The sequence below is a fragment of the Thermoactinomyces intermedius genome (genome assembly GCF_013912365.1).
Taxonomy (GTDB): Bacteria; Bacillota; Bacilli; order Thermoactinomycetales; family Thermoactinomycetaceae; genus Thermoactinomyces; species Thermoactinomyces intermedius.
This window is the reverse complement of sequence record NZ_JACETT010000006.1, coordinates 1-57,540: the sequence shown is the minus strand read 5'-3', so window position 1 is coordinate 57,540 and position 57,540 is coordinate 1. Positions and strand designations below refer to the sequence as shown.

59 protein-coding genes are annotated in these 57,540 nt (G+C 48.1%); 14 read left to right on the top strand and 45 right to left on the bottom strand.

The features are described from left to right. Positions 1–556: 556 nt before the first annotated feature. Positions 557–1,747: an MFS transporter gene (locus tag H1R82_RS02390; protein ID WP_244932701.1), complete on the bottom strand. Its 1,191-nt coding sequence runs from the start codon at positions 1,745–1,747 to the stop codon at positions 557–559. 304 nt (positions 1,748–2,051) lie between these two features. Between H1R82_RS02390 and H1R82_RS02385 the strand changes: the two genes are divergently transcribed. Together H1R82_RS02385 and H1R82_RS02380 are read left to right on the top strand one after the other, a co-directional pair. Further along, a complete protein-coding gene (locus H1R82_RS02385) occupies positions 2,052–3,269 on the top strand; it encodes a Tm-1-like ATP-binding domain-containing protein (RefSeq protein WP_181732124.1) in 1,218 nt (405 codons plus the stop codon). Positions 3,270–3,284: 15 nt separating this feature from the next. Next, positions 3,285–4,109: a phosphoenolpyruvate hydrolase family protein gene (locus H1R82_RS02380; RefSeq protein ID WP_181732123.1), complete on the top strand. Its 825-nt coding sequence runs from the start codon at positions 3,285–3,287 to the stop codon at positions 4,107–4,109. Positions 4,110–4,156: 47 nt separating this feature from the next. Here H1R82_RS02380 and H1R82_RS02375 read toward each other — a convergent pair whose 3' ends face one another. Continuing rightward, the gene (locus H1R82_RS02375; RefSeq protein ID WP_181732122.1) at positions 4,157–4,738 is read right to left on the bottom strand and encodes a hypothetical protein; all 582 of its coding nucleotides are present in this window, start codon (positions 4,736–4,738) and stop codon (positions 4,157–4,159) included. A 109-nt stretch (positions 4,739–4,847) separates the two neighbouring features. Further along, positions 4,848–5,363 carry a D-glycero-alpha-D-manno-heptose-1,7-bisphosphate 7-phosphatase gene (locus tag H1R82_RS02370; protein ID WP_181732121.1) on the bottom strand — a complete coding sequence of 172 codons (516 nt, stop codon included), beginning with the start codon at positions 5,361–5,363 and terminating at the stop codon, positions 4,848–4,850. A gap of 161 nt (positions 5,364–5,524) precedes the next feature. Here H1R82_RS02370 and trhO point away from each other — a divergent pair, with 161 nt between their 5' ends. Beyond that, positions 5,525–6,442: an oxygen-dependent tRNA uridine(34) hydroxylase TrhO gene (gene trhO, locus H1R82_RS02365; protein ID WP_181732120.1), complete on the top strand. Its 918-nt coding sequence runs from the start codon at positions 5,525–5,527 to the stop codon at positions 6,440–6,442. 57 nt (positions 6,443–6,499) lie between these two features. Here the strand turns inward: trhO and H1R82_RS02360 are convergent, their stop codons facing one another. From H1R82_RS02360 to H1R82_RS02320, 9 genes are all read right to left on the bottom strand, one after another. Next, positions 6,500–7,594, bottom strand: a complete 1,095-nt coding sequence (locus H1R82_RS02360; RefSeq protein ID WP_181732119.1) for an SDR family oxidoreductase — start codon at positions 7,592–7,594, stop codon at positions 6,500–6,502. Positions 7,595–7,658: 64 nt separating this feature from the next. Beyond that, on the bottom strand, positions 7,659–8,441 hold the full coding sequence (locus H1R82_RS02355) for an enoyl-CoA hydratase/isomerase family protein (RefSeq protein WP_049720085.1): 783 nt from the start codon (positions 8,439–8,441) through the stop codon (positions 7,659–7,661). Then, the gene (locus H1R82_RS02350; RefSeq protein ID WP_181732118.1) at positions 8,441–9,595 is read right to left on the bottom strand and encodes a thiolase family protein; all 1,155 of its coding nucleotides are present in this window, start codon (positions 9,593–9,595) and stop codon (positions 8,441–8,443) included. Before H1R82_RS02350 ends, H1R82_RS02355 begins: the two co-directional genes overlap by 1 nt. A gap of 20 nt (positions 9,596–9,615) precedes the next feature. Beyond that, on the bottom strand, positions 9,616–10,449 hold the full coding sequence (locus tag H1R82_RS02345; protein WP_181732117.1) for an SDR family NAD(P)-dependent oxidoreductase: 834 nt from the start codon (positions 10,447–10,449) through the stop codon (positions 9,616–9,618). Further along, positions 10,446–12,302, bottom strand: a complete 1,857-nt coding sequence (locus tag H1R82_RS02340) for an AMP-dependent synthetase/ligase (protein WP_181732116.1) — start codon at positions 12,300–12,302, stop codon at positions 10,446–10,448. The genes H1R82_RS02345 and H1R82_RS02340 overlap by 4 nt, the downstream gene beginning before the upstream one ends. 66 nt (positions 12,303–12,368) lie before the next feature. Beyond that, positions 12,369–12,722 carry an SCP2 sterol-binding domain-containing protein gene (locus H1R82_RS02335; protein WP_231564595.1) on the bottom strand — a complete coding sequence of 118 codons (354 nt, stop codon included), beginning with the start codon at positions 12,720–12,722 and terminating at the stop codon, positions 12,369–12,371. A gap of 29 nt (positions 12,723–12,751) precedes the next feature. Beyond that, positions 12,752–13,924 (bottom strand): acyl-CoA dehydrogenase family protein, encoded by a 1,173-nt coding sequence (locus tag H1R82_RS02330; protein WP_121874073.1) that lies wholly within the window; start codon positions 13,922–13,924, stop codon positions 12,752–12,754. Between the two features lie 58 nt (positions 13,925–13,982). Continuing rightward, on the bottom strand, positions 13,983–14,618 hold the full coding sequence (locus H1R82_RS02325; RefSeq protein ID WP_170151222.1) for a TetR/AcrR family transcriptional regulator: 636 nt from the start codon (positions 14,616–14,618) through the stop codon (positions 13,983–13,985). 814 nt (positions 14,619–15,432) lie between these two features. After that, a complete protein-coding gene (locus H1R82_RS02320; protein WP_049720081.1) occupies positions 15,433–16,683 on the bottom strand; it encodes an NCS2 family permease in 1,251 nt (416 codons plus the stop codon). Positions 16,684–16,932: 249 nt separating this feature from the next. Between H1R82_RS02320 and H1R82_RS02315 the strand changes: the two genes are divergently transcribed. Beyond that, positions 16,933–18,009, top strand: a complete 1,077-nt coding sequence (locus tag H1R82_RS02315) for a tyrosine-type recombinase/integrase (protein ID WP_236533604.1) — start codon at positions 16,933–16,935, stop codon at positions 18,007–18,009. A gap of 117 nt (positions 18,010–18,126) precedes the next feature. Beyond that, the gene (gene lexA / locus H1R82_RS02310) at positions 18,127–18,747 is read left to right on the top strand and encodes a transcriptional repressor LexA (protein ID WP_181732115.1); all 621 of its coding nucleotides are present in this window, start codon (positions 18,127–18,129) and stop codon (positions 18,745–18,747) included. A gap of 94 nt (positions 18,748–18,841) precedes the next feature. On the opposite strand, the gene H1R82_RS02305 is transcribed toward lexA, so the two are convergent. The 6 genes from H1R82_RS02305 to H1R82_RS02280 all read right to left on the bottom strand — a co-directional run bounded on the left by H1R82_RS02305 (position 18,842) and on the right by H1R82_RS02280 (position 25,008). Continuing rightward, the gene (locus H1R82_RS02305) at positions 18,842–20,035 is read right to left on the bottom strand and encodes a pyridoxal phosphate-dependent aminotransferase (RefSeq protein ID WP_181732114.1); all 1,194 of its coding nucleotides are present in this window, start codon (positions 20,033–20,035) and stop codon (positions 18,842–18,844) included. A 74-nt stretch (positions 20,036–20,109) separates the two neighbouring features. After that, a complete protein-coding gene (locus H1R82_RS02300) occupies positions 20,110–21,306 on the bottom strand; it encodes an acetate/propionate family kinase (RefSeq protein ID WP_181732113.1) in 1,197 nt (398 codons plus the stop codon). Beyond that, positions 21,303–22,193: a 3-hydroxyacyl-CoA dehydrogenase family protein gene (locus H1R82_RS02295; RefSeq protein WP_309544774.1), complete on the bottom strand. Its 891-nt coding sequence runs from the start codon at positions 22,191–22,193 to the stop codon at positions 21,303–21,305. The genes H1R82_RS02300 and H1R82_RS02295 overlap by 4 nt, the downstream gene beginning before the upstream one ends. A 21-nt stretch (positions 22,194–22,214) precedes the next feature. Further along, the gene (locus tag H1R82_RS02290) at positions 22,215–23,723 is read right to left on the bottom strand and encodes an AAA family ATPase (protein ID WP_244954662.1); all 1,509 of its coding nucleotides are present in this window, start codon (positions 23,721–23,723) and stop codon (positions 22,215–22,217) included. After that, complete coding sequence (locus H1R82_RS02285; RefSeq protein ID WP_062842992.1) at positions 23,716–24,249, bottom strand: hypothetical protein; 534 nt, start codon at positions 24,247–24,249, stop codon at positions 23,716–23,718. The genes H1R82_RS02290 and H1R82_RS02285 overlap by 8 nt, the downstream gene beginning before the upstream one ends. 120 nt (positions 24,250–24,369) lie before the next feature. Then, positions 24,370–25,008 carry a hypothetical protein gene (locus tag H1R82_RS02280; protein ID WP_181732110.1) on the bottom strand — a complete coding sequence of 213 codons (639 nt, stop codon included), beginning with the start codon at positions 25,006–25,008 and terminating at the stop codon, positions 24,370–24,372. 198 nt (positions 25,009–25,206) lie between these two features. Between H1R82_RS02280 and H1R82_RS02275 the strand changes: the two genes are divergently transcribed. Beyond that, the gene (locus tag H1R82_RS02275) at positions 25,207–25,404 is read left to right on the top strand and encodes a hypothetical protein (protein ID WP_037995397.1); all 198 of its coding nucleotides are present in this window, start codon (positions 25,207–25,209) and stop codon (positions 25,402–25,404) included. A 92-nt stretch (positions 25,405–25,496) separates the two neighbouring features. On the opposite strand, the gene H1R82_RS02270 is transcribed toward H1R82_RS02275, so the two are convergent. Both H1R82_RS02270 and ligD read right to left on the bottom strand, forming a co-directional pair. Continuing rightward, on the bottom strand, positions 25,497–26,795 hold the full coding sequence (locus tag H1R82_RS02270) for an amidohydrolase (RefSeq protein ID WP_232333964.1): 1,299 nt from the start codon (positions 26,793–26,795) through the stop codon (positions 25,497–25,499). Between the two features lie 68 nt (positions 26,796–26,863). Next, positions 26,864–27,766, bottom strand: coding sequence for a non-homologous end-joining DNA ligase (ligD, locus tag H1R82_RS02265; protein ID WP_062842988.1), 903 nt, complete (start codon positions 27,764–27,766; stop codon positions 26,864–26,866). A 337-nt stretch (positions 27,767–28,103) separates the two neighbouring features. On the opposite strand from ligD, the gene H1R82_RS02260 reads away from it, so the two are divergent. Next, positions 28,104–28,319 (top strand): hypothetical protein, encoded by a 216-nt coding sequence (locus tag H1R82_RS02260; RefSeq protein ID WP_062842987.1) that lies wholly within the window; start codon positions 28,104–28,106, stop codon positions 28,317–28,319. A 77-nt stretch (positions 28,320–28,396) separates the two neighbouring features. Next, a complete protein-coding gene (locus tag H1R82_RS02255) occupies positions 28,397–29,338 on the top strand; it encodes an ATP-dependent DNA ligase (RefSeq protein ID WP_181732109.1) in 942 nt (313 codons plus the stop codon). Between the two features lie 27 nt (positions 29,339–29,365). Here H1R82_RS02255 and nagB read toward each other — a convergent pair whose 3' ends face one another. After that, complete coding sequence (nagB, locus tag H1R82_RS02250; RefSeq protein ID WP_181732108.1) at positions 29,366–30,130, bottom strand: glucosamine-6-phosphate deaminase; 765 nt, start codon at positions 30,128–30,130, stop codon at positions 29,366–29,368. Between the two features lie 3 nt (positions 30,131–30,133). After that, positions 30,134–31,321 carry an N-acetylglucosamine-6-phosphate deacetylase gene (gene nagA, locus H1R82_RS02245; protein WP_181732107.1) on the bottom strand — a complete coding sequence of 396 codons (1,188 nt, stop codon included), beginning with the start codon at positions 31,319–31,321 and terminating at the stop codon, positions 30,134–30,136. Between the two features lie 282 nt (positions 31,322–31,603). Here nagA and H1R82_RS02240 point away from each other — a divergent pair, with 282 nt between their 5' ends. Then, on the top strand, positions 31,604–32,788 hold the full coding sequence (locus H1R82_RS02240; protein WP_049720067.1) for a CynX/NimT family MFS transporter: 1,185 nt from the start codon (positions 31,604–31,606) through the stop codon (positions 32,786–32,788). A 55-nt stretch (positions 32,789–32,843) separates the two neighbouring features. On the opposite strand, the gene H1R82_RS02235 is transcribed toward H1R82_RS02240, so the two are convergent. The 8 genes from H1R82_RS02235 to H1R82_RS02200 form a co-directional block, all read right to left on the bottom strand. Then, positions 32,844–34,172 carry an APC family permease gene (locus H1R82_RS02235; RefSeq protein ID WP_062842986.1) on the bottom strand — a complete coding sequence of 443 codons (1,329 nt, stop codon included), beginning with the start codon at positions 34,170–34,172 and terminating at the stop codon, positions 32,844–32,846. Positions 34,173–34,323: 151 nt separating this feature from the next. Further along, the gene (locus H1R82_RS02230) at positions 34,324–34,758 is read right to left on the bottom strand and encodes a pyrophosphohydrolase domain-containing protein (RefSeq protein WP_052186687.1); all 435 of its coding nucleotides are present in this window, start codon (positions 34,756–34,758) and stop codon (positions 34,324–34,326) included. A 23-nt stretch (positions 34,759–34,781) separates the two neighbouring features. Continuing rightward, a complete protein-coding gene (locus tag H1R82_RS02225) occupies positions 34,782–35,825 on the bottom strand; it encodes a ribonucleotide-diphosphate reductase subunit beta (protein ID WP_244954661.1) in 1,044 nt (347 codons plus the stop codon). A 12-nt stretch (positions 35,826–35,837) separates the two neighbouring features. Beyond that, positions 35,838–38,003: a ribonucleoside-diphosphate reductase subunit alpha gene (locus H1R82_RS02220; protein ID WP_181732182.1), complete on the bottom strand. Its 2,166-nt coding sequence runs from the start codon at positions 38,001–38,003 to the stop codon at positions 35,838–35,840. Positions 38,004–38,421: 418 nt separating this feature from the next. Beyond that, positions 38,422–38,904, bottom strand: coding sequence for a CRISPR-associated protein Cas4 (gene cas4, locus H1R82_RS02215; RefSeq protein ID WP_049720063.1), 483 nt, complete (start codon positions 38,902–38,904; stop codon positions 38,422–38,424). Continuing rightward, complete coding sequence (locus H1R82_RS02210) at positions 38,904–39,173, bottom strand: hypothetical protein (RefSeq protein WP_049720062.1); 270 nt, start codon at positions 39,171–39,173, stop codon at positions 38,904–38,906. The genes cas4 and H1R82_RS02210 overlap by 1 nt, the downstream gene beginning before the upstream one ends. A 127-nt stretch (positions 39,174–39,300) precedes the next feature. Then, entirely contained in the window at positions 39,301–40,251 is a 951-nt protein-coding gene (trxB, locus tag H1R82_RS02205) for a thioredoxin-disulfide reductase (RefSeq protein ID WP_181732105.1), read from the bottom strand. A 141-nt stretch (positions 40,252–40,392) separates the two neighbouring features. After that, complete coding sequence (locus H1R82_RS02200; protein ID WP_181732104.1) at positions 40,393–41,025, bottom strand: DsbA family oxidoreductase; 633 nt, start codon at positions 41,023–41,025, stop codon at positions 40,393–40,395. Between the two features lie 155 nt (positions 41,026–41,180). Here H1R82_RS02200 and H1R82_RS02195 point away from each other — a divergent pair, with 155 nt between their 5' ends. Then, positions 41,181–41,903, top strand: coding sequence for a pseudouridine synthase (locus H1R82_RS02195; RefSeq protein WP_181732181.1), 723 nt, complete (start codon positions 41,181–41,183; stop codon positions 41,901–41,903). 168 nt (positions 41,904–42,071) lie between these two features. After that, entirely contained in the window at positions 42,072–43,436 is a 1,365-nt protein-coding gene (locus H1R82_RS02190; RefSeq protein ID WP_181732103.1) for an amino acid permease, read from the top strand. 445 nt (positions 43,437–43,881) lie between these two features. On the opposite strand, the gene H1R82_RS02185 is transcribed toward H1R82_RS02190, so the two are convergent. After that, positions 43,882–44,304: a helix-turn-helix transcriptional regulator gene (locus tag H1R82_RS02185; protein WP_181732102.1), complete on the bottom strand. Its 423-nt coding sequence runs from the start codon at positions 44,302–44,304 to the stop codon at positions 43,882–43,884. Between the two features lie 272 nt (positions 44,305–44,576). Between H1R82_RS02185 and H1R82_RS02180 the strand changes: the two genes are divergently transcribed. Beyond that, complete coding sequence (locus H1R82_RS02180; protein WP_181732101.1) at positions 44,577–45,587, top strand: gluzincin family metallopeptidase; 1,011 nt, start codon at positions 44,577–44,579, stop codon at positions 45,585–45,587. A gap of 167 nt (positions 45,588–45,754) precedes the next feature. Further along, positions 45,755–46,999, top strand: coding sequence for a YeeE/YedE family protein (locus H1R82_RS02175; protein WP_181732100.1), 1,245 nt, complete (start codon positions 45,755–45,757; stop codon positions 46,997–46,999). 70 nt (positions 47,000–47,069) lie between these two features. On the opposite strand, the gene H1R82_RS02170 is transcribed toward H1R82_RS02175, so the two are convergent. After that, positions 47,070–47,345 (bottom strand): Mpo1-like protein, encoded by a 276-nt coding sequence (locus tag H1R82_RS02170; RefSeq protein WP_181732099.1) that lies wholly within the window; start codon positions 47,343–47,345, stop codon positions 47,070–47,072. A 124-nt stretch (positions 47,346–47,469) separates the two neighbouring features. On the opposite strand from H1R82_RS02170, the gene H1R82_RS02165 reads away from it, so the two are divergent. Then, positions 47,470–47,823 (top strand): hypothetical protein, encoded by a 354-nt coding sequence (locus tag H1R82_RS02165; RefSeq protein ID WP_181732098.1) that lies wholly within the window; start codon positions 47,470–47,472, stop codon positions 47,821–47,823. Here H1R82_RS02165 and ku read toward each other — a convergent pair. The 13 genes from ku to H1R82_RS02100 all read right to left on the bottom strand — a co-directional run bounded on the left by ku (position 47,820) and on the right by H1R82_RS02100 (position 57,481). Further along, positions 47,820–48,623: a non-homologous end joining protein Ku gene (gene ku, locus H1R82_RS02160; protein WP_181732097.1), complete on the bottom strand. Its 804-nt coding sequence runs from the start codon at positions 48,621–48,623 to the stop codon at positions 47,820–47,822. The genes H1R82_RS02165 and ku overlap by 4 nt on opposite strands. A gap of 10 nt (positions 48,624–48,633) precedes the next feature. Beyond that, positions 48,634–50,010, bottom strand: a complete 1,377-nt coding sequence (locus H1R82_RS02155) for a tetratricopeptide repeat protein (protein ID WP_181732096.1) — start codon at positions 50,008–50,010, stop codon at positions 48,634–48,636. A 151-nt stretch (positions 50,011–50,161) separates the two neighbouring features. Continuing rightward, on the bottom strand, positions 50,162–50,545 hold the full coding sequence (gene panD, locus H1R82_RS02150) for an aspartate 1-decarboxylase (protein WP_181732095.1): 384 nt from the start codon (positions 50,543–50,545) through the stop codon (positions 50,162–50,164). Between the two features lie 3 nt (positions 50,546–50,548). Continuing rightward, on the bottom strand, positions 50,549–51,400 hold the full coding sequence (gene panC / locus H1R82_RS02145) for a pantoate--beta-alanine ligase (protein ID WP_181732094.1): 852 nt from the start codon (positions 51,398–51,400) through the stop codon (positions 50,549–50,551). After that, positions 51,397–52,260 carry a 3-methyl-2-oxobutanoate hydroxymethyltransferase gene (gene panB / locus H1R82_RS02140; protein WP_181732093.1) on the bottom strand — a complete coding sequence of 288 codons (864 nt, stop codon included), beginning with the start codon at positions 52,258–52,260 and terminating at the stop codon, positions 51,397–51,399. Before panB ends, panC begins: the two co-directional genes overlap by 4 nt. Before the next feature lie 291 nt (positions 52,261–52,551). Beyond that, positions 52,552–53,736: a NupC/NupG family nucleoside CNT transporter gene (locus H1R82_RS02135; protein WP_181732092.1), complete on the bottom strand. Its 1,185-nt coding sequence runs from the start codon at positions 53,734–53,736 to the stop codon at positions 52,552–52,554. Positions 53,737–53,897: 161 nt separating this feature from the next. After that, on the bottom strand, positions 53,898–54,065 hold the full coding sequence (locus tag H1R82_RS02130) for a hypothetical protein (RefSeq protein WP_181732091.1): 168 nt from the start codon (positions 54,063–54,065) through the stop codon (positions 53,898–53,900). Positions 54,066–54,084: 19 nt separating this feature from the next. After that, positions 54,085–54,597 carry a hypothetical protein gene (locus H1R82_RS02125; protein WP_181732090.1) on the bottom strand — a complete coding sequence of 171 codons (513 nt, stop codon included), beginning with the start codon at positions 54,595–54,597 and terminating at the stop codon, positions 54,085–54,087. Further along, on the bottom strand, positions 54,572–55,246 hold the full coding sequence (locus H1R82_RS02120; RefSeq protein ID WP_181732089.1) for a hypothetical protein: 675 nt from the start codon (positions 55,244–55,246) through the stop codon (positions 54,572–54,574). Before H1R82_RS02120 ends, H1R82_RS02125 begins: the two co-directional genes overlap by 26 nt. Then, positions 55,243–55,776 (bottom strand): hypothetical protein, encoded by a 534-nt coding sequence (locus H1R82_RS02115; protein ID WP_181732088.1) that lies wholly within the window; start codon positions 55,774–55,776, stop codon positions 55,243–55,245. The genes H1R82_RS02120 and H1R82_RS02115 overlap by 4 nt, the downstream gene beginning before the upstream one ends. Before the next feature lie 2 nt (positions 55,777–55,778). Then, complete coding sequence (locus H1R82_RS02110) at positions 55,779–56,282, bottom strand: hypothetical protein (RefSeq protein WP_181732087.1); 504 nt, start codon at positions 56,280–56,282, stop codon at positions 55,779–55,781. Between the two features lie 12 nt (positions 56,283–56,294). After that, positions 56,295–56,837: a hypothetical protein gene (locus tag H1R82_RS02105; RefSeq protein WP_181732086.1), complete on the bottom strand. Its 543-nt coding sequence runs from the start codon at positions 56,835–56,837 to the stop codon at positions 56,295–56,297. 5 nt (positions 56,838–56,842) lie between these two features. Next, positions 56,843–57,481, bottom strand: a complete 639-nt coding sequence (locus H1R82_RS02100; protein ID WP_181732085.1) for a TetR/AcrR family transcriptional regulator — start codon at positions 57,479–57,481, stop codon at positions 56,843–56,845. Positions 57,482–57,540: the final 59 nt, after the last annotated feature.

The following is a 57,540-nucleotide window of genomic DNA, read 5'->3' as shown; positions in this document are numbered from 1 at the left end:
TCTTGAGACTCCACACGGCTGAAGCCGTGGGATTCTTGGGTAGTTAACGCCCTCAATTCATTTCTGCTTTGGGCAACTCCCAAGTTCAGGGCTGTCTCATCAGCCCGTCCCATATGGTTCTACAACTCATGTTGCATGTACCCACATGGGCGGCGTACCTACTACCAGTACGCTAGTTCTCTTGTTCCATGACTCACTCTCATGGTTTTACCCAATGGGAGAGAATCGTTCACCACTGGAACCTCAACCCATGACGTACAGGAACAAACCCACTACCAGTGGGATGAGCACCGCTCATGTGTTCGATTATACAAAAAATTGTTGCTCTAAGCAATCCCATAAAGGGATTACCGAGCAACGCCGCCTTTCATCCCACGATTGAAACCGTGGGCTTTCAGTCAGCAAAATTCTGTAAAAATGGGGGGCTGGAAGCCTCACAGAGCGACGAAGAATCGTTAACCGAAATGAAATAGGGCATATTAGCCGGCGCATCCCATCAATTAAAGGTACAATAAACCCTCCCATGTACTTCAAACCGGGAGGGTTCGGAATCCGTTTATGCAGCCAGTTTTCTTTCATCCGGAACCATGAACGCACATAGAACCGCCAAAATGGGCAATGCGGAAATCAACGATAAAATGGTGGGCACCCCGAACAAGTCGATCAGATATCCCATGAGCGTGGCTCCGATTCCCCCGGCTCCGACACCAAAACCAATGGCCAAACCGGAAGCCATAGCGATATTGCGGGGCAGCAATTTTTGCATATACACCACGGTCACGGCAAAAGAAGATAAAACAAAAAAACCGAACAAAAAGATCACCAGCCACATCGAAACCCCTTGGGCATAAGGCAACCATAAGGCAAAAGGCACCGAAGCGAGCAGGGAACCGACCAACCAGCGTTTGATCCCCAAATAATCAGACAACGCCCCGCCGATAAACGTTCCCAACGCGCCTGCCCCCAGAAACACGAAGTTTAACACCTCTGCCTGACTGTAAGACATGTTCATTTGATGCAAAAAGAAAAAAGGCAAAAAAGCGGAAACACCGACTTGGCACCAAGACCGCAATGTGATCACAATGACCAGCCAAAAAACCCCCGGCCAGTGGTTTTTTCCTTTGGATTGTTTTTTAGCTGCCTGCGACCTGCTCACCTGTTCTTTATACCAAGGCAATAAACGCAAAAGCAAAATGAGCGCGATCACTGCCAGCACACTGAACCAGAGCAGCCCTTCTTTTCCCGTATAAACCAAAAACAACGGAATCATCAAAGGTCCCAAAGCCTGGCCACCGTTGCCTCCCACCTGAAAAATCGCCTGCGCCAACCCTTTGGTATTTCCTGATGCAAAGTGGGTTCCCCGGGATGCTTCCGGATGAAAAATCCCGGAGCCGAGCCCGGATAAGGCGATCAGAAACAAAACCCATCCATAACTGGGTGCCCAGCCGGTCAGTGCCAATCCCATCACAGAAATAAACACACCGAGCGGCAACATCCAGACCATCGGTTTGTGATCCGTCCATGCGCCAAACAATGGCTGCATGACCGAGGAAGTGATATAAGAAGCGAGAATAATGAGCCCCGATTGCGTGTAAGTCAAATCAAAAGCCTGCTGATACAGCGGCAATAACGCCGGGACGATGCCGGTCGTCACCAAGTCATTCATCAGATGCGTCGTGCTGAATGTCCATACTTTCCCTTTGGACATCGGTCTTTTTGCCGGCATGGATTGTTGTATGGTATCCACCAAAGGCCCCCTTTCCCTAAAAAAAGGATGATGCCGGTTTTCGGCATCACTAAAAAATTCGGTACGTTAAATATTATTATACAATAACCTTCACAGTTTAAATCAAAAAGAGCATGGATCCAAGCTTTTCTCCTTACACCCCTCCGCTGTCGGAAGCCAAAAATTTAGGTTCTAAAAAAGTTTTTCTAAAAAATCATAAGAAAAATAATTGATATAATGAAGGGAATATAGCATTTATAACTAAATGTTATTTATAAGGGTTTTTCTCTAAAACACCCTAACTCAACTTGCAAGGAGGATCGAAATGGGCAAAACCATTGCTGTCATTGGTGCACTGGATACCAAAGGGCATGATTATGCATTTATCAAGCAGGAAATCGAAAAACACGGGCACCATGGATTTGTCATTAACACAGGTGTTTTGGGAGAACCGTTTTTTGATCCGGATATTCCTGCCGAAAAAGTGGCGGAAGCCGGTGGGAGCTCTTTGGAAGAGCTTCGAAAAAAAGCTGATAAATCTCATGCCATGTCTGTCATGACCCGGGGAATTGCCGTCATTATGAAAGAGCTGTTTCTGGAAGGAAAAATCGACGCCGGTTTTTCGATGGGAGGATCCAACGGGACCATGATCGGGACGTCCGGCTTGCAAGCCCTTCCTGTGGGAGTCCCGAAGGTGATGGTGAGCACGGTGGCCTCCGGTGATACAAAGCCTTATGTGGGGATCAGCGATATTGTCATGATTCCGTCGATATTGGATGTGGCCGGAGTCAACCGGATCAGCGCCAAAATTTATTCCAATGCCGTCGGTGCCATTGTCGGCATGTTGGAAGCCGAGGTGCCGCCCATCGATACCAAACCTTTGATCACCGCCTCCATGTTTGGAAACACCACCACGCTGGTGAATCAATGCAAACATTTGCTGGAACAAAAAGGCTATGAAGTATTGGTGTTTCACGCAACCGGCACCGGCGGGAAAACCATGGAATATTTGATTGGTCAAGGATACATAACCGGCGTGTTGGACATCACCACGACAGAATTGGCCGATGAACTGGTGGGAGGAGTGCTGTCCGCAGGCCCCACCCGGATGGATGCCGCCGCCAAGTGGGCGTTGCCTCAAGTCGTGGCGCCGGGGTGCCTGGACATGGTGAACTTTTGGGGACCGTCCACCGTGCCGGAAAAATTCAGAGACCGACTCTTTTATTATTGGAACGATAACATCACATTAATGAGAACCACCCCTGAAGAAAATGAAAAACTGGGCCGGATCCTGGCCGAAAAAATCAACCGGTCCAAAGGAGAATCCGCCGTCTTTCTTCCATTAAAAGGCGTTTCCGAACTGGATGCTCCCGGAAAAGAATTTTGGTGGCCGGAAGCCGACCAAGCGCTGTTTGATGCCATCAAGCAATACACCAATCCGGATATCCCAATCTACGAGTTGGATTGCAATATTAATGATCCGGAATTTGCCGATGCCGTGACGAAAAAATTGATGGAACTGATTCAAAAAGAAAACGAATGAAAGGAGTTTGACATCATGCCGTTTATCAGCAGAGAAGAATCACTAAAACGTTTAAGAAACACAATTCAGCAAGGAAAGCCGATTATCGGCTGCGGGGCCGGAACCGGAATTTCTGCCAAATTCGCCGAACGAGGCGGAGCCGACATCATCATTATTTATAATTCCGGCCGTTATCGCATGGCCGGTCGCGGATCCCTGGCCGGTTTGCTCCCCTATGGAGACGCCAACGCCATTGTGGTGGAAATGGCTTCCGAAGTGTTGCCGATCGTCCAAAACACTCCTGTCTTGGCCGGCGTTTGCGGCACCGATCCCTTCCGCAGAATTCCCGTTTTCCTGAAACAACTGAAAGAAATGGGATTTGACGGGGTGCAAAACTTCCCCACCGTCGGACTTTTTGACGGGAATTTCCGTCAAAACCTCGAAGAAACCGGAATGGGCTTTGATTTGGAAGTCGAAATGATTCGTGAAGCCCACCAACTGGATATGTTGACTTGTCCATACGTCTTCAATACGGAAGAAGCCGTCGCCATGGCTGAAGCCGGCGCCGATGTCCTGGTGGCGCATATGGGGTTGACCACCAAAGGTTCGATTGGAGCGGAAACGGCATTGACCTTGGAGAAATCCGCCGAACGGATTCAGGCCATCCATGATGCCGCCAAAAAAGTGAATCCCGACATCATCATCCTTTGCCACGGAGGACCCATTGCCGAACCGCAAGACGTGAAAGAAATCTTATCCATGACCAAAGGCGTGGACGGGTTCTTCGGCGCATCCAGCATCGAGCGCCTCCCCACGGAAGTGGCCATTCAAACCCAAGTGGAAAACTTTAAGAATTTATAAATGGCATAATGCAAAAAAACGCCTGGAAAAATGAATCCAGGCGTTTTTTAATGGTGGTGTGGCTGGATGGTATTGGTTGTGGAAGCCGGAAAAGCATCCACCCACACCGCATTGAGCGGAAACGAAACGATAATGAGTGCGATCGAAAACAAAACCCCCCAACCGGCGATTTTCTTTTCCCGCATGGCTTCCATCTTTTTATCCGCTTTTTTCACTTCCTGTGCAATCAATTGGATGATCAACGCCATGGCAAGGACAAACGAGACAATCACCACGGCCAGGGTCCATGCCGAATTTTCGGGAACCATCATCACCCCCAGCATGGCCCCCATCATTCCTCCCATGATCCCTGCCAAAAACCCGTCCAGGGAAGCCAGGAGGTGAACCGGTTTACCGGTAAAATAACCGGCAACCATCCCAAACGCCATGGCAATCTCCGTGGAAACCCTCATGGTTTCCAGAAAAACACCGAGCAAGGTTCCCAATAACAAACTGCTCATCATGGCCACACCCATGGAAACCATCATGCCCGTCATTTTGCTCAGAAAACGGTTATGTATGTTGGCGATGATCATCACATAAGCCGTAAACCCGATCCAGATCAGACATCCGACTGCCAATGTAGCCAATCTCGCACCCCCATCCCGGGTTTATTATATTTATAGTCCTCCTTTTTCGCATGATTCCTTCGGGCTATATTGAGAGATTTTTTGCTTTAAAAGAACAAAAAAGGAGGAATCACTCCTCCTTTGAATCCAATGAACAGGCAAAATCCCACAAAGTATATTCGCTCGAAACCAGAACGGAACGGCATCCCGCTCTTTTGCCCGCTTCCAGATCGACTTGCCGGTCCCCCACCATCCATGACCGGGACAAATCCACTTGATGCTTCTTTGCCAGCTCCAAAATCATGCCGGCTTGGGGTTTGCGGCAAGAGCAACCTTCAAAAGGTTTGTGGGGACAATACAAGATGTCGTCAATGATGGCCCCGGGATGTCCGGCGATTAAATCATTCTGCATTTTTTCATGGATTTTTTTTAAGGTTTTTTCCTGGATATAACCCAGTCCCACCCCGCCTTGATTGGTAACCACAAAAATTTTGTACCCGAGTCCCCTTAATTTGGCAATCGCTTCCGGAACTTTCTCCAGCAAATAAAAATCCTGCGGCCGGTTGACATGATCCACCCGGCCCGTCATCACTTCGTTGATGACCCCGTCCCGGTCGAGAAAAACGGCTTTGTTTTGTCCCTTCAACTTCTACCCACCTTTTGGTCTTTTTGATTATCATAATGGAAAAAAGGCCTTTGTGCGATCGGCTTCGGTCCCAAGCCGTACTTTGCGTTTTCGCATGTCTGTTGTATACTAAAAGGCAGGACTTTTTTCGGGGAAACTGATGAAAAGGGGAAGTGATCTGTATGGAAACCAATGATCAAAATTATCGTGTGCTCCTATACTATAAATATACACCTTTGGAAGACCCGGAATCCTTCGCGGATGAACACCGTGCATTTTGTAACGAACTGGGCTTGCGGGGACGGATCTGGGTTTCCAAAGAAGGAATTAACGGAACGGTGTCGGGAACGGTTGAGCAAACCCAAAAATATATGGATTACATGCATCAGCATCCGCTGTTCCATGATATGCCCTTTAAGGTGGACAAACACCACAAACATGCATTCAAAAAAATGATTGTACGCCCGAAAAAAGAATTGGTCACCTGGCGTTTGAAAAAGAACGTGGATCCCAACAAAAAAACGGGAAAACGTTTGTCGCCCAAGGAATTTTATGAAATGCTCCAACGGGATGACGTAATTGTGTTGGACGGAAGAAACGATTATGAGTATGACATCGGCCATTTTCGCGGAGCCATCCGCCCGGATGTCAAAACCACCCGCGAGTTCCCGGAATGGATTCGCAAAAACATGAGCCAATACAAAGACAAACCGATCATCACTTATTGCACCGGGGGTATCCGTTGTGAAAAATTGACAGCCTTGATGTTGGAAGAAGGGTTTAAGGAAGTTTACCAGCTGGACGGTGGAATCATTACCTACAGCCAGGATCCGGAAGTCAAAGGGCAACTCTTTGACGGGAAATGTTATGTTTTTGATGAGCGCATCTCGGTCCGCATCAATCAAGTCGAAGACAAGATCGTCGGGAAATGTTCCCATTGCGGAAAACCCGAAGACCGCTACATCAATTGCAAATACGATCCTTGCCATAAACAGCACATTTGTTGTCCCGAATGCGAAGAAAAATATGAAGGCTATTGCACCACGGAATGCAAAGAACGGGATCTTCAAAAAGCAGCCAAAGAAGCAAGCGCTTCTTAATCAGCGCAACAATAAAGCTTGTCGCCAAGTCATCCGGGCGACAAGCTTTATTTTTTCTTACCGCACTTTGATCATTTTATCCGGATCGTGCCGGTGTTCTTCATAAAATTTGACACAAACCTGAATGTAATCTTTAAAATCCGCACACTTGATCCCTGAATCTTTTAAATCTTCCAACGCTTGTGAGCAATCGTATTCCGCTTTCAGGCGAAAATATTCGATGGTCTCTTTTTCCACCATCAGCCACCTTCGAAACGCCGGAATTAAAAGCAAGCCGTATACAATAAAAGAAGGCAGCGTAAAGGACGCTTTCTTTCCAACCAACGTCTCGCAAATGATTCCGAACGCTTCCCGGGCCGGATAAGGGTTGGGATCGGTCAAATGATACACTTTTCCTTCCCCCACCGGATGAGTGGCCAAATAGCATGTTGCGTCCACGATATAATCCACCGGCACGAGATTTAACAAGGCTTTCCCCCGGCCCGGATAAGGAATGGGGAAACGGGAAAATTTGTCCAAATAACGCATCACAAAGTAAGGCCCGTCGAACTTGACCGTCTCCCCCGTTTTGGAATCTCCCATGACAATTCCCGGTCGGATAATGGTCAAAGGCACTTGATTCATGAGCTTCTGGGTCATGACTTCCGCTTCGAACTTGCTTGCTTCATAATGGTTTTTAAAAGACTGTCCTTCATCCAATTCGGTCTCCAAAATCCGGCCGGTCCGCTTGCCTGAAACATAGGCGGTGCTGAAATAAACGTATCGCTTCAATCCGGATAAACTCAGGACGAAATCGTTTACATTTTGGGTGCCGGTCACATTCACCTTATGCGCCGTCTCCTTGGGAACCGCCAAATCATAAATCGCGGCCAGATGAAAAACATAATCGATCTCCTCACGGAGACGTTCCAAGCGTTGCTGCGGGATGTCCAAATTTTCCTTGGTAATGTCGCCGGGAATCAGGCTGAAACATCCTCTGGACCCCGCTTTCTTTTGCGTTAATTGCGAAATCACTTTTTCCGCCTTCTCTTGTTGACTGGGGTGAACCAACAGCAGGAAACGGGAAGACGGATCCTGGTCAAACAACTTTTCAACCAGCCGGGTGGCAATAAATCCGGGGAAACCGGTAAAAAAGTAAGTATGTGAAGGCATAAGATCCCCCCTTTAAATGAAATGCAGGCACAGCCTCCCGGTTTGGGAGGCTTATGTGCCGATATTATTTTCCTTTAAAAGACGGTTTGCGTTTGGAAAAGAAAGCAGCAACCCCTTCGATGGCATCTTCCGTGCGCATCACGGCCAGCATGTTTTCGCGTTCGACTTTCAACCCTTCCGGCAGTTCCTTCCGGCTCCCGTTGATGACCGATTGGATGATTCCTTTCATGGCAACGGGCGGTCCTTCGGCCAATTGTTTGGCCCATTCAAACGCTTCTTCGGCCAACCGTTCCGCAGGCACAACTTTATTGACCAGTCCGATTTCCAATGCTTCCTGTGCGGAAATTCTTTTCCCTTCCAGCATGATTTCCAAAGCGCGCCTTTGCCCGATCAGACGTGGTAACCGTTGTGTTCCACCGTAACCCGGCATAATCCCCAACCGGACTTCCGGCAATCCGAATTCGGCATGGTCGGCGGCAATCGCCAAGTGGCAAGCCATTTGCAATTCGTTTCCGCCACCCAACGCTTTCCCGTTGATGGAAGCAATCACCGGTTTGGGGAAGTTTTCAATCCGGTCGAATAAATCATGGATTTGTTTTAAGAAACCTTCAGCCTGTTCCCGATCCCCCATCCCGCCAAACTCGGAAACATCCGCACCGGCGGAAAAAGTTTTTTCTCCCGCACCGGTGAGGATCAAACTCCGGACGGACGGATCCTTTTCCAATTGATCCAAAATGGAACCCAATTCAATCAGGGCATCCCGGCTCAGCGTATTTACTGGCGGGCGGTTGATGGTGATCCGTGCAACCTGATCGCGAATCTCCACCAAAAAATGCTTCCACTCCATCAGCCTTCCTCCCGTTCAATAATGACTGCAAGCGCCATTCCGAATCCGATGCACATCGTGGCCAACCCGTAACGTTCCTTCCGGCGTTCCAGCTCATTGACCAATGTCGCGATAATCCGGGCCCCACTGGCTCCGAGCGGATGCCCCAATGCAATCGCGCCTCCGTTGGGGTTGACTTTTTCCATGTCCGGTTTGATCTCCTGCTTCCAGGCAAGAACCACCGAAGCAAACGCTTCATTGACCTCAAACACGCCGATGTCGTCCAAACTTAAACCGGCACGGTCCAACACTTTTCGGGTGGCGGGAATGATCCCCGTCAGCATGATATCCGGCTCCACACCTGCCAATTGCGTGGCCACCACCCGGGCTTTCGGGACAAGCCCCAATTCTTTGGCTTTCCGGCGGGAGGTGAGCAAAACAGCGGCCGAACCGTCACTGATCTGGCTGGAATTTCCCGGTGTCACATTGCCGTCGGGACGGAAGGAGGGAGACAATTGAGCCAGTGCTTCCAAACTGGTATTGGCCCGGGGAGTCTCATCCTTGTCCAGTTTCACCAGTTCCCCTTTATCTCCTTTGATTTCCACCGGCACCAGCTCGTTGTCAAAGCGTCCTTCCTGTTGTGCGGCCAGCGCCTTTTCATGGCTGTGCAATGAAAATTCGTCCATCTCTTCACGGGAGATTCCCCATTTTTCGGCGATCATTTCCGCCGAGAGCCCTTGCGGAATAATGTTGTATCTGGATAACAGCCGGTCGCTGAAACTGCCGCCGTCACTGCCCATGGGGACCCGGTTCATGCTTTCCACCCCGGCCGCGATCACACAATCCGCCATTCCCGCCATGATGGCATGAGCCCCTTGGGCCACAGTTTCCAAAGAGGAAGCACACATCCGGTTGACACTCACTCCGCACACTTCCACCGGAAACCCTGCGATCAAGCCGGCCATTCTGCCGATATTGTATCCTTGCTCGCCGATTTGCGTGACGCATCCCATTTTAATGTCTTCCACTTCTGCCGGACCCAGTTGGTTTTTCTCCACCAGCTTTTGCAGGACGAAAGCTGCCATGTCATCAGGCCGGACCGTCGAGAGTGTTCCTTTTTTCCGCCCGATCGGTGTCCGGATGGCATCAATGATCACTGCATCGCGGTCACTCATGCTTTTCTCTCCTTTCTTCATCAAAAAGTAAACAGATCGATTCCGCCTGCAACCGGAAGTCCGACCCCGGTAATGTATTTGGCCTGATCTGATGACAAGAACACGATGGCATATGCAATATCCTCCGGTTCCCCCGGTCTTTTAAAAGCCGTCCGTTCAATCATGCGCTCCCGCATTTTCGGGTTGGTGTATTGAAAAGCCTCCGTATTGATAATTCCCGGCACAATGGCATTGGACGTAATATTGTACCGGGCCCCTTCCAAAGCCAAGGTTTTGGTCAAGCCCAGGATTCCCGCTTTGGTGGTTGAATAACTGGCTTGTCCGTATCCTCCCAAGGTTCCGGCCACAGAAGCCATATTGATGATGCGTCCCCATTTCTGTTCTTTCATATAGGGCCAAACCGCTTTGGAACAGTTGTAAGCTCCGGTCAAATTCACCTTCAAATCCCGGTCCCAAAAATCATCATTCTGGTGTTCCAGACGCGCTGTATGATCCAAGGTCCCGGCATTGTTGACCAAGATGTCAATCCGCCCGAACTTGTCCTTGATTTCAGCCATGACCTTTTGGACTTCTTCCCGGTCCGTGACATCCATCCGGTATGCCGCCGAGCGCCGTCCCATTTCTTCAATTTGTTTGGCCGTGGATTTGGTGTAAATGGTTTTGGATTGAGCCATGATTTGGGACATCGGCCCGTACTGTTCGGACTTTTCCTCCAATTTCTCGTCTTCTTCGATCAAAATATCCGTCACCACCACATCGGCTCCGGCTTCTGCCAACTTCAAAGCGTCCATTCTCCCCAAACCGCGGGAAGCCCCGGTGACAACCGCCACTTTTCCTTTGAGTGGAAGATTCATGATGTACCTCCTTGCTTTGCGGATTCTAAAATAATCATGCGCGGATGAGAAACATCCCCGTACATTTGGGCAATTTCATTTTTATAAATTTTTTCGATCTCATGTGTCCGTACTTTCAATGAAGGCGTGATCTCTCCGGTTTCCTCTGTCCACTCCCGTCCGGATATCCAAGCTTTTTTGGGCCGTTCATAACGGGGGAAATGCTTGACCGCCTGCTTGATCTCGTTTTGAAGAAGCGTTTTCACTTCTTCGCATTCGACCAGCTTCTCACGGGAATCGGCAGGCAAATTCTTCTTCTTTGCCCAAGGGACCAGCTGTTCAAAATCAGGTTCGATCAACACGGTGGTGTATTTTCGGTCTTGGCCGATTAAACAGCACTGGTTGATGTACAAACTGGCGCAAATCGCATTTTCCACCGGTTGGGGACTCACATTTTTTCCGGTGGACAGGATCAAAAGCCGTTTTTTCCGGTCCGTGATTTTCAAATAACCTTCCTCGTTGATTTCACCCAGATCCCCTGTCTTCAACCATCCGTTGTGGAACTGATTGGCGGTTGCTTCCTCATTTCGGTAATACCCTTGCATCACATTGGGACCGCGAACCCAAATTTCGCCGTCCTCGGCGATACTGACTTCCAAGTTGGGCAGCGGCAGCCCCACAGTTCCGATCCGGGCACGGGAAAACGGATTGACACTGATCACCGGTGAGGTTTCGGTCAGTCCGTATCCCTCCAACACCGGCACATCAATCGCCCAAAAGAACCGGGCGATGTCGGGATTCAAAGCAGCACCGCCCGAAATCAAACCGCGCAGCCGCCCGCCCAGTTGCGATTTGATCTTCTGAAAAACGAGCTTGTCGGCAATTTTCCATTTCCATTTCAGATCCGGCGGCAAATCATGCATCATCAAATAATCAGCCGGCTTGCTGGTGTACAGTTCATACCGTTTTTCCCCGATCTTAAGAGCCCATTCAAAAACCGCACGGCGGATCGGTGTCCCCGATTGGATCTCTTCTTGGACGCGGGCATAAATTTTTTCAAAAAGCCTTGGCACACTGGTCATCACCGTGGGACGAACCTCCAACAGATTTTGCGGGATCGTCTCCAGGCTTTCTGCATAAGCAATCGTGGCCCCGACCGATAACGGCATAAACTGTCCGGCCATTCGTTCAAAAACATGCGCCAGCGGCAGATAGGACAAGAAAATGTCATCGTGCCGGGCTTCCATGCACCAAATTTGAATTCCCTCAATATTGGATAAAAAATTTCCGTGTGTTAACATAGCACCCTTGGGAACACCCGTCGTTCCGGATGTATGGATGATGGTCATCAGTTGATCGCGCCCGATTGCTTTCCAAATCTCTGACCATTGATCCAGCGGGTGTTCCTTTCCTTGGCGCTCCAAGGAAGAAAAGGTGACGATATTCCCGTTATTTCCTGAATATTCTCTGAATCCCATATAAATAATGGTATGGACATCGTTTTGGCCATGGATGACTTTTTGGAGTTGTTCTTCATCCTCTACAAAAACCACTTCGCAGTCTGCTTGTTTTAAAATGGTGTTGACATGGTCCGCAGGAAGGGACGGGTAGACCGGCACGCTGACAGCCCCCAAACTGCCGACAGCCAGATCCGCAATGGGCCATTTGTATTGATTGTTGGAAAGGATGCCGACTTTGGTATCCTTCCGGACCCCGAAACGATACAATCCTGCGGCCACCCATTGAATACGGTTCCAAAAATTCTGATAAGTGAGTGTTTGGTAAGTGTTGTTTTCTTTCCACTTCAGTGCGATATTGTCCGGATATTTTTCAACGGAGCGCCATACCATTTCCACCAGATTTTGGTTTTTCATTGGCAGCCCTCCAGAAGCAGTGATATGACGCCTGAGGCAGTTCCCGGTCCGGACCGGGAACTGAAATCATACATATTTGCTTACGTCATATTGACGGAGCAAGTTTTCCATCTTCATCGCAGCACCGATATTTCCTTTGATTTTCAATTTCCCGGACATGAACGCTGCGGTTCCGCTCAGATTTCCCAAAAGCAATTCTTTAAAATCATCGATTTTCATTTGCAACACACAATCCGCTTCAGCCGGTGAACCTTTCTCCACTTTGGCTTGACCATTGGACAATTGCAGCTGATAGGTGACTTCTTCTTCGCCTGTGAGATCATATTGATAAACGGCATTCATGCCTTCAATCGGCTTGGAATCCTCATTTAACGCCTGCTCGATTTTTTCGAAAATTTCATGAATGCTCAAGTCTTTCATCATCATTTCTCCCTTCATATTGATAATGTTTAGAAACTGTTGGTGATCACTTTATATTGAATTTGTGTGGTTCCTTCATAAATGGACAGGATTTTCGCATCCCTCATCCACTTTTCAACCGGATAATCCCGCATATAACCGTATCCGCCCAAAATTTGCACCGCATTGGTCGTGACTTCCATGGCTGTTTCGGCTGCGAATGCTTTGGCCATACTGGCTTCGGTCGTACAGGGTTCCCCCCGGTCTGCCAGATCGGCCGCGCGATAAGTCAGCAGGCGGGCCGCTTCGATTTTGGTTTTCATTTGCGCAAGCATGAAGGAAATCGCTTGGTTTTTGATGATGGGACGCCCGAATTGCACCCGGTTTTTTGCATACTCCAATGCATATTCATATGCAGCCCGGGCAACACCGACAGCCCCGGCAGCCACTACCGGTCTTGATTTTTCCAACATCTGCATGGCCCCGAAGAATGCCATGTGCTCTTCTCCCAGCAGGTTTTCCTCCGGAACGCGGACATCCTCAAAAATCACATCTCCGGTATGAGAAGCCCGAATTCCCATTTTTCGCTCTTTTTTCCCTCCGGAAAGCCCCGGCGTTCCTTTAGGGACAATAAAAGCCGACACCCCGTGATAACCCGCATCCGGAATGGTCCGTGCAAAAACGACGTACAAATCGGCAATGCCGCCATTGGTGATGAAACATTTCCGTCCGTTGATCACCCATTCGTTGCCGTCTTTTTCGGCGCGGGTTTTAATCGCTTTGACATCGGAACCAGCGCCCGGCTCAGTCAGTGCCATGGCTCCCATCCGCGGGGTTTCCGGATCACACAAGAACGGGATCCATTTCTTTTTTTGTTCTTCCGTTCCCATATAATAAAGAGGCAATCCGGCCAACCCCGCCACCATCAGCGAAGTGGCAATTCCCGCACATCCCCAATACAACTCCTCGGCAATCAGGCAAGCAGCCATCACGCTGGTCAGCCCGCCCCCTCCGTATTCCGCCGGAGCCGCATAGCTGGTTAAGCCGGCTTTCGCAGCTTTTTCCAAAACTTGCATGGGGAACTCTTCTTTTTCGTCATACTCGGCCGCGATCGGGCGGATCTCTTTTTCTGCAAATCCATGCGCCCACTTTTTGAGCTCCAATTGTTCATCAGAAAGTTGGAAACAAAGTCCAGGATTTGCTTCCTTATTGGTTCCTGACATGATGGCATCCCTCCGTTTGATACCGATACGTACTGGTACTTCCTGTCCAAAGACAGGCCTATTGGCGAACCACGTTTCCAGCTGATTTCCCAAACGAAAAGTTGACATACGAACTGACCATGATCCGGTTTAACAACCGTGCCAAGTGGTCCGTGTCGATTTTTTCATCAGACTGGAAAAGATTTTGCATCACGACTTCATTGATCGCTCCAACCATTGCTTGCGAAATGAACCGGGCATCCTGGTTTTGTTTGGCTGGCGGGAGAATCTCTTGCACGATCCGGTCAATCAAGCCGGCAAATCTCAGGTGCGCTGTCCGGCGCATTCGTTCGACTGCCTTACTCACCCCGACAGACTCCACCAACAATAATTTCGCAACGGTTGAACGATTCACACAAATCTCGATGTAACGGCGTATGCCGGCATACCCCTTGTACGCAATTTGCTCTTCCCGGCGAACCGCTTCCTCCACTTCCTTCAGAACTTCGTTGGCCAACAGTTCAAACAAACAGACAAGCAATTCTTCTTTGCTGCGGAAAAAGCGGTAAAAAGTCGTTTTGGACACCCTTGCCTGTTCCACCACTTCAAGGATCGAGGTCTCTTTAAAGCCTTTGGTGGTAAACAGTTGAAGAGCTGCATACAGTAACTTGTCTTTTGCTTCTGTTGGCATTTTGGTTACATGAAGCATTTCCATCATCCATTCTCCAATGAGTACCAGTACGTATTAGTATTATACTACAAAACCAATCCATTTATCAATTAATTTATTATTTTTTGAATAATATATTTTTATTTCTTTCCGTCTGTGATTTCCTCATTTCTCGACGGATTTGTTTTTAAATCGGAAGTGGTTCGGTTGATTATTGATGTTTTGGGGCTACCCGGGGGATTTCGGCTGGGCAGTTTAGTTTTGTGTTTATTTTAGGGTTAATGGGTTGGATTCTAAACATATCCTTTGTATGGGGTTGTTTCTTTTTTGAAGAATTTTTTGTTTGTGTTGCAAACTAGTTTTTACTGATGTTCCATTGATGTTTCGTGCAAACGAAAACTTTTTGGATGAAATGCCTGCATTCACCTGCATTCAACGGGATTAACGGGGATTGGTTCCATTCCGTTGGAACTTGAATTTAATTTTGAATAGTGGAAATAAACAAAAAATAATTTCTCCTTACGAATGATCCATTATCGGGATGAAAAGGAGAAAAACTATGATTGCCAAAAAAATATCGGTCATTCTCGTCTTCTCCCTCGGCTTTTTGTTGACATTTTTTCTCGTGTTTTCCCTCCCCGTCCCCATCATGAATCCACCGCCGGCAAAAACAAATGCCACCTTGGATTACATTCGTTTGAATCCGCCCCGCCCGGAATCTTTCCGGACAGGGCAACCTGAAACGGCACACAAGTGCCCCGTCCGGCTGTCCCGGCTCATTCTTTGTTTCCTCAAGAAATCTCCTCACCCGTGATGAAATGTCATCACACAAAAAAAGAGGCCGGATCCGGCCTCTTTTTTAATGCATCATCCATGCGGATGCAACAAAATAGATTAAAAACAGTCCCGCTGTCATATAAATCAAGCGCGAAACCTGTTTCCATTTTCCGCTTGCGGCTTTGATCAACGGGTATGCGATGAATCCCAACGCCAACCCGTCCGCGATACTGCCCGTAAGCGGGATTCCGGCGATGATCAAAAAAGCGGGAAACCCTTCTGAAAAATCATGGAAGGGAATCTCTTCCACGCTTTTCATCATCAGCGCGCCAATCACCATCAATACAGGAGCAACTGCATTTTCCGGAATCATGCTGATGACTGGCAGCATCAAAACGGAAAGGGCAAACAACCCGGCTGCAACCAGAGCCGGAACGCCCGTTCTTCCCCCTTCCGCGATTCCGGCTGAGCTTTCAGCCGATGCCACCGTCGGGCTCGTTCCAAAGATACCGGATGTGAGCGTGGATACCGCCACCACCTGATAAGCCCGCGGAAATTTTTTTGCATCCGGCAGCATACCGCTTAATAAGCCCATGTTTTCAAAAACCACAATCATGGTCATCGAAAAAACGGAAAGCCAAAACGGGATCTGCCAAAAGCTGAACTCTGCCGCAGCAAACAGATGGACATAATCTTGCAGCTTCACATCAGTTGCCCGGGGACGAAAATCACCGGTCAGGATCATCGTCAGCAAGCTGGTGATGATCAGCCCGATCAACATGCCTCCTCTGGTTCCCCGGACAAACAAAAACAGCGTGACAACAAGTCCCAGAATCGTGGCGAGGGTTACCGGATGAGAAAAATCCCCCAGTTGAACCACGTTGATTTCACTCGGTCGGATGATCATCCCTTTTTGCAAACCGATAAAGGTCAGCAAGAAACCAATCCCTGCTGTGATTCCGTGCTTCAACGAATCCGGGACCCCGGTGACAAGCTTATCGCCCCAGGATGTCACACTGGCGACGAAAAAGCAAAACCCGGAGAGAATCACCACAGCCAACCCTTGCTTCCACGAAAGGCCAAAAGATTGCACAATGGTGTAACTGAAAAATGCATTGACTCCCATTCCGGGAACCAGGATAACCGGAGCTTTGGCAAACCATCCCATGATCAAACAACCGAAGACGGAAGCGCAAATGGTGGCCATCAATCCTGCTCCCAACGGAATTCCGGCATCTTTCAAAATCAGTGGATTAACAAGCAGAATATAGGCTGTCGTGAAAAAGGAAGTCACTCCTGCAATGATCTCAACTTTCAATGTTGATCGATCCATCTTGCCTTTCTATTCCTTTGAGATGTTCCCTCACCCACCCGCCACGCAACGAGTTGCGTGACACAAAAAGATCGATGTCGTTTATCATATAAAATGGAATTGTGGTCTTTAAAAAAACGGGTGTTTTCCCACACCCGGATAGATATTATAGATGATCCTGACCTCATAAGTCAAATCACCTTCCATTCTTTATGGTAGAATAATGACATTGACTTTCCGGAAACAGGAGGTGGATTCGGCTTGAAACCTGTGTTTAAATCACGCAAACTGCCAGAAAACATCAATCGGATCATTTCTCAGTTTCCTGCAGAAGTGCAAGAATTTTTTCTCGAGATGATCAGCGCCGAACGTTCAAAACAAACCATTGCGAATTATGCCTATGATTTTGCACTCTTTTTTGATTATCTTAATTCCATCAACAAAACGATCGAGCAAGTGGATCCGATGATCATCAAACGTTTTTTCCGGCAGATAGAAAACGGCTATGAACGAACCGTACATATCTTAAGAAAGAAAAAAGACCCGAAAACCGGGAAAATCAAGGAGGAGTGGATCACCCGGACACACTTCCGGGAAAACTCCCAGAGCGGCAAACAAAGAAAGCGCGCTTCGTTGCGCTCTCTCTTTCGTTTTCTGGTCAAAACGCACGTGCTGAACCAAAATCCGATGGCAGAATACGAAGATGCTTCACTGAGAAGCCGTTCGCGCCAAAAAGTGCCCGTCTTTCTGACCAAAGAAGAGGCCCTGCGCCTTCTTCGCGCCGTCAAAACGTACCATCAAAAGAAAAACACCAAAAGCCCGGAATGGATGGAAAGACGCGATCTGGCCATTCTTCTCCTGTTTTTGAACACCGGAATGCGGGTGTCCGAGCTGATTCAATTAAACCTGAACAGTATCCAGTCCGACGGCGAAGTCATGCGGGTGATCATCCTGGGCAAAGGCGGAAAAGAACGGATGCTCAAATTGAATGAGACGGCCAAACAAGCGTTGAAAAATTATTTGACCGTCCGCCCTGAAAACAAAGCATCACGGGAACATCAGCAAGCCTTGTTTCTCAATAAAAACTATCAGCGCATCAGCCGGAAAGGCATCTCGGATATTATCAGCAAATACGTGCGCGAAGCCAACCTTCCACCGAAGGCAGCTTCCATTTCCCCGCATAAATTGCGCCATACCCTGGCCACTCTTCTTTTGTCCAACGGGGAAAACCTGCGGGTGGTGCAAGAAATCCTGGGGCATTCCAATATTCAAACCACCCAGATTTACACCCACGTCATCAATACGGAAAAGGATGAAGCACTCGACCGGCTGGATCAAATGTTATAAACTGTGTTTTAAGAACAAACATTCTGCAAATGTTTGTTCTTTTTCCATTGTTCATGTATACTAGTAGAAGATATGTCAATGTGGAGCGGGTGAATGTGATCAAAGGGGGATGAAAACGTGGACAAACTCTCACCCAGGCAAAAAGCCATTTTAGACTATATCCAAAAAGAAGTGGCCGAAAAAGGATACCCGCCTTCCGTTCGGGAAATCGGCGAAGCCGTGGGTCTTGCCTCCAGTTCCACCGTGCATGGACACCTGGCTCGTCTTGAAAAAAAGGGATATATCCGGCGTGACCCGACCAAACCCCGTGCCATCGAGCTTTTACATCGTCCTGAAATCTACACCAAAGGCGTGGAAACCGTCATGGTCCCGCTGGTCGGTAAAGTGACGGCGGGCGAGCCGATTACAGCCATTGAAAACATTGAAGATTATTATCCGCTTCCAAGACGGCTCGTCGGACAAGATGATCCCGTGTTTCTCTTATCCGTGCGCGGGGACAGCATGATCAATGCCGGAATTTTGGACGGGGATTATGTGGTCGTGCGTCAGCAACCGACCGCCGAAAACGGCGACATCGTCGTGGCCATGACCCCTGAAGGGGAAGCAACGGTCAAACGTTTTTTTAAGGAAAAAGATCATATTCGTTTGCAACCTGAAAATGACACCCTTTCGCCGATCTTATTGCCCAGTGTGAAAATTCTCGGCAAAGTGATCAGCTTGATTCGTGAAGTTTTGTAATTTATACGATGCCGGCAAGGATTTAGATTGTTGTCACCCAAACGATTCCGATGGATGGCAAAAAGGCTGTTGACCATGGTCAACAGCCTTTTTTTCATGCTTGGGATTGGGTAACGAACCGTTCGATCCGGTCCAAAGCCTTTTCCAATTGTTCCAAAGAGGTGGCGTAAGAGATACGGATATGATCCTTGGAACCGAAACCGGAACCCGGAACCACGGCAACCCGTTCGATTTCCAACAAATCCGCCGCCCACTCATCCGGGTTTTTGTAACGTCCGCCGGAGTTTTCGAGCGCCTGCCGGATATTGACAAACGCATAAAACGCACCCGCCGGCTTCAGACAAACAAAGCCCGGAATTTTATTCAAGCGTTCCACCACGTAATCGCGGCGTTCTTTAAAAGCTTTTTTCATTTCTTGAATGGGTTCCTGTGTCCCCGACAAAGCTTCCAAAGCGGCATATTGCGCAATGGAAGTGGGATTGGATGTGCTGTGGTCGGAAATTCCGTTCATGGCTTTGATGAGCGGTTCCGGCCCCGCAGCAAATCCGATCCGCCATCCGGTCATGGAATAAGATTTGGAAACCCCGTTGATGATGACCGTATGATCATAATAATCCGGGCCCAGACCGGCCATGCTGACATGTTTTTTGTCCGGATCATAGATCAGATGTTCATAAATTTCATCCGAAATGATGAGGATGTCCCGGTCAATGCAGACTTTTCCAATTGCACGCAACTCATCCTCCGTATAAACCATGCCGGTCGGGTTGGACGGGCTGTTTAGAATCAACGCTTTCGTCCGCGGAGTAATGGCTTCTTGCAATTGTTGAGGTGTGATCTTAAACCCCTGCTCTTCTGTTCCCTCGATCACCACCGGCTTTCCTTGGGCCAGTTTCACCTGTTCGATATAACTGACCCAGTAGGGGGCCGGGATAATGACTTCGTCCCCTTCATCCAGTAAAGCTTGGAACAAATTGTAAAGCGCGTGCTTCGCCCCGACGGTCACAATAATTTGGCCGGGTTTGTAAGTCAACCCGTTATCCTTTTTCAACTTGTTTGCAATGGCTTCTTTCAGCTCAGGGATCCCGCCTGTTGCCGTATATTTGGTAAACCCGTTGTCCATTGCAGCTTTGGCCGCTTCAATGATGTGTTCCGGTGTATTAAAATCCGGTTCACCGGCTCCCAGGCCAATCACATCATGCCCTTGTTGTTTCAAGGCTTTTGCTTTGGCAGTAATCGCAAGTGTCGGCGACGGCGCCAACTGTTGCACACGTTTTGAAAGTTTCAAGATCGGGCCCCTCCCCTGTTCTGCAGTCTGGCAATCTATCCTTTCACCATTATCCATCTTATCATGAACATCCCTTATTGAACCAGTGCTTGTGTTTCTCTTGCGATCATCAATTCTTCATTGGTCGGGATGACCAGGACATCCACTTTGGACCGCTGCGTACTGATCCGGCGCTCTTTTTTGCTGCGTTCGGCATTTAATGCCGGATCCAGTTCCACACCGAAGAAGGTAAGCCCTTCACATACTCTTTCCCGGATCAATGCTGCATTTTCGCCGACCCCGGCGGTAAAGAGAATGACATCCACGCCGTTCATGGCGGCAATATAAGCCCCGATGGTCTTTTTGATTTTATAGACATACATATCAATGGCCAGACGCGCATAATCATTCCCGTTTTCCATGGCTTCGGTCACTTCGCGCATATCTCCGGAAATTCCGGAAATCCCCAGCAATCCGCTGTGCTTGTTCATCATGGAATTGACTTCGGCAAGGGTCAGATCTTCTTTTGTAATGACAAAAGGAACGATTGCCGGATCGATATCCCCGCTGCGTGTTCCCATCATCAAACCTTCCAGTGGAGTCATCCCCATGCTTGTATCCACCGATTTTCCGTTTTGAACAGCGGTAATGCTGGCTCCGTTCCCGATATGACAAGAGACAATTTTCAGTTCATCCAGCGGACGTCCGAGGAATTTGGAAGCCTGTTCCGAAACATACTTGTGCGAAGTCCCGTGGAAACCATAACGGCGAATTTTATATTTCCGATACAAGACATAAGGAAGCGGGTACATGTAGGCATAATCGGGCATGGTTTGATGAAAAGCCGTGTCAAAAACGGCAACATGGACGGCATGCGGAAGTTGGGCCTGGGCCGCGTCAATGCCGAGCAGGTTCGGCGGATTGTGCAAAGGAGCCAAATCGATGGTTTCCCGGATGGCCCGGCGCACATTGCTGTCGATCACCACCGAACTGGAGAAGTTTTCTCCCCCGTGAACCACGCGGTGCCCGACGGCCGCCACTTCTTCAGCGCTTTTGATCACACCGTCTTCCGGATCCATCAACAAATCAAGCACTTTTTTCATACCAACCCGGTGATCCAGAATCTCGCTGGCAATCACCAGTTCTTCTTTTTCCGGCACCTGATGTTTGATAATCGAACTTTCCGTCCCGATCTTTTCAACCAATCCGGTGGCCAAGACGGACTCGTCCTGCATGTCAAACAGCTGATATTTGATGGACGAACTGCCACAGTTGATGACTAAAATCTTCATTGCTGCTCCTCCTTGTCGATACGTTCACCGTCTTCATCATACCGGAAAAATCCTTCCCCGGTTTTCACTCCCAAATGCCCGGCACGGACCATTTTTTTCAACAGTGGTGCGGGACGATATTTAATATCGCCAAATTCACGGTAAAGGCGCTCCAATGCCGCCAAAATCGAATCCAAACCGAAGTGGTCCGCCATTTCCAACGGACCCTTGTCGAAGTGATATCCGCTTTTCATGGCCCGGTCAATGTCTTTCTCGCTGGCGACTCCTTCCATCAAGGTGTAAATCGCCTCATTGATCAAAAGAACAATCAGACGGGTCGTGACAAAACCGGGAGATTCGTATACTTCAACCCCTTTGATTTCCAGTTTCGGCAGCAACTCCATCACGGTTTCCACGGTTTGTTGCGAGGTTTTCAAGCCGCGCACCATCTCTACAAGCGGTGTCCGGGGAACCGGATGCACAAAATGAAGACCAATCACATTCTGAGGGCGATTGGTCGCAGCCGCAATCTCCGTCAAGCTGAGGGTCGATGTGTTACTGGCTAAAACGACTTCAGGACGGCACAGTTTATCACATTGTTCAAAAACTTGAATTTTTGTCTTCATGTCTTCGTAAACCGATTCAATCACAAAATCCGCTTCTTTTAACACATTCATGTCACTGGTGACATGCAGTCGGGAAAGGGTCATTTTCTTTTCAGCAAGCGTAATGCCCCATTTCGACAATTTCTTGTCCAGGCTCATCTCGATATAGTCATACGCTTCTTTGGCCAATTCATCGTTTTGTTCAATAATGGTGGTGTCAAAACCTTTGGACGCAATCAATTCGGCAATGCCGCGTCCCATGGTTCCGCCACCGATGACTGCGATGTTTTGTATACTTGCCACAATAAGTACTCCTTTCATCTTTTACCTAACTTGATCTATTTTAACAGTTCTTGCAGCATATTTCTTTAACATTTTCCGAAAATCGTCACCAGATAACACTTCTTCTTCTAATAAAATGCGCAATGCATCCTGAAACATGAAAGAAAATTGCACAATGTCGTTCAAAGTTTCCTGATACAGTTGATCCAATATTTTCTTGGCTTCCGTGTACATTGCCTGCTTGTCCGTCCACTCGGGGTGAATGATCCCGAGATCCGACAGACCGGCTTCAATCAATTGCCGGGCATAACGGTAAGCTTGCTCATAATCATTCTTGGCCCCGGTGCTCTTTTGGCCGTAAACATGTTCCTCCGCAGCCGCTCCGGCCAGACAGACACGAATGCTTTCTTCCAGATCCTCCCGGGTATACAAAAGCCGGTCCTGTCCCGGTTTTTGACGCACATAACCCAGGGCTTGCCCGCGGGGAGTCAAGGTGATCTCCGAAACAGATCCGGGTCTTACCCGTTCCGAAACAATCGCGTGACCCATTTCATGAACCGCCACCCGTTCTTTTTCCTCTTCGCCGGCTTCCCGGTCGGTCTGCTCCCCCATCAGCACTTTGTCAATGGCGGAGGCAAAATGTGCTTGTCCGATTTCGGTTTGCTTGTCGCGCAAAGCGTAAATCGCTGCTTCATTTGTCAGGCTTTCCAATTGTGCACCGGAAAACCCGAAAGTTTCGGATGCGATTTTTTCCAATGACACATCCGGGTGCAACGTTTTGTTTCTGGTGTGCAATTGAAGAATTTTTAACCTTGCGTTTTTATCCGGCAAATCGACTTGGATATGACGGTCAAACCGTCCCGGACGAAGGAGTGCCGGATCCAGGATATCTTTCCGGTTGGTGGCTGCCACAATCAAGAGCTGCACATCCTGATCGGACCGGATCCCGTCCATTTCGGTCAACAATTGATTGAGCGTTTGGTCGTATTCGCGCTGTTGGCCGCCATCCCGTTTCCCGCCGATGACATCAATTTCATCAATAAAGATAATGGCGGATGACTTTTTATTTTTCTTTGCTTTTAAACGGGCGTTTTCAAACAACGAGCGAACGCGTTTCGCCCCGACTCCGACATACATTTCCACAAATTCACTGCCGGAAGCGCTGACGAAAACCGAATCCGTGTAGTGGGCGGCCGCTTTGGCCATCAGCGTTTTCCCCGTTCCGGGAGGACCGGTGAGCAAAATCCCCTTGATCGGACGAATTCCAAATTGAGCGATTTTTTTGCGGTCGATCAAAAATTGGAGGGCTTCCTTCAGCTCATTTTTGGCCCGGTTTTGTCCGCCGATCTCGTCAAAATCAATGGTGGGAATCACAGATGTTGTTTTTTTCTTTTCAAAAACCTTCCCTATCCTTTGCGCCATGCGGGTGCGCTGAAAATAAACCGTTCCGCCGATCACCGCCAAAACCAAAACCGGCAGCGGATCCACCCCGAGATAAAGAAGAAAAATAACGAGAGCTGCTCCCGCTCCCGCCAAAACCGGCTTAATCAACATTGTCGCCTCCTTTCTGCGCAGATTTGACATGCATCACACGGGTTAAATAATGATCTCCGTCATAAAGCAAAATATAAACCGCATCTTCATTCATTTTGACGCCGTATCCCAAATCGTACTTGTCCGCCCATTTCCCGATGGTTTCAGGAATTTCCGTATATTTTTGCGTTTCCAAGCCTTCCCGGATCCCAAAGATCATTTGATCCCAAGCAACCAGCAACTTCTCATTGGGACGGTCTTTCCATTTCACATGAAGAGAACGATGCTTGTTTTTTTCCTGAATCCGTCGGATTAAATCCGGAGCCTTTCTTGTGAAGACCTTTTGGTCGGGACGGTTCATTTCCAGTTCAATTTCTATGTCAGATGGATAAACATCGATGTTTCTCAGCATCATCCCGGTTTGTTTTTCAATCATGGAAACAACCGGTCTTTTCACCAGCAGCTCTTGGTATCCCCAAAAACCGCCAAACAATAAAACAAGCGTGACCAAGCAACTGATGAAAATGATTTTTTTATTTTTCACACGCCACGCTCCTTTCTAAAACGACATACACAAATACATAAAAAGTATAACATTTTTTATATATGATCGTATTGACAATCCATTCCAATAAAAAAAGACAGCATTCCGGTGATGCTGTCTTTACCCCTCAATCTCATAAGTCAAGGTTTGTTTGACTTGCTTTTTGTCATGCACATGCAAAATCATTCGTTTCAGATCCATTTGCGGTCCGGTGTAAATCAACTCATAATAAATTTCCATCTCTTCATAAACCGGAAACAACACTTGTTCGGCCCCGTCATTGACGCGCTGTTTGAAATTACGGGTTAACTTCGCCGAATCGACGGATACTTTCATCCTTTTTGCGTCCGGATTCTTTTCAATCTCTCCATAAACCTGTCCGATAAACCGCAAATGGTCTTTCAACGAAACCAAACCGGCTTGTTCCGGTGTCATTTCTTCCTTTTTTCCTGAATGATATGCCCAAACCTTTTCTTTTTTTCTTTCCATGACTTTGTGTTCCTGCGTATCCAAAATCACCCAATTTTCCCCATTTTGCATTCCTTTGTATTCTTCTTTTTGTTTGGAATTTTGTATTTGCAAACGAAACGCGTAATGCTTTTTTTGCTCCGCACGGTGGATCAGGTGCTGAAGTTCTTGCTGAAGCCGGCTTTGCTCCGCACGCTTGATTTCCGCTGGAGAAGGCTTGTTCGCTTCTGTCCCGCAACCGGAACAGAACCACAACAGGGAAAACAACAAAATGCAACAGAACGGTTTCATGCGACACCTCCTTTCAACATACTTACGTCATTTCCTTGTTTTTTATCCCGAAAAGAAAAAATGGTTCAAGAACCGTCGGGTTCTCAAACCATTTCATGCCAAAAGCCGTCCGCCGCGAATTTTGCAGACGGGCAAAATGTGCTAATCATAAACGGTTTATCTCCGGTGATACTAACACCAACAAGGGAGGTGAAGGAAATGACAACCCCTTCCCTTTATCCCGATTGGGTTTACAAAGAGTTACAAAACCGGTTGACCGAAGAGGAATGGAAACAGCTGTCCACCTTTTTACCCGCGGAGACATGGGCTTCCCCTGCTGCTCAAAAACGGGAATGGCAAGAAAGAAATACAGACATTCCCTTGCGCTTCCATTTGGATATTGATATGGAAATTTGATTTGTTCTTAGTATGACTTAGAAACTCCTGCCTATTCCCCTTCGCCAAATCTCTTTTCGCTGCCAATGATGCCAATTATTGGCGGCTTTTTCTTATAAGATCTCCTGAATGGCCCGATTGGCTTCAAATTTGATTTTTTCTTCATCCAAGGTCAGCAATTCCCGGTTCCGCATGACCGGTTTTCCGTCAATGTAGACATCCAAAACATCATTCCGGTTCGCCGAATACACAATATGCGATACCACATCATGCAAAGGCTGCATATGGGGCCCTGACAAATCCAACACCACAAAATCCGCTTTCTTTCCAACTTCCAAGGATCCGGTTTCTTTTTCCAAAAAGGCGCATTCCGCCCCATACAAGGTAGCCATTTTCAACGCCGTCATCGCAGGAACCAGCACCGAATTTTCATGAGCGCCTTTATGGATCATTGCCGCTATATGCATCTCTTCAAACAAATCCAAATTGTTGTTACTGGCCGCCCCGTCCGTGGCCAATCCGGGACGGATGCCTTTTTCAAGCATTTTCGGAATGGGAGCAATACCGCTTCCCAACTTCAAATTGCTTTCCGGGTTGTGAGCGACTTTGACATCATAAGAAGCCAGAATATCAATCTCCTCATCCGTCACATGCACGGCATGCGCCACCAACGCCGGCTGATCAAAAAAGCCCAAACGGCGCAAATGTTCCACCGGCCGGACACCGTAATCCCTCACATTTTGTTCCACTTCTTTCGCGGTTTCCGACATATGGGTATGCAGCGGCAACGAAAGTTCAGCCGCTTTTTCCACAAATTGGCGGATGTAATCCGGTGAACAGGTGTAAGGGGCATGCGGCGCCAGCATGGTGGTGATTCTCCCGTCTGCTTGTCCGTTCCAATCCTTGGCGAATTGCACGGCTTCATTCAGTTTCTGTTTTTGTTCTTCTTCACTGCAAAGTCCGATGGAACCGCGGCACAGCCGGGCGCGCATCCCGGATTCCATCGTGATTTTGGCCACTTCATCCATATGGTCATACATATCCACAAAACATGTGGTCCCGGATTTTATCATTTCCGCGACCGCCAAGGCCGTTCCGGCCGAAACTTGTTTTGCTGTAAACCTGGCTTCCAGCGGCCACATTTTTTCTTCCAGCCACGTTTGTAACGGAAGATCATCGGCATACCCTCTGAGCAACGTCATGGCCGCATGTCCGTGTGTATTGACAAGCCCGGGCATGATCGCGCGTCCCCGGCAATCGATGACTTCATCATAGGAAGCCAGTTCGTCTTCTCCCGGAACCGGACCTATATATGTAATATCGGTGCCATCCACACCCATGGCTCCTTGTTCAATCACTTCTTGTCCTTCCACCAGGGTGATGATCGTGCCGTTAATGAATATCCGTTTCAATCATTTTCCTCCTCACCATTCAAGTAAAAATGCACATCAATATTAAGATAACACGACCGATTTCCTTTTTACAGTTTGCGTTTTTCAATAAACTGAAGAATCGCATCCAATCGTTGTCTTTCACCGGATAAAACCGGTTCAAACAAATCCCCTTTTTCTTTCAAACGGTCAAAAATGTTGAGCAGCGTCCATTCCTTGGGCGAACGAAGTGTTTGGAGTTCCTCCCACTCCAGCGGCGTCGAAACCGTTGCTTCCGGCACGGCCCGCGGCGAATAGGGCGCAATTAACGTTTTGTTGTGCCAATGCTGCAGATAATCAATATAAACCTTGTCTCCCCGCTTTTTGACCAGGCGTTCCACCGTGACCAACCGGGGATGAAGTTCGGTCAAATAATGTGCGATCAATTCCCCGATTTTCCTTGTTTCTTCATAAGAGTAAACCGGTTCGATCGGGACATAAATTTGAAGTCCCGTTGCGCCGGAGGTTTTCACCAATCCGGATAACCCCATTTTCTCCAGTACTTCCTTGATCAACCACGCCACTTCCGCCACTTTTTCAAATCCGGGAGCACTGGGATCCAGGTCAAACACCAACTCGGTGGGAACCGGGCGATCCACCCGGTGAAAAGAAACATGGTATTCCAGACAAGCCAGGTTTGCGAGCCAAATCAATGTCGGGACATTATTGAGCAAAATATATTCAATATCCCCTGCCTTGCTGGTCTCTACCCAATCCGGGCGGTAAAAAGGCGCGTTTTTCTGATAAAACGAATCATGATTCACCCCGTCCGGAAAACGGATCGTTGTCAGCAAACGATCCTTGCAATAAGGCAGGAGATAGGATGCCAGACGGGCGCAATACAAAATAAAATCCCACTTTTTGATCCCTGCTTCGGGAAACCAGATTTTATCCGGATTGGTGATCTTTAATTCCCGTCCGTCAACTTGGACGTATCGCTCTTTTTCAGCCATGTGACCTCCCCGTTCAAATGCCTATTTTTCATTGGACAATGACCCGGGACGTGATAAACGCATAGTTTATAACAAACCCTGAAACCCGAGCAAACAGGAGGAATGAAACGTGTTGGAATCTGCCAATCAGCCGCTTCATGATGATTCTGCAGAATTTGTGGCATCCGGGTTGGAGCAGGAACCCATCCATGCATCTCAATTTTTCCCGGGGCCGTTTTTCGGAGCTCCCTTCATTTACCCGCGTCCCTTTTTTTATTTTGGATTTTTTCCTTTCTTCCGCCCTTTTGGACGGTTCGGCCCGTTTTAACTTCATCACCCGTTAAGGAGGAGATTTCGTATGTATCATCATGATAAGGAATGGATGGATACCGAAGAAAATGAAATTGAAACCAAACAACGGGGTTTTTACCCTCCTTTTTCACCCTTCTGGCCACCTTATTATCCCCCGTTCTATCCGGTCTATCCGCCGATTTTGTTTCCACCGTTTTCCCCGGTTTTCCGGCCTCCTTACTTTCCCCGGGACCGGCGCCGGGACAGAAGACGCGGCTATTGACGAAAGGACACTTCCCTTTTATTGGGAGGTGTCCTTTTTTAAAACCCGCAAAAAATAGGAAAAAAGGAGGCTTTCGCATGGATTTGAAGCCAATCATCCCGTTTGAACCGGTAACAACGGATGACTTCCCGCAAGGAAAACAATGGATCGCGCAAGTGAAATGGGACGGCGTCCGCATCCTGGCATACCGGAACAGAAACGAAATCAAACTTTTTAACCGCAAAAAAAATGAACGGACGTTTCATTATCCCGAGCTTCAGCATTTGGATCAATCCTTAAGAGCCAAATCGGCAATATTGGACGGGGAAGTCATCGCATTAAAAGACGGGAAACCTTCTTTTTATGAAGTGATGAAAAGAGACGGCCTTCGTAATATCGACCGGGTTTTGACCGTGCAAAAACAAGTTCCGGTTACATATATGGTTTTCGACCTGTTATACTTGGACGGCCAATGGATCATCCACCGGCCACTTTCGGAAAGAACCGCGTTGCTTCATGAAATCTGCGAATCTTCCGGTCCTGTTCAGCTCGTCCCCTCTTATGAAGATGGAAAAGCGCTGTTTGAAGCCGTGAAAGAACACGGCTTGGAAGGAATCGTTTTCAAAGACCAAAACAGCACCTATGCCATCGGCGGGAAAGATCACCGCTGGCAGAAGAAAAAAAATATGCAAGATTTGATTGCGGTGGTGGGGGGCGTCGTTGTACGCGATTCCGTGGCCCGTTCCCTTCTGCTCGGATTATATGATGAAAAGGACCGGCTTTGGTATATCGGACGCGCAGGAACCGGCAAATTGACTCACGAAGATTGGAAAACGCTGACCCGCATGATTCAACCTGTTGTGCAGGAGAACATGCCTTTTGTCAATCCGCCTTCCCGGATGAAAAACACACTTTGGCTGAAGCCGGCCATCACGGTGAAAGTTGAATACTTGGAATGGAGCCACGGACACACATTGAGACAGCCGAGCATTCAGGCTTTCGTGACCCATCCTCCCCGCCAATGCCGCTTCGACCAATAAAAAACCCCGGCGCAAGCAGAAAACCCGCTAACGCCGGGTCCGCATGCCGGGCAGCTCATCCACGGTCGTCCAGGACAAAGCCTCTTCATCGGCAATGATGGTGACATTCGGATGTTGTTTCAAAATGGAAGCCGGCAATTCCGGGGACGGCTCGTCCATGGTAAACAGCCGGTGCAAGACCGGGGCTTTCATCTTCCCGTTGGCAAGCAAGACAATCTTTTTGCTTTTCATAATGGTCGAAAGCCCCATTGTGATCGCATGGGTGGGAACCTGATCCTTCGCATCAAAAAAAGGACGGTTGGCTTCCCGGGTCGATTCCGTCAACTTCACCACGTGGGTCTTGGAGGAAAAAGGGGTTCCGGGTTCATTAAATCCGATATGCCCATTTCTGCCGATCCCCAAAATTTGCAAATCGATGCCTCCGTGTTCTTCGATCTCCCGCTCATAACGCACACATTCCTCTTCCGGATTTTTTGCCAAGCCATCCGGAATATGGGTTTGGCCGACAGGAATATCGATATGGCGAAAGAGATGTTCCATCATGTAGAAGAAATAACTGGTTGCATCCTCAGGTCCCAACCCGACATACTCATCCAAATTGAAGGTGGTGACATGCCGGTAGGAAGTACCGTTTTGCCGGTGGTCCGAAACCAGTTTTTCATAAACACCGGTGGGGGTCGCGCCGGTCGCAAGTCCCAGCACGGGAGACTCCGTTTCCTTTACAACCCGGATGATTCGTTCAGCCGCCAGATCACACATTTCTTCATAGTTTTGTACACGGACCAGTTCCATCATTCATTCCTCCTGTGTCTGTTGATACGCAAACTCGCCGCGGCAGATCGTGAGGTAAATTTCCAAGTCGGGATTTAACACCACCAGGTCCGCATCTTTGCCGACCCGGATACTCCCTTTGCGATCATCCATCTTTAATTCTTTGGCCGCGTTGGAAGCGGTAATTTGGATCACTTCTTCCATGGTGCACCCGGTATATTCGATCATATTTTTTGCAGCATCCTTCATTTTTAAAATGCTTCCGGCCAACGTACCGTCTTCCAAGCGGGCATCCCGGTCCGAGACAAAGACCTTTTGTCCTCCCAGATCATAATTGCCCCTCTTCATGCATTTGGCACGCATGGCATCAGTGATCAGCAAAATCCGGTCACTCGTGATTTGCTGGTAAGCCAGCCGCACGCTGCGCGGATCGATATGGATCCCGTCCACAATCATTTCCACATTCAATTCTTTACGTAACATGGCCGCGCCGGCGACACCGGGCTCCCGGTGATGAAATCCGCGCATGCCGTTAAAAAGATGGGTGACGTGGGAGATACCGGCTTCGATTCCTTCCATCACTTGATCATAGGTGGCATCGGAATGGCCGATGGAAGCAATGACCCCCGTCTCCTTCAAATAGGCAGCCAGTTCATACCCGCCCGGTTCTTCCGGGGCCAATGTGACCAATTTAATGGTTCCGCGGGCAGCCTCCTGCCATTTTTTAAACTGCTTTACATCGGGTTCCAAGATAAATTCCAACGGTTGCGCGCCTTTTCGCTTGGCATTGACAAACGGCCCTTCCAGATGAACCCCCACGCATTCTGCTTTGCCCGGGGTTTGATGATGCTTTATATATTCCGCGGCATTTTTCAGCGCCTTTTCAATGTTCTCCGGTGACTGAGTAATCGTTGTCGCCAAAAATGCGGTTGTCCCTTCCCGGGCCAAAGCAACCGCCATTTGATTCAATGCTTCCGGCGTGGCATCCATCACATCAGCCCCGGCGGCACCGTGAATATGGACATCAATCATTCCCGGAACCACGGTTCTTCCTTGGACATCCAGCACGGACCCGCCGGAAGGAGGAACATCATCGTCCATGGTGCCGATCGCCGATATTTTATCCTTTGTCACAGAGATAAAACCGTTTGGTATCAAACCGTTTTCAGCATAAATCTTTGCATTGATCAAGGTCCACGTAACTTCGTTCATATGAATAACTCCTTTGTTCTGCTTGTCATTCTAAAGTTTAACGCTGTGCATCCCATCCGTCCATCGGATGGCAATGTCCGTTCATATCAGATACCCGGCCCGAATAAAGCACGCCGCTTTTTCATTGCCAGTTTGCATTATCTTTGCTAAAATATCTTCCAATCAATAAACCCTTTTATCTTTTCATATTTCCAGTCGACTTGTAAAGAAGATGGCGGTCTCTCATGCCATCTTTTCTTTTATCTTCACCTTGTCAATGTCAACGAAAAAGGAGTCCACAGCATGAATCAGCCATCATCGGTGAAAAAAGCCATTTTAATTGCAGGGATTGTTTTTGTTGCATTTAATTTACGCCCTTCGATCACTTCCGTCGGGCCCGTGATTCATTCGATTCGCGCCGATCTGAACATCTCCAATGGAACGGCCGGATTTCTCACCACTTTGCCGTTGATTGCTTTTGCCCTGCTGTCTCTTGTGGCCCCGCTTTTATCCCGCAAGTGGGGAAATGAGCGAACCATCTTCATCGGGCTTTTCACACTGGTATGCGGCATTCTTATCCGTTCGGCCGGAACGGTGTTCACCGTCTTTTTCGGCACGGTTTGGATCGGAGTCGGAATTGCCATCGGAAACGTGCTGCTTCCCGGGATCGTAAAAGAAAAATTTCCGGATCAAGCCGGCTGGATGACCAGCATTTACACCACTTCAATGAACACCTTTGCCGCCATCGGATCAGCTGTGAGCATTCCGCTGGCGGATGCGTTGAACGGGGGATGGAAATCCTCTCTTTCTTTTTGGGCATGGATGGCCGTTGCTGCTTTGTGTATCTGGATTCCCCAAGTCCGAAGCAGAGATCAAATCCGGCCGGCCAAAGCGGAACCGGTCCGGACAGGCGGCACCTTGATGTGGCGTTCGTCGCTTGCTTGGTATGTGACCATTTTCATGGGACTGCAATCCTTTCTGTTTTACTGCACGATCACCTGGCTTCCCGCCATCATGCAAAGCCGGGGATTCAGTGAAGAAACCGCAGGTTGGATGGTATCGGTCATGCAACTCATCAGCCTTCCGGCCACTTTTGCCACCCCGGTTCTGGCCAACCGGCTTTCCCAGCAAAAAGGAATCGCCTTCGCCATCGGACTGATTCACCTTTCGGGAATCATCGGTTTGTTCACCAGCGAACCGGTTCTTCTGTATATCAGTATTGCCCTGATCGGGATGGCCCAAGGTGCCAGCGTCAGCCTGGCCCTCACGCTGATCACACTGAGGACGGCTGATGCCAAAGAAGCCGCCAATCTTTCCGGCATGTCGCAATCCGTCGGGTATCTCCTTGCCGCCTTTGGTCCGATCCTGCTGGGTTATCTCTTTGATGCAACCCGCTCATGGGTTCCGTCCCTTGTGCTCCTGCTGGCAACAACGGTCTGTTTGATTCTTTCCGGACTGGGGGCCGGCCGCCGGGGTCATGTCGCATGATACGAAAAAAGAAGGTTCGCATCCTGCAGGATGTGAACCTTCTTTTTTTCATGAATCAAACCTGATCCGTCGCTCTCCGTTTTAAGAAATAATAAACCGGCAGTCCGATGACCATAATGAAGATTGCACCCAATCCGCCGACCGGATCATGCCGGAGCATGCTGACAATGATGTAAATCGAACCGACAATGGCAACCAGAGGCACCAACGGGTAAAGCGGAACACTGTAAGGCCGCTCTTTCCCGCTGTTTCTTCTGCGCAAAGTAAACACGGCAAAAAAGGCAAAAATATAAAAGAGATAAATGGAAAATACCGAGATATCCGACAAACGGTTCGGATCGCTGATCAGCATGAAAACCGTGGCGATCGCCGCTTGTGAAATAATGGAAACATAAGGCGTGTGAAATTTCGGATGCACCTTGCCCAACCCTTTGGAAAACGGCAATTGGCCGTTTTTGGCCATCGCATACGGGATCCGCGGAAAAGCCATCATTTTTCCGTTCAGGCAACCAAAAATCGAAATAATGATTCCAATGGTGATCAAAATCCCGCCAAAATCGCCAAACAACGTTGTTGCCGCCGTACTTGCCGCGTTTTCACCCAACTTCACAATATCTTCTGCAGGCAACACATACAAAAGGGCCATATTGACAAGCAAATATACCACGGTGACCCCCGCCAAACCGATAAAAATCACCTTCGGCAACAATCTGGTCGGGTTTTTCATTTCCCCGGCGACGGATCCGACCAAAATCCATCCGTCATACGCAAACAAGGTTGCCAGCACGGCCGCGCCAAAGCTGAATTCTTCCGGCTCGAAAGCCCCCGGGGTGAAGATCGACTGTTCTCCCTTCCATAAACCGAAGATGATAATGAGCACAATCGGAATCAGTTTGGCCGCCGTGGAGATGTTTTGCACCCATCCTCCATACTTCGTTCCGGTGATGTTCACCAACATCAGCAATACCACAAACCCGATCCCGATTCCTTTCAACCATGACTCGTCCAGGCCAAACAGATGAACAATCAATGAACCCAGATACAAACCCAATGCGGCAATGACCGCCGGACCGTACACCACGGTCTGCACCCATCCGCATAAATATCCCCAAAACTTTCCATACGTTTCTTCCAAATAAATATATAACCCGCCCGTTTTGGGAATTTGCGCTCCCACTTCAGCAACGGTCAGTCCGCTGGCCAATGTGATCAATCCCCCCAAAAGCCAGGCGAACAAAGCCATCTTTGCATTTCCTGAAGAGGCCAACACTTCGCCGGGTTTCATAAAAACCCCGGAACCGATGACTGTTCCGATTACAATGGATAATGCCGTAATAAATCCAATGTCCCTTTTTAAATGATTGCTGTTGTGTTCTGCGTTCATGGTGTCCTCCTTATAAAGACAAATGTCTTTTAGAGGATTATACATTATCAAGATGGGAATATGTATAAAAATAATAAAGTAACTCAATTTAGAATATATCCATAAAAAAGAAACCGTCTCTTATGAAAGAGACGGCGTTTGGTACCGGCATTTAATCTTTTTGGACACCCGCAGGTTCATCGGATGGATCGCCGGTGGTTTCCATTTTTTGCTTCCGGATTTCTTCCCGGATCCGCGGCTGGGGATCTTTCCACCCCGGCGGCTTGATCACTTTTCCGTCCGTTTCCCGGTAACGGGGTTTTCCATCCGGCCACAACTTGCTCATATTGGCTTCATGGACGATTTGAAAAACCGCTTCCGGCTTCACTCCCATTTCCACCAGCGTGCCCAACGCCAGGTAAATGGTATCGATCATGGCATCCGCTTGATCTTCAATGGTCGAAGCTTTGGCAAACTCGTCCAATTCTTCCTCCATCCATTTTTTGCGCTTGGCGACCCGTTCTTCGGACAGTTTCCCGGGTTGGTCGCTCACCGGAACCGAGTAAGCTTGATGAAATGCTTTGACTTTTCTCCAGGCCTCATTCATGGTCAGAATCCTTCCTATCCATATTAAAGGTCACTGAAATCCAGGTTTCCGGCTTTTGCATAGTTGGTCACTTTCTGCTCAAAAAAGTCGGTTTTGGTGGCATTGAGATTGGAGAAGCTTTCCACCCATTTCATGGGATGGGACGTGATTTCCGGATACAAAATTTCCAGTCCCAGCCGTCCCAACCGTTCATTGGCCAAAAATTTGATGTACCGGTCAATGAGGTCATTGTTCAATCCCTGAATGTGATTGTTGGTGATATATTGTCCCCAGCGGATTTCATGTTGCACGGCAGTCCGGGTCATTTCCCGCAATTCTTCAATCAATTCCGACGTAAACAGATCCGGGTTTTCCTTACGCAACTCTTTGATCATGTTTTGGAACAACACCACATGGGTCAGTTCATCACGCTGAATGTATTTGATAATCGTTGCCGTGGCGGTCATTTTCCCGTTTCGCGCCAAGGCATAGAAGAAGGAGAATCCGCTGTAGAAGTAGAGAGATTCCAGCAAAAAGTTCGCCATGCACGTCCGGACAAAGTTTTTGTCATTCCGGTTATCCACAAACTGCTGATATAAATCGGCAATAAACCGGTTTCGCTCCAAAAGCCGTGGATCATTGCGCCATTCATCATAAATGTTTTCCCGTGTTTCCGGCGAACAAACACTGTCCAAAATATAGCTGTATGACTGGGCGTGAATCTCTTCCTGAAACGCCTGGATATTTAACAATGAGCAAACTTCCGGCGCCGTCACATACTCATTGATGTTCGGCAGGTTCTCCCCTTGAATCGAGTCCAAAAAGTTGAGAAAGGAAATGGTTTTGTCAAAAGCACGCCGTTCTTCCGGACTCAATTCCGCGAACATTTTGGCGTCTCCCGCCAACGGAATTTCCTCGGGAATCCAAAAGTTGTTCAGCATGGTCCGGTACAATTTGTGTGCCCAATCGTATTTAATCCGGTTCCACTCTCTCAGGTTGGTGGTGTTTCCGTTAATCATGCGTTGGGTTCCCCGTTGCCCGTGTTCATTAAATATTTTTTTTCGTTGCAATTTTTCCATTTTCTTCATTTCCCCTTCTCTTCAGGATGAACAACTGACGCATTCTTCCACTTCAATGGATTGGTTCCGGACATAGTAGATGGTTTTCAGCCCATGCTTCCAGGCATCCATATACAGCGACAAAAATTCTTTTGCCGATGTGTCGGGGGTGATATACAGATTAAATGACTGGGATTGGTCAATATGCCGCTGTCTTTTCCCCGCAGCCCGGATGCTCCAATGCTGGTCAATCCGATGGGCTTCTTTATAGTACCAAGCCGTTTGAGGCGACAAATTGGGAGCCGTAAGCGGAATGACCGCCCCCCGTTTTTCCTCCACAAAATATTTGGCATAAACCGGATCAATGCCCGCCGTCGATCCGGCAATCAAGGAGGTCGATCCGGTCGGTGCCACGGCGAACAACCACGCATTTCTCAACCCGTGTTTTTGCACGTCCTTGCGCAATTGTTGCCAGCGTGAACTGGTGTAACCGCGCCGCCGGAAATACTCTCCGGTTTGCCATTCGCTTCCTTCAAAGCAAGGATAGCTTCCCTTTTCTTTGGCGATTTCCATGGACGCTTTGATCGCTTGATAAGCAATCTCTTCAAAGAGACGATCCGCTTCTTCCAGATGTTCTTCCGACTCCCATACAATTTGATGCTGAGCCAGATATTGATGGTATCCGCTCGTCCCCAAGCCGACGGCCCGGTATTTTTTATTGGTCCGTTCCGCTTGTTTGACCGGATAGATATTCAAATCCACCACATTATCCAACATGCGCATTTGAACCGGGATGATCCGCTTGATGTCTTCAAGGGATTGAATCCGACCCAGATTCAGCGATGACAAGTTGCATACGACAAAATCGCCCGGCTTGGTTTTGGTTACGATGACACCGTCTTCCAACTCCTCGCTGATCAATTCCGTCGGGGACATGTTTTGGCAGATTTCGGTACACAGATTGGAAGAATAGATCATCCCTTGATGTTTATTGGGATTGGCCCGGTTGACCGCATCCCGGAAAAACACGAAAGGCGTTCCTGTTTCAAAAGCGCTGACCATGATCCGTTTCATGATCTCAATGGCCGGAACCTTTTGCTTTTTCAAGTCCGGACGGGCTTCACATTCCAGGTAACGTTTTTCAAACTCGCTTCCCCAGTAATCTTCGATGGAATATCCCATCACTTCCCGGATCTCGTGGGGATCAAACAAATGCCAGTCGCCACGTTCCTCCACCCGTTTCATAAACAAATCCGGAATGCAAACGCCCGGGAAAATATCATGGGCTTTCAACCGGTCATCGCCGTTATTGGTTTTGAGATTGAGAAAATCAAAAATATCGGCATGCCAGACATCCAAATAAATAGCAAATGCCCCACGGCGGACTCCCAACTGGTCAACGGCCACCGCCGTGTTATTGTAATTCCGGATCCAGGGAATCACCCCGCCGGAAGCGCCATGATGCCCGCGGATCTTGGAACCTTTGGCCCGGACTTTCCCCAGATAGATGCCGACCCCGCCTCCGTGTTTGGAAACTTGGGCCGTCGCCGAATTGGTGTGGTAGATCGACCACAACGAGTCCCCCACCGTATCGATAAAACAAGAAGACAACTGATGGAGGGGTTTTCCCGCATTGCTCAACGTCGGGGTGGCAACCGTGATTTCCAATTTGGACAAAACATCATAAAACCGTTTCGCCCACCCCACACGGTCTTCTTCTTTTTGCGCCAGATGCATGGCAATGATCATAAAACGCTCTTGCGGCAATTCCATGATCCGTCCGTCATAATCCTTCACAAGATAACGGTCTAACAACACTTTTAATCCAATGTAATTAAACAACAAATCCCGCTCTGGTTTCATGTACGATTCCAATTCATCGATTTCATTCTTTTCGTATGATTCCAACAAATAAGCACCGTATAATTTTTTCTCCGTCAAGGTATGTATCAGTGGATAAAATCCGCCATACTTCCTGGCAGACGGGTAACCGCGGTTCTGGGCCGCTTCCATGTACAACTCATGGGCCAACAAATGCGCGGCGACAAATTGCCAATCCGGCTCTTCCGCCGTTGTTTTTTCCACCGTGGTTCGAATAATGGTTTGCAACACTTCTTTGTCCGTCATATTTTCGTGCAATTGCGCTTCCGCTTCCCTCAGCCATTCTTCCCGATTCAAATGCGGAAAGCGCCGGCACGCTTCATCCATCAAATTTAGAAACGGGTTGATTTGATCCAGAGTCGTCTTCAACACAACGAACACCTGCCATTCATACTATATATAGTTGCTATCTAAGTATAACCAACACAATATATAGTGCCAAACAGCAAAAAAAAAGCTAATATGACATCTGTCCGTTCGAGAAGCAAAATTCAACCCGGGATATTCCTTTTTCTCGAAGAAGCTCGGTCCCCCGGGGGTTGACAAAGCCCTGTCCGGATTGATTTCTTGTTTTTCGGCATGTTTTTTTATTGCAATCCCTGCAAATACATGAATTTAACATTTATTCATGGCATTCATCATTTGTTTTGTTTTTTCTTTTTTGAGCGTTTTGTCTGTGTTGCAAACTTGTTTTCGATTTTCCAAGGACAAAAAAGGGTCCGCTTCTTTTCCCATCCCCCGTTTTCTACACTTTGGTGCAGGAAACTTTGTAGAATTCACATTGCCGGCATTTTGGCATATAAATGTTCACCCGGGTTTCATTTGTCTGCTCCACTTCCCGCATCTGTTGAATGACTGTCAATAATTGTTCCTTTAATTGCGGAGTCCACTCCACCTTGCACACCCGGTTTTGATAGCGGATTTCCCCCCGGATTTTTTTCGCTTGATATGTTTCCTCCACAAGCAAAAAATAAGCAGCCAATTGCAACCGGTCGCCGTCATAGGGGTGTGTCCTTTTTAACATTCCTGATTTGTATTCCACCACGAAATAAGTTCCGTCCTTCATTTTCCAGATCTCGTCAGGCTTGCCCCGGATGCCCCATTTTTTGTTGACCAGAACTTTCCCCGCACCGGTTGCGTCTGAATACACCAAACTTCTTTTGGATTTTAAGAAAAACCGTAAAAAAATCAACAGGAAAACCAGCAAAACAGAGAGGAACATGGCCATCAAGCATTCATCACCGTCCAAATCACAAACAACAGGATCACGACAAGCAACACCGCCACTGCCCAATCCGTCCCTTTCGTTTTCACCCACACCGAAACGGCTTTCTTCCGGTGGTAACGCTTCCCTTTTTGAAAAAGCCGTTTTTGGGTTTTCAACTTTTGTTCATCGGCTTCGACCAACCCTTGCCGGTGCAATTTGGCCAGCCTCCATTGCTCGGGACAATAACAAAACTGATTGATTTCCTTTGCAGTGATCCACCTCTTTTTCAATCCGGATATCCCCTTCTTTATGCCATTCTTTTTGTTATATTTTACCAAATTTTCTGTATCTTTTAAATAAAAAACACCCCTTCCCCGTCGAATGTGTCAAGGAAAGGGTGATGAATCCACTTCATTTTTATTTCAGCGACCGGCTCCAGTCTTGTGCGGCATTCCCTTCCAAAAAGCGTTCACAATCGAGCGCTGCCATACAACCACTTCCGGCCGCCGTGATCGCCTGACGGTAAACCCGGTCCTGCACATCCCCGCAGGCATAAACGCCGGGGACATTGGTTTGCGTCGTTCCTGGCTTCACTTGGATGTAACCCAACTCATCCAACTCAATTTGCCCTTGAAGGAAGCCGGTGTTGGGTTGGTGCCCGATGGCGACAAAAATTCCGTCTGCTTCCAGAATTTCTTCTTCCCCTGTTTCGTTATTTTTCACTTTTAATCCTTTGACTCCTTGTTCCCCACGGATCACTTCCACCGGTGTCCGGTTCATGGCCCACTTGATCTTGTCGTTTTGCCGTGCCCGGTCCTGCATGATTTTGGATGCCCGCAATTCATTGCGCCGGTGAACAATGGTGACTTCCGATGCAAAACGGGTCAGGAAAGTGGCTTCTTCCATCGCGGAATCGCCGCCGCCGACCACCAGCAATTTTTTGCCACGGAAGAAGAAACCGTCGCATGTCGCACAAGTGCTCACTCCCATCCCGATGCTTTCTTTTTCGCCGGGAATTCCCAACAATTTGGCCGTTGCCCCCGTCGAGATAATGAGCGCAGACGTTTCAATCACTTCATCTTCTCCGAGAAACAATTGAAAAGGACGTTTGGACAAGTCGACTTTTTTCACCCAGCCGCGTTTGAAGGTGGCACCAAAACGTTCTGCCTGCTTTCGCATATTATCCATCAATTCCGGGCCCATGATTCCGTCCGGAAAGCCCGGGAAATTTTCCACTTCCGTCGTGGTCGTCAGTTGTCCGCCCGGTTCAGGTCCTTCAATCACCAACGGTTCCATGTTGGCGCGAGCCAGATAAATGGCTGCGGTCAACCCTGCCGGACCGGTTCCCAATACAATCACTTTTTGCATGTTGTTTACCCCCTATTCAAAACAATGATCTATGTCACATATGTAACCTTCAATAATTACGGCATCCCTTCATATTGTAACTGAATTTTCGTCATGAAGCCAAACGGATTTCCGGCCTCCTCTTTGAAACCTCTCCCTTGTTCAGGATACTTTCACTTCCTGGAATGCCCGCAAAAAATTATCTTTGGGATGCGCCCCGGCCATGGCCAACCGGCCCTGGATAATAAAAAAAGGAATGCTTTGAATCCCTGAATTCCCGGCCCGTTCCAAATCTTTTTCGACTTCGTGCCGGATCCTCTCGTCCAGCAGCGCCTCCCTCGCCTCATTCGCATCATATCCCACGGATTCGGCAATCCCGGTCAACACGTCCATATCACCAATATTATGCCCTTGTTCAAAATAAGCCTGATACAATTTTTCAGCCATCTCTGTTTTCTTCCCGGGATCGGTCCACTTCAGGAGCATATGAGGAGCCATGGTGTTGGGAAGCCATTCAATCCGGTCAAATTTGAATTTCAAACCGACGGGGGCCCCGGCTCTTGAAATCTGTTCCAATGCCTGATAAGCCCTCGACATGTTTCCCATCTTGCGCACCATCATATCCATAAACAAAACGCCACGGGGCGGGATCTCCGGATATAACATATACGAACGGTATTTAATTTCAAACGGTTCGCCGGATTGTTCCGTCCATTCCTGCATGGCATCTTTGAGATTTTTATGGCCGATCCGGCACCAAGGACAGGTCAAATCATGGTAAACCTCAATATCCATTTTGTCTCTCCTTTGAAATCACACAACTGCAAACTCCAGTATATCACAAGAAAAAAATATTAGATACGATACCAAAGTAAGCATCAGACTGCATGAAAACCCGCCCTTGTGCTATGATGTTTTTTGTGAATCAAGAGAAAGAGAGCGTGAATCAGATGAAAAAGAAAAGACAACGCTTGGATAAGGTTTTGTCCCATGTGGGAATCGGAACCCGCAAAGAAATCAAAAAACTGGTGAAAGCCGGCCGGGTCAGGGTCAATGATGAACCCGCAACTGACCCCGGCATGCACGTGTTTCCCTTTGAAGATGAAATTGAAGTCGATCACCGGCCGGTTTTGTACCGGGAACACATCTATCTGATGATGAATAAACCGCAAGGGGTTCTGTCCGCCACCGAAGATGCCGTGCAGGAAGTGGTGACGGATCTGTTGGAACCCGAACACCGCGTTTTTTCGCCGTTTCCGGCCGGACGGCTCGATAAAGACACCGAAGGGTTACTGTTATTGACAAGCGACGGAAAACTGGCACACCAGCTTTTGTCTCCCAAAAAACACATTCCGAAAGTATACGTTGCCGACATCGAAGGAGAAGTGACAGACAACGATATCCACGCATTTCAAACGGGAATCACATTGGAAGACGGTTACACAACCATGCCGGGGGATCTTCACATCCTGCACGCCGGCCCCCGATCCACCGTCGAAATCACCATCTATGAAGGAAAATTTCACCAGATTAAAAGAATGTTCCGGGCCCTTGGGAAAAAGGTGGTCAGTTTAAAACGGATCCGCATGGGTTCATTGGAACTGGATCCGGATCTGGCTCCCGGGGAATATCGTGAATTAACAGCGGAAGAATTGAACAAATTAATCAAATAATAATTGGTCAAAAAGCTTTGATCCCGGTGATCCTTTGGATCACCTTCACCCTCCGTCAGAAACTTGCGGTCATCGATTCAGTTGAAAACGCTAACAAATTCATTTACAATGTTCTATATCAAACATTCATTATACTAATACAATCCTTTATTTCAAGGAGGCAACTTGATGGATAGCAAAAAAAATAATCCAGTTAATGAATTAGAAAGGGGGCTTGGTGACCGGCATATTCAATTAATCGCAATCGGCGGGGCCATCGGTGTCGGGCTTTTCCTCGGTTCAGCCCAGGCGATTCAAACAGCCGGACCTGCAATCATCCTCTCTTATGCACTAGGCGGTCTCATGATCTTTTTAGTGATGAGAGCGTTGGGGGAATTGGCCCTTTTTAAACCCGTTGCCGGATCATTCAGCACCTATGCGACGGAATTTGTGGGACCTTGGGCCGGATTTCTCACCGGTTGGAATTACTGGTTTATGTGGGTGGTAACGGGAATGGCCGAAATTACCGCGGTGGGTGTTTATTTCCGTTACTGGTTTCCGGAAGTGCCGCAATGGATTCCTGCACTCGGAGCTCTTTTGGCTGTCTATATTGTCAACTTGATTACGGTCAAATTATTTGGGGAAATCGAATTTTGGTTTGCTTTGATCAAAGTGGCCACCATTGTTGCCCTGATCATCATCGGTCTCATTATGATCACGACAGGATGGGGAAACGGCGGGGAAGCCGTCGGTTTTTCAAACCTGTGGGCCAATGACGGGTTTATGCCCTTTGGCATTGCCGGTGTCCTGTTGGCCCTGCAAATGGTGATGTTTTCTTTCTTGGGAGTGGAATTGGTCGGGGTGACCGCCGGAGAAGCAAAACATCCGGAGAAAACCCTTCCAAAAGCCATCAACAGTGTGATCTGGCGGATTTTGATATTCTACATCGGAGCCTTGGCCATCATCTTGTCCCTGTATCCTTGGAACCAAATGAGTGATGAAAACAGTCCTTTTGTACTGATTTTCACAAAAGTCGGGATTCCCGCTGCCGCCGGCATCATTAACTTTGTTGTCCTCACGGCTGCTCTGTCTTCTTGTAACAGCGGGATCTTCAGCACCGGGCGCATGCTTTACACACTGGCAAAAGACGGACATGCCCCACGTGCCCTGGGACAATTGAACTCGCGAAAAGTTCCGGCCCGCGGCATCACGTTGTCTGCAGCGGTCCTGCTGATCGGGGTTCTGTTAAACTATGTCATTCCGGAGAAAGCCTTTTTATATATCACCAGCGTAGCCACTTTCGGTGCGCTTTGGACCTGGGGAATGATTCTTTATGCGCATTTACGGTTCCGTAAAAAAGCCAACCATGCAAAAGTCCATTTCAAAATGCCGGGTTACCCCGTCACCAACTGGATCGCTATTTTGTTCCTGGTCCTTGTGGCTTTCTTGCTCTCCTTCAACCCTGAAACACGGATTGCTTTGATTGTGGGACCTGTTTGGCTCTTGATCTTGCTCATCAGCTATCAATTCGTGAGAAAAAGTACAGAAAAATAATTACGATGACGCTGCCTGTTCCGGGCAGTTTTTTTGTTTTCTTTTGACAGATTTTTCTAAATTATCTATCCTGTTTTGGTATAATAATAAAGAGCTACCGATAAAGGAGTCTCCCTTTTATGTTGATCGCCTCCTTCCTTTACACCTTTCTTTTTTTGTCTGCGATGTTTTTTTCCCTCATGGCCATTCGGGCAGTGTTTGTAAACCTTCCGGTGGTTCCTTGGATCTTGGGCCTGCTGGCGACAGGCAGTCTTTACATGTTCATGGAATCCATTGAGGATCTTTTTTTTTGACAAGACGGCGACGATCGGGAATCCTTTTTCCGTGCTTTCCATTAAAGTACAGACGGATTCCCGATTATTCCGTAAATTTTGTCATTCATCCGCGAACAGAATTCATCGTTTCCCGTTCCCGACTGCCGTGTGTCTGTCCAAACGGTCCTTGTTCACTGACTGACTCTTTTTTCCGGCAGGGAATCATATTTTCCCAAACCCAGCATCCGGATATGCTCTTGAATCATTTCATCATTGTATCCTTTGGAGCGCAATTCCTTGATTTTATTTTCCCGCCGTCGCAAAATATCTCTCATTTCTTTTCTGTCATATTCCCGGACGAGCTGTAATTGCTCCTCCTCCGTCGGCGGGATGAATTCATATAATTCATCCGGACGAACCCCGAGCAACCGGGACATATGAAAAATCGTTTCCGGTCTTGGCATCGCCCCGCCCCGGGCCCACAAAGAAACCTGTTGCTTGCGAACCCCCAACGCCCGGGCCAAAGCGGTCTGACTCGGTTTTTTTCCGCAGATTTTCCAACCTTCTTCCCTTCTTCTCATCAACACACTGTCAATGCGGGGAATCAGTTTCATTCATCATCCTCCTCTTCAGGTCAGATCCACTCCTGCCGATCCTTCAACTTTGAATTCGGCCAATATATTCATATTTTTAAGTTTAATATTTCTTGAGAAAATAATCAAAAAACAAACCGTGAATCCCTTGGGAATATCCTGCACCAAACGCCCGCCAACACAGAAGACAACTGTTTCATTTAAGATTTCGACAAATTGCTGTAAAAAAGGGATAAATCATTTTAGTATAGAATATATTTCTTTGTATTGTTTTATGAAGGAGGACGCTTTCCATGAACCGGAGATCGATGAATGCCTTGGCACTGACCATCAGCATGGCTTTTTCACCTGCCTGGGCTTATGCCAATCCACAAGTTGCAAAGGCCAGCCAACCGGCCGGCACCCCGGTTCAACAGATCCGACATTTCAATCAAAAAACGGAGACCGCACAAGTTCTGGGACCCTCATCCCCCCATTACCGGGTCAACCTTTTCTATGACAGCCAAAATCACCGCATCCGGGGCAAACTGTCCGTCACTTTTACCAACCATCTGCAGCAGGAAATGCAAGAAGTGTACTTTCATCTCCGGGGAAATGCCAAAACTTATCAGCAAAAAGGTGGAAAAACAACCATCAGCCATGTCCGGGTCAATGGAAGAAAAGCCGGATTTCAAATCAAAAACCACACTGCCCTCCATATCACGGGTTTCCAACTTCTATCCAAACAAAGCGCAACGGTTTCCATGGACTTTGAGGTCAATATCCCTCATGACCAAGGCCGTTTCGGATGGCATCACACAACGACCTCTCTGGAAAATTGGTTGCCGGTGCTGGCTGTTTACGATCATGAGAAATGGAATGTGGACCCTTATTCTTCTTATGGAGAAAGTTTTTATAATCTTCCCGGAAACTATGATCTGACTCTGACAACCGACAAGCATCAAGTGATTGCCGCCACCGGGATCGAAATCGGATCGCCATTGGTGCAAGGAAACCTGGCGACACACCGCTATCAAGCTAAACAAGTCCGTGATTTTTTCATCCACATGGATCCCGGCTATCAGGTGATTTCGGATCAAGTCCGGCATGTCCGGGTAAATGTGTACTATACCAAGAAGCATGAAAAATACGCGGAAATCATGTTAAAATTCGCTGTGAACAATGTGGAATCATACATCCAAAAACATGGAAGCTATCCATGGCCGGAGTTAGACATCGTCAGTACCGATGGGCAATTTGGAGAATGGGAATCCCCGCAACTGCTGATGATTTCACAGGTTCACCCTGAATTCCGCAGGATATAATTCGTGGTTGCCCGTCATCACGGGCTCTTGCCTGTAAAATTTTTTCGGTCTTTTAAACCGATTATTCCGGTTTCCAATAATGATTTTTCATGGTAATATATTGTACTCATAGGAATGATTTTTATCCCGAAAACCAACTATATTAATCGGAAAGGAAGAGATTGGAGATGGCCATGATTTCGACTTCATTGAAATCAACAACCCGTCCGGTCAAACCCTCTCCCTTGCCTTCGGTCCAAAACGGACTGGCATGGGCATCCGGATTGTTGTTTCTTCTTTTGGGTTCGGTCATTTTATGGCAACAAGGCTCCCACCAAAGCCTTTTGTACGGAATCGGCTTTTTGCTGGGAATGACCTTGTATCATGCACGATTTGGATTTACTTCGGCATTCCGGCAGCTCCTCACCGTCGGGCAGGGTCAGGGAATCCAGGCGCATATGGTCATGCTGTCGGTTGCCAGCATCCTTTTTGCCATCATCTTTGCAACAGGAGTCACTTGGACCGGCGCCGCTCCGCAACCCAACTTGTCCCCTGTTGGCACGGCCATGATCGTCGGCGCCTTTTTGTTCGGAATCGGGATGCAGTTGGGAGGGGCTTGCGCTTCCGGAACCTTGTTCCATGTCGCCGGAGGACGATCCTCTTTGTTGCTGACCCTGACCGGATTTATTATCGGATCGGTTTTGGCCGCATGGAATTGGGATTTCTGGCAAGGGCTTCCCAGCTTCGGGGCGTTTTCTCTTGCCACCTCCACCGGATGGGGATACGGACCGGCGTTGGTGGTTCAGCTGACAGTGTGCGCGCTGATCTATCTTGCGGTCTCTTGGATTTCGAGAAAAAGAAACGCTCCCCTTCGGAAACCGGTTCCCACCACCCGGGGATGGAAACGGATCATCCGGGGTTCCTGGCCGCTTTGGATGGCGGCGGTTTTGTTGGCTGTCTTAAACGGCCTGACACTTTTCTTCAGCGGAAAACCGTGGGGAATCACTTCGGCCTTTGTACTTTGGGGATCAAAAATTTTGCAAGCAGCCGGAATGGATGTGGCTTCATGGAGTTACTGGTCCGGAGCAAACGGTCAAGCTTTGAAAGAATCCGTCCTGGCGCACACCACCTCCATCATGGATTTTGGCATCATCTTCGGCGCTTTGTTTGCTGCCGCCATCAGCGGAACCTTTAAACTGCAAAAAATCTCCCCCAAAGTGGCGGCCGCTTCACTGATCGGCGGAATCATCATGGGGTATGGCGCCCGTCTGGCATTTGGTTGCAACATCGGCGCTTATTTCAGCGGGATCGCCTCTTTCAGCTTGCATGGCTGGGTTTGGGCTGTCTTTGCTTTATCGGGAAGTTATGTCGGCGTCAAATTGCGGCCGCTCTTTACATTAAAAAACCCGAAACCCACCGACCAGTTTTGTTGATGGAAAAAACGGCTCCCGCCAAAAGGGGAGCCGTTTTTTCATCCCGCCGCCCGGCTTTCCGGTGCGGCGATTATTTGGTTTTGCGCAGCAGCTTGCGCAAAAAATAATACGGACCAATGATCAAATAAAGCGGATTGGAGAAAAAAGTTGGTTTTTTTCCCTCAAACGCGTGCCCGATGAACTGAAACATCCAGCCCGTCACAAACAACCCCAGTGCCCATTTCCAATGAAAGAAAAACAAGGGCAGCGAAATGATGATCATCGGGATGCCGATCATATGGGTTCCCCTATTGACCGGATGTTGATGATCCCGGCGGTATTTTTCTAACATTTCAGAAACCTTCATCGATACCTACCTTCCTTTTTTTTCTGCTTACTTTTATTATAACAAAACATCCTGTGATCAATCGGTGATTCTATCGTTTGAGAAAAAGTCATATACATCTTAAAAACAAGAAAGAGGGATTGATATGAAGTGGATCCGTTCCTCACTTTTTCAACCCTTTCTAGCCATGATCGGCATCGCCGTCATGATGACCGGCGGATTGTGGCTGGGAAAAAATCTCGTTCCGATTGATAAAGCCGTCTCTTCCTCCGCCGAGCCCGAACCCGGAAACTTGACCCGGGTGGAATATGTGATGGAAAAAGTGGGAGCCAAAAAGGTTGAGGCCGAGCCAACCCTTTCGGCTCCCACCGGGGCAAACGGCTACTGGATCGTGGAACATTACCGGCAATACGAGTATCATTATGATGCCAACCATCGTTTTCTTTACAAAAACCCCACCCAACAGGAAACTTATCTGCGCTATTGGCATGCCCGTTAGGAAGAAGCTTTCTTCTTGCGGCCCCTTTTTTTTCCTTTCGTGGCATCGATACTGGCTTGCAGCGCTTCCATCAAGTCGACCACTTTTTCCGGTCGGCGATGCGGGGCTTCGACGATTTCTTCATCGTTGATTTTCTTATCGATGGCGGATTGGACAGCTTCCCGGTATTCATCTTTGTATTTTTCGGGATCAAACTTGGTGGTCAATTGTTCAATCAATTGGGTCGCCATTTTCAATTCTTTTTCCGTCACTTTTGCATTGTCGGGCACATACGGAACTTCCTCGATGTTCCGGACTTCATCCGGATAAAAAATGGTCTCCATCACGAGGCAGGACCGGTAAATCCGGATCACGGCCAAGGATTGTTTGGAACGGATCGTCACCTTGGCCACCCCGATCTTCCCGGTTTCTTCCAACGCTTTCCGAAGCAAGGCATAAGCCTTGTTGTTTTCATCCTGTGCCCCCAAATAGTAGGTTTTGTTAAAATAAATCGGATCAATTTCTTTCAACTCGACAAAATCCAAAATCTCAATGGCCTTGTCGGAATCCGGCGCAATCGCGTCCAGCTCCTCTTTTTCAAGCACCACAAACTTTCCATCTGCGTATTCAAAGCCTTTCACCACTTCATCCCAAGGAACTTCCCGCTGGCAATGCGGACAAGTCCGCACGGTTTTGATCGGTGTCCGGCATTCTTTGTGAAGGTAACGGAAACGAACGTCTTTGCTCTCGGTGGCTGCATACATTTTCACCGGGATATTGACAAGACCGAAACTGATCGATCCTTTCCACATGGTATGCATGACTCACACCTCATTTTTTTAAAGATAACTGACTCCAGCAATTACGGGTGGCATCCGGATGTCCTTCAATCAAATGGCAAATCCCTTCAAAAAACAACGGATCTTTCCAAGATGAAACCAACTTTTGAGCCTGACGGAAATGCCGGATCGCTTCCTGAAGATCCCTTTTTTCCATCAAAGCCCTTCCTTTGTGATAATGTCCCATCGCCCGGATCGACGAATTCTCTTGTTGTAACAGCTTCTCGGCCAAATCGGCAGCTTCATTCACATTTCCGGTATGAATGGAAAGCCTGGAACGCACCGCCGTCCACACAGGTTCTTCTGCCACCTCATCCGGCAAGGCATTCAACGCTTTTTCCGCCCGGTGATGGTCATGGACATCCATACACATCCAAACATAAGCCAACAACAATCCCGAGTGTTTCGGAAACAAGGACAACCCCTTCTTGATCCAACTGAAAGCCTCATCCGATTTTCCGGTTAAAAAAAGATTCCACGCCATTCCATGATAGGCTCCCGGATGCTTCGGATGCTTCGCGGCCAAACGCCGGTACCATTCCAAAGCTTTGTGCGGCAAACCCATTTCTTCATAATCATGAGCAATCGATTCCAACACATGCGGATGTTTGGTTTTTTCATAGGTGGCCAACCGCCAGAAAGAAACACTTCCCCATTCCTTGATCTCACGGTAGCAATTCGAAAGATAATACATGGATTCCCAATCATCGGGATTGGTCGACAACGCCTGATAAAAACAAGGAATGGCCTCATGGTATTCCTTCAAACGGTAGTGGCAAACCCCCATGTTGAACCAGGCGTCGCTATGGTCCGACATGAGCTCCACCGCTTTTTTAAACTGACGGATCGCCGCGCGGTCATCTCCTTCCTTCACCGCAATACATCCCAGCATGTGACGGGCAAAACCGGCAAACGCCTCATGCCTTGCCGTGTTGGCTGTCAATTGGAATTGACGGCTCGCTTCGGTAAACTTTCCTTCATGGAACAGCGTCAGTCCGTAATAAATCCGGCCCAATAAAAAATCCGGTTCATCATCGATGACCTTTTTAAAAATATTTCCCGCCTCTTGAAACATCGTGAGTCCGTAATATCCCTGTCCCTGGCGAAACTGCCGCACGGCCGATTCGTTTATCCAAAACTCTTCTTCTAACTCCTGGACCGATGACGATAAACCGGGACATTTCTTCGTCAGTTCCGCCAATTGCTCTTCCACTTGCGCCCAAGCTTCCAACATCTCATCGCAAGAACGCTTGATTTCCATGAAACGCCGGCGCCATACCGGCCGCTTGGATGCCGGGCTTTGGGAATAATTTTTTTCAATCTCTTTGATCGCGGACTCCGCCCATTTCAGCCATTGTTGATGAACCATTTTTTCTCCTCCATCCACAACATCGTTTATGTAGTTAGCCTAACTCCGCGCCTCCTTTTCCATACCTTTTTTCACAAAAAAACTCCCGCATCAAAGATGCGGGAGTTTCAAACCATTGGCATGGATGGGTTTCAAACAGGATCGGCCCGGTTTACAAAACAACACCGTGAACCTCTTTCCCGATCAATTCCACAATCCGGTTGTTTTCATCCATGATGGCGATTTTCGGCTGATGTTTCCGGGCCTCTTCTTCTTCCAACATCACATAAGACATGATGATCACCTGATCCCCGGGTTGCACTTTGCGGGCAGCCGCCCCGTTTAAACAAATCACTCCGCTGCCTCTTTCCCCCGGAATCACGTATGTCTCCAGACGGGCTCCGTTATTGTTGTTGACCACTTGGACTCTTTCATTGGGCAAAATGTCCACTTTCTCCAAGATTTCTTCATCAATCGTGATGCTGCCCACATAATTCAAATTGGCTTCTGTTACCGTGGCGCGATGAATTTTCCCTTTCATCATGTACCGGAACATGTTTCACTCCCCCTTCCCTTCATACAAAAAGTTATCGATCAAACGCGTCTTTCCAAAGTGAACGGCCACCGCTACCAAGACCGGCGGGCGGTCCAACCGTTCCACCGGTTCCAATTTCGGATAACTCACCGCTTCCACATATTCGATGCGTGCCAGCGGCCGGGTTTCAATCCGTTCCGAAATAAACCGGATGACATCGCGGGCTTCCACCAGTTCACCTTTTTCCACCCGTTCTTTGGCTTGCTGTAAAGCTTGGGAAATCACCAGCGCCTGTTCTCTTTCCTCCGGAGACAGATAAACGTTTCGCGAACTCATGGCCAGACCGTCTTCTTCACGGACGATCGGACAAGGGACAATCGTAACCGGAAAATGGAGATCCCGGACCATTTGTTCGATCACGGCCACTTGCTGAGCATCTTTCAACCCGAAATAAGCACGGTCCGGCTGAATGATGTGAAACAGTTTGCTGACCACTGTGGCCACACCTGCAAAATGACCGGGCCGGCTCTTTCCACATAACCGTTCCGTAATTTGTGTCACATTCACTTGTGTCAGCGGTGTCTCCGGGTACATCTCCCGGACATCCGGATGAAAAATGAAGTCCACTCCGGCCTTTTCGGCCAGTCCGGCATCCCGGTCGAGATCCCGCGGATACCGGTCATAGTCTTCATTGGGGCCAAACTGCAAAGGGTTGACAAAAATGGACAGGACCACGACATCGTTTTCCTTCCTTGCCCGTTCCACCAGACTGAGATGGCCTTCATGCAAATAGCCCATAGTCGGCACAAAACCGATCGTCCCGGTTTGCTTTTTTAATTCCTTTCGCATTTCAGCGACCGTTTGGATGATTTTCATTGGTCCGTTTCTCCTTCACTTGATCCGTATAATTCATGAATCAGTTCATCTTTTAAGTGAGTGACATGTTTCTCCGCCGGGAAGCTTCTCTCTTTCACCTCTTGCACATAGGCGGCAATCCCTTTCCGGATGACTTCCCCGGCATCTTGATAAACCTTGACAAAGGATGGCCGGAAGTCGCCGGCCATGGCCAACAAATCATGATACACCAAAACCTGGCCGTCGCAATGGCGTCCTGCACCGATTCCGATTACGGGAATCCCCACCTTTTGGGTCACCAGTTCCGCCAATTCTTCCGGAACACATTCCAACACGATGGCAAATGCTCCGGCTTCTTCCAACCGTTGCGCCGCATCAAGCAAACGTCTCGCCGCAGGCAAATCTTTCCCCTGGATCACATACCCGCCCAATTGATTCACTGATTGAGGGGTCAAACCGAGGTGCCCCATCACGGGAATCCCTGCCATGGTTAAACGATTGACTTTGTCAACAATTTCGATGCCGCCTTCCATTTTTACCCCGTAAGCCAGTCCTTCCTGCATCAGGCGGGCTGCGCTTTTCAACACTTCCCCTTCCGGCAGATGAGCGGTTGCAAACGGCAAATCGGCAATGACCATGGCTTTTTTGGCTCCCCGGGTCACCGCTTTGGTATGATGCAAGATATCATCCAGCGTCACGGGGATGGTCGAATCATATCCCAAAACGACCATTCCCAAAGAATCGCCCACCAGCAAAATATCAGCTCCCGCTTCCTCTGCCAGACGCGCCGAAGGATAATCATAAGCTGTAATCATGGCGATCGGCTCTTGCTTTTGCTTCATGCCGAGCAACGTTCGTTTGGTCACTTTTTTTCCCGACATCAAAACTCCCTCCCAAATTTGGGCCCTTGGGCGAGAGAAAAAAACGCCTTTTATCGTCACCCATCCGAGACGAAAAAAGGCGCAGGTATCCGTTACCTTTCTGTCCCCGTCCCAATGGCTCGAAGCAGATTTCCAAACTTTGATATTCACCTTTTAAAAAAACAGGAAAATGATAGTGCAACTCTTCCACAGATGTTGCCTATCACTTTTAACGTATCGGATCTTCCTCCCAAATGCAATATTTTCATGAAAAAACCCAGCGAAAAAATCCGCTGGGCAAGGTTTTTCGTTTTAAATAAACAATCCGGTCATTGCCGCCGTCAGGAAGCTGGCCAAAGAGGCTCCAAACAATAATTTCAAGCCGAAACCGGCCACCACCGGCATTTGTTTTTCCGAGATCGCTTTAAAAGTCCCGGCAATGATGCCGATGGAGCTGAAGTTGGCAAAGCTGACCAAATAAGTGGACACCACGGCAACCGTCTTTTCGCTTAATTTCGGAATCATGTCCTGGAACTGGAGCATGGCGACAAATTCATTCAAAATGATTTTGGTTCCCATCACGCCGCCGGCCGTCACCGCTTCAGACACCGGCACACCGGAAATCACGGCAAACGGCATCAGAATATATCCCAAAATGTTTTGCAAGGTCAATCCGGTCAAGTTGGTGGTCACAAAGTTGATTCCTTCCATCAGCGCGATAAATGCGATCAACATCCCGGAAATGATGGCCACCAGCTTTATACCGTCGGATGCCCCTTCCCCGATCACTTCAAACAACCCGCGGCCCTGGTCGTTGGAAATTTTAATCACATCTTTTTCGCTGTCCACCTGCACCGGCATCAATATGCAGGCAATAATCAGGGCACTGAACATATTGAGCGGCAATGCCACCAGCACATAGGTCGGAGGCAAAATGGTCATGTACGCTCCGATAATCGTCGAACTGACCGATCCCATCGCAGAGGCACAAAGCATATACAGCCGCTCACGTTTCAACCCGTCAAGATGGGTACGGATCGCCAGCAACGCTTCACTTTGTCCAAAAAAGATGGAGCTGACGGCATTAAAACTTTCCAATTTTGGCAGCCCGGTGATTTTGGAAACCACAGCCCCCACAACCCGGATCACCCAAGGCAAAATCCCGATCCAGGTCAGAACGGCCATAAATGCCGAGAAGAAAACAATGGGCAACAATACATCAATGACAAAGACCGTGTCCACACCTTCCGGTTTTAATCCGCCCACCACAAAGTCGATTCCGGCATGGGCAAAATCGACCAGCTTTAAAATCCCGGCGGAAACGCCGTTAATGATGATGGCCCCGATCTGAGTGCTCAACATCCCCCAGGTCACAATCACTTGAAGAACTAACATAATGCCGATGGCTTTGTAGTTGATTGCTTTTCTGTTTTCTGAAAACAACCATGCCACACCCATCACGACAAAGATACCTATGATGCCTATATAGTCCATCATTGCGTTCTTCATTCCTTTCGGTTTTATAAAGCCAAAAATAACATTATCATTAAAGCAAATTTAACTAAACAAGTAAACCCTTTCAATAATATTTGAAATGAATGTTTTTTATATAACCATAAAAAAATCCGGATTTTAATAGTAATCCGGGCCTTTTGAGGTTAAAACAACAAACTGATTCCAGTTATTGCAAGATAAATCAGGTTGATGAAAACCAGCCTCCACAACCACTGAATCACCGGACGCTGCCGGATGACGGCATAGATTGCCATCGCAGCACAACCCACGGTTCCCAAAATATCCACCAAATAAAGCATACTGAAAAACATGACGGAAACTCCTTTGCGATCAAGGCAATAAACCAAGCCATGCCAGTTTTTTGTTTAATTGATTTAATTCTTGAATCGATTGACGAGTAAGCTTGGATAAGTCCAATAAACTACGGTTCTCACGGTTTGACTGTTCGGATATCGTTTGGCTCAATTGCTTGATTTCTTTGTTTTGGGAGGAAATTTCCCCCAATCCTTCATATACATTTTTGGTATATCCGTTTAATTCATCCAATCCGGTGATGATCTTTTGTTCACTGGCATTGACCCTCCCGATTTTCTCGTTCATATGATTCAGGCGTTTTTTCGTGTCCGACAATTGTTGATTCATCTCTTGCATCACGGTGGCCGTTTCCGCAAGCGGAGCCAAATGCCGGTTTGTCTCTTGTGTCAACTTTCTGGAGCGTGAAATATTTTGATAAACTTCTTCCATCACCAGGTTCGTATTTTTTTGGTTCACGATTTGTTGGTAGGTACCGGCTCCAAACAAGATCAACAATACCGCATTAGCGATCAGCCATGGTATCCTCATGTGACTCTCCCCCTGTCGTCGGACCGGATCCGGAACCATTCAGGCCGATCTTGCCTTTGAGGTCATCCAGCCATTCAACAATCCGCCGGATGAAACGCAAATTATCGTAAGATTTGTTCAACTCCACCATCAAATCGTCCATCAGCGGGTGAAGTTGCTGACTGTTTTTCCCAATGTCCCCGGTGACGGCTGCAACATTGCCGAAATCCCCGATCACTTCCTCCATCTGTCCGGAGATTTCATTGGTTCTTGCGGATACTTGCCCCGTCAAGGAAGAGGTTTCCTTTTGCCGGATCAAGATTTGCTCCATCTTGTCGCGGGCGGAGATATTTCCCTGCAGTTGCGATTCAAGTTCCGTCCGGATGCCTTGGTTGATCCGGATTTGTTGTTCCGCCAACGTCAATTGTTGATCCAACACCCCCAAAGACCGGCCCGCCTGTTTGACTTGATCCTCCAGAGCTTCGGTCTCATCAATCATTTGGTCTGTCAATCCCACCAGATCTTTGATGATTTGAAAAATGTTATACTTGGATAACGAAGTTAACAACACATGATCGCTGAATCCGCTTAAAAACGGCATGCTCAAAAGAACCAACAAAAGCCCGGTCAAACCTGCCTTCACATGGTGCCGGTTCCATGCGTTTTTCATTGTTCTTTCCCCCTGAGCGGAGGGATGAAGTCCGTCTTGTCATTCATTTCTTCCAGATTTTGATTGATTTCTTTTTGTGTCGATACCATATTGGCAAGAGACTGGCGGATTTTCTGATTGCTGTCTGCCATGGACTGCAAATATCCGGCACTGTTGGCAAGAGATGTCCGGATCCCGTTTAAGCCGGCTGTCGTGGCATTGGTCTCTTTTCCGATCCATTCAACATGATCTGCAATTGACGCCACCACTTTATCTAATTGGATCAACTCCTCTTCCAAATCTCCTGTGTTATTTTGAATTTTTGTGATTTTGTGTTGCAATTGATTGGTTTTTTGCTTGATGACTGCAATCGTTTCCAATTGTTTATTCATTTGCTCCGATTTTGCCGCCGACTGATCCAGCGTTTCCTTCAGTTTTTTGGAATCGCTGGCGATGCGGTCCTGGAGTCCCAATTGCAGCCAAGTGTTTCCGGCAAGCACAACCAACAAAACACAAGTCAATGCGGATAAACCCAATGATGATTTACTCATGCTCATTTCACTCCCGGGATTTTCCCGTTTAAGGATTCCGTCGACTCATTCAACCGCTTCATATGCTCCTGATCTTTTTGCGTCGTTTCAGATAATTGCCCCAATAATTGATCCAATTTTTTCAAATGCGGTTCCATCTCTGCCAGCGTTTGATTCACTTTTTCGATCTCTTTGCCGGTGTTTACGGAAGATTGGTAAGTTTGGCGATTCAAATCCAGACTTCCGCTGATGTAATGGACCACTTCAGACAAAGAATCTAACGTTTTGCCCGTTTGTTGGATGGTTCCGTTCAAATCACCGTCCAATTGATCCAGCGTTTGTGTCATCCGGGTTAATTCCTCATTCTTTTGAATGATGCTTCCTTGCACCTGATTCAATTGATAAACCGCTTTCAAATTTTTGTCCAAGCTGCTTTGGATCTTTTTCATCTGTTGGGTCATGGTGACACCGTTGATCAACAGAGCCGTCAGGCACAAAATCCCGAAGACTTGAAGAACCCTTAACATTTTCTCCCTCCTTTAAGGCAGAGAGTTTTTCACTTGTTCGGCCACCTCAGCAGCTTGTCCCAACTTTTCCTCCAATAACACATTTTGCTGCAAAACCTCATTCAGATTGGCCTCGGTTTGTTCCGTGATTTTCTTCAATTGGCCTGCTTGCGTTGCCTGCCTTCCCCCGCTTTTTGAAATGGTGTCCATCTGATTGGCCAACCGCTGGCTGAGACTGTGCAGGTTTTGGCTTAACGGGACTTGCTGGCCGGTAACCACCCGGATTTGATTCAGCTGTTCCACTTGGGCGCCGGCCAGCTCTCCCACCCGGGCCAACTTTTGATTCACTTCTTTCGTTTTGCCCGATTGCTCTTCCAGCTTTTGGATTCCCTGAATGATGCCTTGATTCACATCGCCGAGTTGTTCTGTTCGTTCATGGATTTTGGCCAAGGTTCCATTCAAATCAAAATCTTCAAACGATATCTCGGACCACGGGACTTTGGTGGCGGCGGCCCAACCTCCCCCGGCAAGGATCACTGCCGCGATCAAGCCGGAAACCACCCGCTTTTTCTGCAACCCTTTTACACCCCCTTTCCCGATTCTTCCCGCAAAATCTTGCTCAGCATTTTTTCCAAAATGGTTGCAATGTGATCCACGTCCGGCATTTCCTCTGTCAACAGAGATTGGATCACCACTTGATGAATTGCCCCCACCATGGCATTCGAGATAATCCATTTTTCCTGTTCTGTTTTCAGCATCATCAGTTCCCTTTGGAAAATACCGGCAAAAAACAGCATCATCTCTTCGCGCTTTTCCTGCAATTCCGGGACAAATCCGATGGTGTCAATCAAAAGCAGCTTGGCCAGTTCCTGATAGGTCTGACACATCCCGATATATTCCCGGATCGCCTGATAGGTCCGTTTTGCCGTTGTCGGGGGATAATCGCGCAAAATTTTTTCCACGCGCCGGACCACCGCATTGGAAACCAGGTCGAAAAGATGGTTCAACACCGCTTTTTTATTGGGGTAATGCTTGTAAAAGGTGGATTTGGATGCATGGGCCAATGCGACAATGTCACTCACCGTCGTGGCCACATACCCCCGGTTCGAAAACGCTTTCGCTGCGGCCGACAAAATCCGCGCCTGCTGCTCATTGAGACACACTTCCGTTTGAAAAAAATGGTCGATCGGCGATAATTCCTGCCCTTTGATTTCCGCCAAACGCTCCCCCCTCCAAAACAGTACGTCGTCGTACTATTTAGATATATTATAATATAAAG

Bases quoted from the DNA above. Each gene is read 5' to 3' on its own strand.
- H1R82_RS02330 (WP_121874073.1), bottom strand. From the start codon at position 13,924: ATGTCAGGAACCAATAAGGAAGCAAATCCTGGACTTTGTTTCCAACTT.
- H1R82_RS02185 (WP_181732102.1), bottom strand. From the start codon at position 44,304: ATGAAACTGATTCCCCGCATTGACAGTGTGTTGATGAGAAGAAGGGAA.
- H1R82_RS02360 (WP_181732119.1), bottom strand. From the start codon at position 7,594: ATGCCTTCACATACTTACTTTTTTACCGGTTTCCCCGGATTTATTGCC.
- ku (WP_181732097.1), bottom strand. From the start codon at position 48,623: ATGCATACCATGTGGAAAGGATCGATCAGTTTCGGTCTTGTCAATATC.
- H1R82_RS02180 (WP_181732101.1), top strand. From the start codon at position 44,577: ATGAACCGGAGATCGATGAATGCCTTGGCACTGACCATCAGCATGGCT.
- H1R82_RS02125 (WP_181732090.1), bottom strand. From the start codon at position 54,597: ATGAGGATACCATGGCTGATCGCTAATGCGGTATTGTTGATCTTGTTT.
- H1R82_RS02190 (WP_181732103.1), top strand. From the start codon at position 42,072: ATGGATAGCAAAAAAAATAATCCAGTTAATGAATTAGAAAGGGGGCTT.
- H1R82_RS02170 (WP_181732099.1), bottom strand. From the start codon at position 47,345: ATGAAGGTTTCTGAAATGTTAGAAAAATACCGCCGGGATCATCAACAT.
- panD (WP_181732095.1), bottom strand. From the start codon at position 50,545: ATGTTCCGGTACATGATGAAAGGGAAAATTCATCGCGCCACGGTAACA.
- H1R82_RS02235 (WP_062842986.1), bottom strand. From the start codon at position 34,172: ATGAACGCAGAACACAACAGCAATCATTTAAAAAGGGACATTGGATTT.
- panB (WP_181732093.1), bottom strand. From the start codon at position 52,260: ATGTCGGGAAAAAAAGTGACCAAACGAACGTTGCTCGGCATGAAGCAA.
- H1R82_RS02230 (WP_052186687.1), bottom strand. From the start codon at position 34,758: ATGAATGAGGCCTGGAGAAAAGTCAAAGCATTTCATCAAGCTTACTCG.
- H1R82_RS02280 (WP_181732110.1), bottom strand. From the start codon at position 25,008: ATGAAACCGTTCTGTTGCATTTTGTTGTTTTCCCTGTTGTGGTTCTGT.
- H1R82_RS02165 (WP_181732098.1), top strand. From the start codon at position 47,470: ATGAAGTGGATCCGTTCCTCACTTTTTCAACCCTTTCTAGCCATGATC.
- H1R82_RS02275 (WP_037995397.1), top strand. From the start codon at position 25,207: ATGACAACCCCTTCCCTTTATCCCGATTGGGTTTACAAAGAGTTACAA.
- H1R82_RS02350 (WP_181732118.1), bottom strand. From the start codon at position 9,595: ATGAGTGACCGCGATGCAGTGATCATTGATGCCATCCGGACACCGATC.
- H1R82_RS02325 (WP_170151222.1), bottom strand. From the start codon at position 14,618: ATGGAAATGCTTCATGTAACCAAAATGCCAACAGAAGCAAAAGACAAG.
- ligD (WP_062842988.1), bottom strand. From the start codon at position 27,766: ATGGCTGAAAAAGAGCGATACGTCCAAGTTGACGGACGGGAATTAAAG.
- H1R82_RS02130 (WP_181732091.1), bottom strand. From the start codon at position 54,065: ATGTTTTTCAGTATGCTTTATTTGGTGGATATTTTGGGAACCGTGGGT.
- H1R82_RS02300 (WP_181732113.1), bottom strand. From the start codon at position 21,306: ATGAAGATTTTAGTCATCAACTGTGGCAGTTCGTCCATCAAATATCAG.
- cas4 (WP_049720063.1), bottom strand. From the start codon at position 38,904: ATGGCCATGTTCCTCTCTGTTTTGCTGGTTTTCCTGTTGATTTTTTTA.
- H1R82_RS02175 (WP_181732100.1), top strand. From the start codon at position 45,755: ATGGCCATGATTTCGACTTCATTGAAATCAACAACCCGTCCGGTCAAA.
- H1R82_RS02120 (WP_181732089.1), bottom strand. From the start codon at position 55,246: ATGAAAAACGCATGGAACCGGCACCATGTGAAGGCAGGTTTGACCGGG.
- H1R82_RS02260 (WP_062842987.1), top strand. From the start codon at position 28,104: ATGTATCATCATGATAAGGAATGGATGGATACCGAAGAAAATGAAATT.
- trhO (WP_181732120.1), top strand. From the start codon at position 5,525: ATGGAAACCAATGATCAAAATTATCGTGTGCTCCTATACTATAAATAT.
- H1R82_RS02380 (WP_181732123.1), top strand. From the start codon at position 3,285: ATGCCGTTTATCAGCAGAGAAGAATCACTAAAACGTTTAAGAAACACA.
- H1R82_RS02110 (WP_181732087.1), bottom strand. From the start codon at position 56,282: ATGTTAAGGGTTCTTCAAGTCTTCGGGATTTTGTGCCTGACGGCTCTG.
- H1R82_RS02220 (WP_181732182.1), bottom strand. From the start codon at position 38,003: ATGGATGAAGCGTGCCGGCGCTTTCCGCATTTGAATCGGGAAGAATGG.
- H1R82_RS02385 (WP_181732124.1), top strand. From the start codon at position 2,052: ATGGGCAAAACCATTGCTGTCATTGGTGCACTGGATACCAAAGGGCAT.
- H1R82_RS02135 (WP_181732092.1), bottom strand. From the start codon at position 53,736: ATGATGGACTATATAGGCATCATAGGTATCTTTGTCGTGATGGGTGTG.
- H1R82_RS02255 (WP_181732109.1), top strand. From the start codon at position 28,397: ATGGATTTGAAGCCAATCATCCCGTTTGAACCGGTAACAACGGATGAC.
- H1R82_RS02320 (WP_049720081.1), bottom strand. From the start codon at position 16,683: ATGGATCGATCAACATTGAAAGTTGAGATCATTGCAGGAGTGACTTCC.
- H1R82_RS02355 (WP_049720085.1), bottom strand. From the start codon at position 8,441: ATGGAGTGGAAGCATTTTTTGGTGGAGATTCGCGATCAGGTTGCACGG.
- trxB (WP_181732105.1), bottom strand. From the start codon at position 40,251: ATGCAAAAAGTGATTGTATTGGGAACCGGTCCGGCAGGGTTGACCGCA.
- H1R82_RS02155 (WP_181732096.1), bottom strand. From the start codon at position 50,010: ATGGTTCATCAACAATGGCTGAAATGGGCGGAGTCCGCGATCAAAGAG.
- H1R82_RS02345 (WP_181732117.1), bottom strand. From the start codon at position 10,449: ATGAATCTTCCACTCAAAGGAAAAGTGGCGGTTGTCACCGGGGCTTCC.
- H1R82_RS02335 (WP_231564595.1), bottom strand. From the start codon at position 12,722: ATGAAAGACTTGAGCATTCATGAAATTTTCGAAAAAATCGAGCAGGCG.
- panC (WP_181732094.1), bottom strand. From the start codon at position 51,400: ATGAAAATCATCCAAACGGTCGCTGAAATGCGAAAGGAATTAAAAAAG.
- H1R82_RS02340 (WP_181732116.1), bottom strand. From the start codon at position 12,302: ATGAAAAACCAAAATCTGGTGGAAATGGTATGGCGCTCCGTTGAAAAA.
- nagA (WP_181732107.1), bottom strand. From the start codon at position 31,321: ATGAACGAAGTTACGTGGACCTTGATCAATGCAAAGATTTATGCTGAA.
- H1R82_RS02195 (WP_181732181.1), top strand. From the start codon at position 41,181: ATGAAAAAGAAAAGACAACGCTTGGATAAGGTTTTGTCCCATGTGGGA.
- H1R82_RS02225 (WP_244954661.1), bottom strand. From the start codon at position 35,825: ATGAAGAAAATGGAAAAATTGCAACGAAAAAAAATATTTAATGAACAC.
- H1R82_RS02115 (WP_181732088.1), bottom strand. From the start codon at position 55,776: ATGAGTAAATCATCATTGGGTTTATCCGCATTGACTTGTGTTTTGTTG.
- nagB (WP_181732108.1), bottom strand. From the start codon at position 30,130: ATGGAACTGGTCCGTGTACAAAACTATGAAGAAATGTGTGATCTGGCG.
- H1R82_RS02200 (WP_181732104.1), bottom strand. From the start codon at position 41,025: ATGGATATTGAGGTTTACCATGATTTGACCTGTCCTTGGTGCCGGATC.
- H1R82_RS02240 (WP_049720067.1), top strand. From the start codon at position 31,604: ATGAATCAGCCATCATCGGTGAAAAAAGCCATTTTAATTGCAGGGATT.